Raw genomic sequence first — 57,671 nt, 5'->3', positions numbered from 1 at the left:
GTATTCGTAAGCTGATGATGACGCGAAGCGAAAGTGATTTGTTTCATGGAGATACCCTGATGCGCGGTTTTCGCATCAGGGTATAGCATTGGAAGAAATTAGCCTACCCGTTTAACGTCGCCGACCAGCAGGATATAAGAGAGCGCGCCAATCAGGGCAACAGCGGAGATATAGACCAGCGCCGGGCCAAAGCCATAATCCTGCGCAAGGTAGCCAATCACCAGCGGCACGGTGATGCCGCCCAGTCCGCCAACAAAGTTAAACACGCCGCCGGTCAGGCCAATCAGACGCATCGGTGCGAGTGAAGAGACCAGTGACCAGGTGATAGACGCAAAACCATTGCCGAAGAACGCCAGCGCCATCAGAGTCATAATCCATACGGGATCGTTAGTGTAGTTCGCCCCCATGATGCAGGTAGAAATCAGCAGCCCGCAGATAATAGGCGTTTTACGCGCAACACCCAACGAGAACCCTTTTTTCACCAGCTTATCCGCCAGCCAGCCGGAGAGCAGCACCCCAAAGAAAGCGGCAAGGAACGGTACGGTCGTCATAAAACCTGCCTTCAGGGCGGTGATCCCTTTCTCCTGGGTTAAATAGTTCGGGAACCAGGTCAGGAAGAACCACAGCGTAGAAGTAACCGCAAATTGCCCCAGGTAGACCCCGACAAGTTTGCGGTGAAACACCAGTTTCCAGTCAGCTTTGGTCAGTGGCTGACGCGCCTCTTTTTTGACTGGCGCATCGCCGTCCACCAGACCGCCGCCATCGCGAATATAGTCCAGCTCAGCCTGGCTGATGCTTTTGGTCAGGCGCGGCGGCTGATAAACCTTGAACCAGATTAGCGACCAGATAATCCCGATTCCCCCGGTAACGATGAACACCCAGTGCCAGCTCAGCATCTCCTGAATCCAAATCAGCAGCGGCGTCAGAAACGCCAGGCCGACAAACTGCCCGGAGGTGTAGAAACCGACGGCGGAGGCGCGCTCATGCTCCGGGAACCAGCTGGTAACCATCCGGTTATTGGTCGGAAATGCGGGCGCCTCAAAAATCCCGGTGATGGCGCGAAGACCAATCAGCGACATTAATCCGGTGGCGAACCCCTGAAATAGCGTTGCAACAGACCAGCCCAAAATAGCGATAAAGTAGGTCAGTCGCGATCCCACACGGTCAAGGAACCAGCCGCCAGGAATCTGGCATAGCGTATAAAGCCACGCAAAAGCCGAAAAGACGTAGCCCATTTCCGCTTTGGTGATGCCGAATTCTTCCTGAATATGCGCCGACGCCACGGCGAGGTTCGCGCGGTCAACATAACAAATAACCACGGTAATAAAGATCATAATCAGCGTCAGATAACGACGACGCCCGGGTTTTGCAGCTGTAACTGAAATATCCATCGCAATCTGTCTCCAGATTTTGGGCATAGCGAGACCGCTCACCATGCCCTGTAATTTACAGAGGGTTATATTTTTGTATGTAAGGTTTTTGCCCGGTGGCTTACCGGATCTACGGGATGGCGATTACCATTCCGCTACGCTGCCATCTTCATGACGCCACAACGGGTTGCGCCAGTCCGGCGCGTTTTTACTCAGTTCAATGACTTTAGCTTCGTCAATGTCCACGCCAAGGCCCGGTTTAGTTAACGGTTTAAAGAAGCCGCCTTCCATACTGAAATCGTCCTTGTTTTTCACGAAGTCGAGCAGCTCCGCGCCTTTGTTGTAGTGAATGCCCATGCTCTGCTCCTGGAATACCGCATTGCGCGATACGAAGTCGATATGCAGACAGGCTGCCAGCGCAATCGGCCCCAGCGGACAGTGCGGCGCCAGCGCCACGTCGTAGGCTTCCGCCATCCCGGCGATTTTGTAGCATTCGGTGATACCGCCAGCGTGCGACAGATCCGGTTGCAGAATCGCCAGCCCGCCCGCTTCCAGCACGCGTTTAAACTCAAAGCGTGAGAACATGCGCTCGCCTGCGGCAATCGGAATATGCGTCTGCGCCGCCAGCTTCGGATAATATTCCGCCTGCTCCGCCAGCACCGGCTCCTCAATAAACAGCGGACGATATTGTTCCAGCTCTTTAATTAATACCTTCGCCATCGGGGCGCTGACACGACCGTGGAAGTCGAGACCAAATTCAATTTCGTTACCAAAAGCCTCACGGATTTGCGCTACGGTATTGACTGCTGCATCCACCGCGCGTGAATTATCAATCACGCCCATCTCTTCACAACCGTTCAGTTTGAAGGTGTCGAAGCCAATAGCGCGCAGTTTCCTGATGCCGTCGATCACTTCCGCCGGACGGTCGCCGCCCACCCAGCTGTAGGCTTTAATTTTGTCGCGAACCAAACCGCCCATCAGTTGCCATACCGGCGCGTTCAGCACTTTGCCTTTGATATCCCACAGCGCCTGGTCGATACCGGCGATGGCGCTCATCATTATTGGGCCGCCGCGATAAAAACCGGCGCGGTACATCACCTGCCACAGATCGTTGATACGCGCCGGGTCCTGACCGATCAGATAGTCGCCAAACTCATGAACCGCCGCTTCGACGGTACGCGCGCGCCCTTCTATAACCGGTTCGCCCCAGCCAACCACGCCTTCATCCGTTTCGATTTTCAGGAACATCCAGCGCGGGGGTAAACGGTACGTGGTGATTTTGGTTATTTTCATTTCACTGCCTCTCGATACGCTTTAACAAATGCCGTCGCCTGCTGCGCGGTACGCTCAACGGACTGCCCGGCGCGATAGAGATCGCTGCCCAGCCCGGCGCCTGCGCAACCCGCGTTAATCCATTGCGCCAGGTTTTCCGGCGTCACGCCCCCCACGGCAAACACCGGGACATCAGCCGGAAGCACCGCTTTCAGCGCTTTGATGTAGTCCGGGCCAAATGCCGATGAGGGGAATATTTTCAGCGCCTGCGCACCCGCATCCAGCGCGGTAAAGGCCTCGCTGGCGGTCGCGCATCCAGGGCATACGGTCATGCCATAACTCACCGCGCGACGAATCACCTCGGGCTGAATATTTGGCGTGACGATCAGCTTGCAGCCCATTTGCGCTAACAGGTCTACCTGATCAGGCTGAAGTACGGTGCCCGCGCCGATCAACGCCTTATCGCCATACGCATCCACTATCGCCGGGATACTTTTTTCCCACTGCGGGGAGTTAAGCGGGATTTCCACCGCATCAAAGCCAGCCTCGATGACCGCGCCAACATGCGCCAGCGCTTCATCGGGCGTCACGCCACGTAATATCGCAATAAGCGGAAGATCAGTTTGCCACTGCATGAGCGATGCTCCTTATTCCTGCCTGAAATGCCTTCTCACCGGAAACGACGGTTGCATGACGGCCAATGGCGCTGAACGCCTGCTGGTAGCGTTCCGCCAGCGCGTCTCCGGCAACAATGGTGATCTGCCGGGCGTCAAAGCTTTCGCTAAGGGTGGCGACTTCAGCGCCAATCAACAGACCGGATAAAAATTCACTCACCTGCGCGCGCGGGAGTGTTCCCAGGACGTGCGAGGCGCGAACCTCAAAAAGTTGCGGCAGGATGGCGGGGGTAGCGAGACCACGCTCCAGCCCAGCAGTAAAGGCGACAGGCGAGGTTTCCTGTTCAGGCAACCCTGCGCCAACCAGTGAATAACGCAGCAACAGATGGTGTAATTCACCCGTCATCACGGTGCGAAAATCGTGAATTTGCGCGTTATCAGCCCGTACCCATTTACAGTGCGTACCGGGCATCACATAGACAGAAGAAGGAGAAAGCGTGCGGGCGCCAAGCAACTGTGTCTCTTCGCCGCGCATCACATTATGGTTATCGTCGCGTGAGACACAGAGTCCGGGAATAATCCAGATCTTGTCGCCAACGGAGGTTAACTGCTCGCCTATGGCAGAGAAATGGGCAGGAACCGGCAGATAGGGGGCGATTTTCCAGCCCACATTGCTGCCGACCATTCCCGCCATAACCACGGGAGTGGCGCTGTCGCGCCAGTTTTGCGTCACTTCTGCTAACACCGCTTCAGGAGATTTACCCTTCAGACGCGTTACGCCTGCTTCTGATTGCCTGCTCTCCAGGCATTTGTCGCCCTGGTAAAGCCAGGCGCGCAAATTGGTCGATCCCCAGTCAATTGCGATGTAGCGAGCTGTCATGTGATTTCCTTGAGCCTTCGTGTCGAGCTGGCGATCATCGTTAAGGCCGCCTGCTCTGCCGCATCGCCATCCTGATGCCGTATCGCATCGAATAGCGCCTTATGTTCCTGGAGCGTTTTTGGCATGTTGGCCTCATCACCCATCCAGGTTCGTTCAAACACCGCTCGCTGTAGCGAACTGATCGCCACACTAAGCTGTTGTAAAACCGGGTTATGTACCGACTGCAATACCGCCTCGTGATAGCGAATATCCGCTTCGTTGAAGGCATCCCGGTTCTGGTTGTTGGCGATCATGTCATTGAGCGCCGACTCAATTTCGGCCAGATCGCTCGACGTCGCGCGTTCCGCCGCCCAGCGCGCAATAGCAGGTTCCACCAGGTTACGGACTTCACTCATCGCGCTGATCAGCCGCGGGTCATAATCGTTTTCCAGCACCCATTGCAGCACGTCGGTATCGAGGTAGTTCCACTGGTTTCGTGGTGCGACAAACGCTCCGCGATAACGCTTCATTTCAATGAGCCGCTTCGCCATCAGCGAACGGAACACTTCGCGAATGATGTTGCGCGAGGTTTCAAACTCCTCACACAGATCCGCTTCCGCAGGCAGTGCCGAACCCGGTACGTACTTGCCGCTGACAATCTGTTTTCCCAGCGTGATGACGATGCGATCGGTTTTATTGAGGGTCATGGAGAGTCCTTGTGCTCTGTATGTACCGCTCTACTTTACCGTTACCGCTGAAATTCGCCTCAACTTTGTAGTACTAACGTGATGTCATTCATCGTTGCCGTGTTGATAATGTAGTACAACACAAATTTGTTGTACTACAATTTAGATCACAAAAACGACAATCGGTAATGGGAATGTTATGAAGGGAAAATGAGGGCGTAAAAAAACCCGCAGCAGAGGCGGGTTACGGAACGTCTGTTTTGCCGGATTAATCCAGGCCAGCCACTTAATTCAGCACAAATTTCTCAATTGCGTATGCCACACCGTCTTCCAGGTTGGATTTAGTGACAAAATTGGCCACCTCTTTCACCGACGGAATCGCGTTGTCCATCGCCACCCCCATGCCTGCATATTCGATCATCGCGATGTCGTTTTCCTGATCGCCAATCGCCATGATTTCTTCCGGCTTGATCCCCAGCGCATCGGCCAGCGACTTCACGCCAGTGCCTTTATTGACGCGTTTATCCAGGATTTCGAGGAAGTACGGCGCACTTTTTAACACGGTATATTTCTCTTTTACTTCCGCCGGAATACGCGCAATGGCCTGATCAAGGATGACGGGTTCATCAATCATCATCACTTTCAGGAACTGCGTTGCCGGGTCCATTTTCTCCGCTTCACAGAACACCAGCGGAATGGTGGCGACATAGGATTCATGTACGGTGTAGTAGCTGATATCACGGTTTGCGGTGTACAGCGTGTTGCGATCCAGCGCGTGGAAGTGTGAGCCGACTTCGCGGGACAACTTCTCCAGAAAGCGGTAATCGTCATAGCTCAGCGCCGTTTGCGCAACGGTACTGCCATCGCCCGCTTTCTGCACCAGCGCGCCATTGTAGGTGATGCAGTAGTCGCCGGGTTGTTCCATGTGAAGCTCTTTCAGATAGCTATGGACACCCGCATACGGACGGCCAGTGGTCAGCACCACGTTAACGCCACGGGCGCGCGCGGCGGCAATCGCCGTTTTTACCGCAGGTGAAATGGTGTGATCGGGCAGCAAAAGGGTGCCATCCATATCGATAGCAATGAGTTTGATAGCCATGAGTTCCCCGGATTAAATGAGTCCGTCCTCATGCTAACGCGATTCCGCTCAAAAAACAGCAACGAAAAGGGGGATGGAAAGGGGAACCGGGATTCCCCTTTTGCAGCTCGGTTGTAGGCCGGATAAGACCTAAGCCGCCATCCGGCAGCTTAGGCTGATGAACTGCCTGATGGCGCTTCGCTTATCAGGCCTACAGGAGAGGCCTACAAGCTGATTAGATATCGATGTTTGCCGCTTTCAGGGCGTTCTCTTCGATAAAGGCGCGACGCGGTTCAACAGCATCGCCCATCAGCGTAGTGAACAGCTGGTCGGCGGCAATCGCATCTTTCACGGTGACGCGCAGCATACGACGGCTTTCCGGGTCCATCGTGGTTTCCCACAGCTGATCCGGGTTCATCTCGCCCAGACCTTTATAGCGCTGAATCGCCAGGCCACGACGGGACTCTTTCACCAGCCACTCCAGCGCCTGCTCGAAGCTCGCAACCGGCTGACGGCGCTCGCCGCGTTCAATGAACGCATCGTCTTCGATCAGACCGCGCAGCTTCTCACCGAGCGTGCAGATGCGACGGTATTCGCCGCCGGTAACAAACTCGTGATCCAGCGGATAGTCGGTATCCACGCCGTGGGTACGCACGCGAACAATCGGTTCGAACTGCTGCTGTTCGGCGTTCTCGCGAACGTCAAACTTCCACTGGCTGCCGTGCTGCTCTTTCTCGTTCAGCTCGGTAATCAGCGCGTTCACCCAACGGGTGACAGCCTGTTCGTTGCTAAGATCGGCTTCCGTCAGCGTCGGCTGATAAACCAGCTCTTTCAGCAGCGCTTTCGGGAAGCGACGCTCCATGCGGCCAATCATTTTCTGCGTCGCGTTGTAATCAGAAACCAGTTTTTCTAACGCTTCGCCCGCCAGTGCCGGTGCGCTGGCATTGGTGTGCAGCGTTGCGCCATCCAGAGCGATGGAGATCTGGTACTGATCCATTGCCTCATCGTCTTTAATGTACTGTTCCTGCTTGCCTTTCTTCACTTTGTACAGCGGCGGCTGCGCAATATAGACGTGACCGCGCTCGACGATTTCCGGCATCTGACGATAGAAGAAGGTCAACAGCAGCGTACGGATGTGCGAGCCGTCGACGTCCGCATCGGTCATGATGATGATGCTGTGATAGCGCAGTTTATCCGGGTTGTACTCGTCACGACCGATGCCGCAGCCCAGCGCGGTGATCAGCGTCGCCACTTCCTGGGAAGAGAGCATCTTGTCGAAGCGCGCTTTCTCCACGTTGAGGATTTTACCCTTCAGCGGCAGAATCGCCTGGTTCTTGCGGTTACGACCCTGTTTAGCAGAGCCGCCCGCGGAGTCCCCTTCCACAAGGTACAGTTCAGACAGCGCCGGGTCGCGTTCCTGACAATCCGCCAGTTTACCCGGCAGACCCGCCAGATCCAGCGCGCCTTTACGACGCGTCATTTCACGCGCACGACGCGCGGCTTCACGCGCACGCGCCGCATCGATAATTTTGCCGACCACGATTTTAGCGTCGGACGGGTTTTCCAGCAGGTATTCGCTCAGCAGCTCGTTCATCTGCTGTTCCACCGCCGATTTCACCTCGGAAGAGACCAGTTTATCTTTAGTCTGGGAGGAGAATTTCGGGTCCGGCACCTTCACGGAAACCACGGCAATCAGGCCTTCACGCGCATCGTCGCCGGTGGCGCTGACTTTGGCTTTCTTGCTGTAGCCTTCTTTATCCATATAGGCGTTCAGGGTACGGGTCATCGCCGCACGGAAGCCTGCAAGGTGCGTACCGCCGTCACGCTGCGGAATGTTGTTGGTAAAGCAGTAGATGTTTTCCTGGAAACCGTCGTTCCACTGCAATGCCACTTCCACGCCGATACCGTCTTTTTCGGTGGAGAAGTAGAAGATATTCGGGTGGATCGGCGTTTTGTTCTTGTTGAGGTACTCAACAAACGCTTTGATGCCGCCTTCGTAGTGGAAATGGTCTTCTTTGCCGTCGCGCTTGTCTTTCAGACGAATAGAGACGCCGGAGTTCAGGAAGGACAGCTCACGCAGACGCTTAGCCAGAATTTCGTATTCAAATTCGGTGACGTTGGTGAAGGTTTCCAGGCTCGGCCAGAAACGCACCATCGTACCGGTTTTATCAGTTTCGCCAGTCACCGCCAGCGGCGCCTGCGGTACGCCATGCTCATAGATCTGACGGTGGATTTTGTTATCGCGCTGGATAACCAGTTCCAGTTTCTGGGACAGGGCGTTAACCACGGAAACACCCACGCCGTGCAGACCGCCGGACACTTTATAGGAGTTATCGTCAAATTTACCGCCCGCGTGCAGCACGGTCATGATCACTTCCGCAGCAGAAACGCCCTCTTCCGGGTGAATACCGGTCGGGATGCCACGCCCGTCATCCTGCACGGATACGGAGTTATCGGCATGAATGGTGACGATAATGTCTTTACAGTGACCCGCGAGCGCTTCGTCGATAGCGTTATCTACCACCTCGAATACCATGTGGTGCAGACCGGTGCCGTCATCCGTGTCGCCGATATACATACCCGGGCGCTTACGCACCGCATCCAGCCCTTTCAGGACTTTGATACTGGAGGAGTCATAAGAATTCGACATCAACGTTTCTCGCTCAATTTATCTTGGGTTAATCCGTTATTTTACCCTTTTCCACGGTGAACATCTTCGAATTTTTGTCCGACATGTCCAGAACGTGTTCAGCGCTGATTGCGCTGACAAAGACCTGTGATTGCGTCGCTTTCAAGCGGCTGGCCAGCAGCCCGCGACGCGCATCATCAAGTTCAGAGGCAAAATCATCTATCAGGTAGAGACACCGCCGCCCGCTTTCACGGGTGAGGAACTCCCCTTGCGCCAGTCGTAAAGCGCACATCAGCAGTTTAAGCTGCCCACGCGATAAGGTATCTTCCACCGGCGCACCGTCAGCACGAATGCGGAAATCCGCTTTGTGCGGGCCATGCGCAGTGTAGGTCAACATGCGATCGCGTTCGAAGCTCCGCTCCAGCACCTCGGCATAATCCGTCTCTTTTTCCCAACCGCGCTGAAAAGAGAAGGTGAGGGAGAACTCCGGTAGAAATTGCTGGCAGGTATCCGCCATATCCTGCGCAATACCAGCACTGTACTCAGCACGCCAGGTACTGATTTGTTCCGCGAGAGGAATCAACTCCTTATCCCACGGACGCAATTGTTCATAACGGCTTACCTGGCGCAGCGCCGCGTTGCGCTGCTTGAGCAACCGCTTCAGGTTGCTCCAGGCGGTAAAAAAACCGACTTCGTTGTGAAAGCATCCCCAGTCAAGGAACGCTCTTCTGTATTTGGGGCCGCCGTTGAGTAAAGTAAACCCCTCAGGGGTAATCAACTGCATCGGCATCAGGTGCGCCAGCTCCGCCACTTTGTGGCCGTCGGTGCCGTCGATGCGCACTTTGCTGTCGCCCAGCTTGTCTTTCGTCAGGCCGATAGCGGTTTCGCGCTCTTCCCCTTGCAAACGTCCGTGGAGGACAAACGACTCCTGCTCATGACGAATGACGCGGCCAATCTGCAAACTGCGAAACGCCCGGCCGTGGCCGAGCGTATAGATAGCCTCCAGCACGCTGGTTTTGCCGCTACCGTTTGCGCCAACCAGGAAGTTAAAGCCGGGGGATAAAGCGAGATCCGCATTTTCAATATTGCGAAAGTCGCGGATCAACAGGCGGGTGAGCGACATTACAGTCTCATTGGCATCACAACATACGCAGCACTTTGAGACGCCGCATCTTCAATCTGTACGCTGGAAACGGAGTCTGTCAGCAGAATACGCACGGTTTCACATTTCAGCGCGTTCAGCACATCGAGCACGTAGCTGACGTTAAAGCCGATCTCCATCTCAGTACCGCCGTAGGTGACGTCCAGAATCTCTTCCGCTTCTTCCTGTTCCGGGTTGTTGGCGGTGATTTTGAGTTGGTTTTCGCTCACATACAGGCGTACGCCACGGAATTTCTCGTTGGAGAGAATCGCCGCGCGGGCAAACGCCTGCTTGAGAATATCGCAACCCGCTTCCAGCGTTTTGTCCGGGTTCTTCGGCAATACGCGGCGATAATCCGGGAAACGACCATCAACCAGCTTGGACGTAAAGATAAAATCACCGACGTGGGCGCGGATGTTGTTACTGCCGATCTGTACGCGCAGCGGGGTTTCGCCGCCGTCGAGCATACGCATCAGCTCAATCACGCCTTTACGCGGCACAATCACCGAATGGTTAGGCAGAGATTGCCCGACCGGCATAGAGCAGACCGCCAGACGGTGACCGTCGGTCGCGACGGTACGCAACTCTTCACCTTCAGTCTCAAACAGCATGCCGTTTAAGTAGTAACGAACGTCCTGATGCGCCATTGAGAACTGGGTGGCTTCAATCAGGCGCTTCATCGTTGCCTGCGGCAGGGTGAATTCGACTTCGCTCTGCCAGTCATCCAGATTAGGGAAATCGGCGGCAGGCAGCGTGGAAAGCGAGAAACGGCTACGCCCGGAGCGCACCAGCATCCGATCGCCTTCCAGCTGGACGGCAATTTCAGCCCCTTCCGGCAAGCCACGGCAGATATCAAAGAATTTCCGCGCCGGGACGGTAGTTGCGCCTGGTTCATGAGGTTGAATCAACGCAACGCGCGCCACCATTTCCATTTCAAGATCGGTGCCCGTCAGCGACAGCGTACCGTCAGCCACCTGCAACAGCAGGTTACCGAGAATGGGCAGCGTAGGACGACCGCCCAGCGGGCCACTGACCTGCTGAAGCGGTTTTAATAAATGTTCACGTTCAACGGTAAATTTCATAGCGTCACGAAGATAATGTTCTGATTAAGTTTGAGAAATCTTCTTTAATATCATGGCTTTCTTCACGCAGTTGCTCAATCTTACGGCAGGCATGAAGTACGGTAGTGTGGTCACGTCCACCAAACGCGTCGCCAATTTCCGGCAGACTGTGGTTGGTGAGCTCCTTTGCCAGCGCCATAGCCATCTGACGCGGGCGCGCTACCGAGCGAGATCGACGCTTGGAAAGCAGATCCGCGATTTTAATTTTGTAATACTCCGCCACCGTCTTCTGGATATTGTCGATGGTGACCAGCTTTTCCTGCAACGCCAGCAGATCGCGCAGCGCTTCACGCACAAAGTCGATAGTGATAGCGCGTCCGGTAAAGTTAGCGTTAGCGATCACGCGGTTCAGCGCCCCTTCCAGCTCACGCACGTTAGAGCGTAGTCGCTTGGCAATAAAGAACGCCACCTCACCAGGCAAACGAATATCATTTTCGTCCGCTTTTTTCATCAGGATCGCCACGCGGGTTTCCAGCTCAGGCGGTTCGATCGCCACCGTCAACCCCCAACCGAAGCGGGATTTCAGACGATCTTCGACGCCATTAATCTCTTTTGGATAACGATCCGACGTCAAAATGATCTGCTGATTCCCTTCTAACAGGGCGTTAAAGGTGTGGAAAAACTCTTCCTGGGATCGTTCTTTATTGGCGAAGAATTGAATGTCATCAATAAGCAGTGCGTCAACGGAACGGTAGTAGCGTTTAAACTCTTCGATCGCGTTGTTTTGCAAGGCTTTAACCATGTCCTGCACAAAGCGCTCGGAGTGCATATACACCACTTTCGCATTCGGTTTGCGCGCCATAATGCCGTTGCCCACCGCATGCAACAGGTGAGTTTTACCCAGACCGGTGCCGCCGTAGAGGAACAAGGGATTGTAGGCGCCGCCAGGGTTGTCCGCCACCTGACGCGCCGCCGCGCGCGCCAGTTGGTTGGATTTACCTTCGACGAAGTTATCAAACGTGTGTTTCACGTTGACGTTAGAGCGGTAGGTCGGTTCTGCCGGAGCCGGCACGTTATCCCAGCCCGGGCGCGCCGCGGCTGGCGCCGCACGCTGTGGCTGCGCCTGAGCGACCTGCGCAGGCACAACAACATTGTTGACCGGCGTTTTGAGCGTTTGAGTGACGGGTTTCGTCCCGACCTCAAAACGCAGTTGTGGGGCATCCGCTCCGCAGAAATTATTCAGCAGTCCATTGATATTATTGAGGTACTTGTCTCTTACCCAATCGAGCACAAAACGGTTTGGCGCATACAAAGCCAGCGTGTTATCGCTCAGTTCCGCCTGCAACGGGCGTATCCACATACTGAATTCTGTGGCTGGTAACTCATCCTGCAATCGGGCAAGACACTGCTGCCAAAGCGAAAGTGACACGGCGGACTCCACTCGAACAAAAGTCGATAAATGACAAAGGCTGAAACATTCATGATTGTTGACGCACGTCGAAAAGACCCTGTGCATAAAAGGGTGACGTGCGAATTGCTATCTGCAATTTTACCCGATCAGGATCCGTTGAAACGATCAGGACCGCGGATCATAGCCTAAACTGAGCAAGAGATCTTCTGTTTCTCACAGATTCTTCCCGATTTATCCACAGGATGATCCAGAACCGGGTAAGTGTAAACGATCCAGGCGAAGTGCTGCACGATTTCGCGCGCATATTGAAAAAATTAATGAGTAAAGACATTAAGCGCCTTAAACGATCTAATAAAGATCCCGTGCGATCCTTGCGCTTTGCCCGGCAGTCCGTATAATCCTCCACCCGTTGTACAATGCCCATCGTACGGCGTTAGCGCTGCTTGTTTTTCGCGCGAAAAGGTGCGGAAAAACGCAGGGTTTTAAGGAAAGAGAATTGACTCTGGAGTGTACAATTATTACAATCCGGCCTCTTTAATCACCCACGCTGAGGCGTAAGTCGTTCGATAATCGTTCGGGTATACGCAAAAGTCAGTGAATTTATTCAAGTTTAGGTAGAAATCGCCATGAAACGCACTTTTCAACCGTCTGTACTGAAGCGCAACCGTTCTCACGGCTTCCGTGCTCGTATGGCTACTAAAAATGGTCGTCAGGTTCTGGCACGTCGTCGTGCTAAAGGCCGCGCTCGTCTGACCGTTTCCAAGTAATAAAAGCTAACCCCTGAGTGGTTAAGCTCGCATTTCCCAGGGAGTTACGTTTGTTAACTCCCAGTCATTTCACATTTGTCTTCCAGCAGCCACAACGGGCTGGCACGCCGCAAATCACCATTCTCGGCCGCCTGAATTCGCTGGGGCATCCCCGCATCGGTCTAACCGTCGCCAAGAAAAACGTTCGACGCGCGCATGAACGCAATCGGATTAAACGTCTGACGCGTGAAAGCTTCCGTCTGCGTCAACATGAACTCCCTGCAATGGATTTCGTGGTGGTGGCGAAAAAAGGGGTTGCCGACCTCGATAACCGTGCTCTCTCGGAAGCGTTGGAAAAATTATGGCGCCGCCACTGTCGCCTGGCTCGCGGGTCCTGATAGCCCTTATACGGGTCTATCAACGCCTGATCAGTCCGCTGCTTGGGCCGCATTGCCGTTTCACGCCAACCTGCTCAAGCTACGGAATTGAGGCATTGCGCAGGTTTGGAGTGATAAAAGGCAGTTGGTTGACGGTGAAACGCGTATTAAAATGCCACCCTTTACACCCTGGTGGTGACGATCCCGTCCCGCCCGGACCATTTGATACCAGAGAACACTAACGATGGATTCGCAACGCAATCTTTTAGTCATCGCTTTGCTGTTCGTGTCTTTCATGATCTGGCAAGCCTGGGAGCAGGATAAAAATCCGCAGCCTCAGACCCAACAGACCACGCAGACAACGACCACCGCAGCGGGTAGCGCCGCCGACCAGGGCGTACCGGCCAGTGGCCAGGGGAAACTGATTACGGTTAAGACCGACGTGCTTGATCTGACCATCAACACCCGTGGCGGTGATGTTGAGCAGGCCTTGCTGCCAACTTACCCGAAAGAGTTGGGTTCTAAAGAACCGTTCCAGTTGCTGGAAACGACTCCGCAGTTTATCTACCAGGCGCAAAGCGGCCTGACCGGTCGTGATGGCCCGGATAACCCGGCTAACGGCCCGCGTCCGCTGTACAGCGTCGATAACGACACGTTTGTCCTCGCGGATGGCCAGAACGAACTGCATGTTCCGATGACCTGGACTGACGCCGCTGGCAACACCTTCACCAAAACGTTTGTCCTCAAACGCGGTGAATATGCGGTCAACGTCAACTACAGCGTGCAGAACGCCGGTGAGAAACCGCTGGAGATCTCCACCTTTGGTCAGTTGAAGCAATCCATCAATCTGCCGTCTCATCGCGACACCGGTAGCAGCAACTTTGCACTGCATACCTTCCGTGGCGCGGCGTACTCTACGCCGGATGAGAAGTACGAAAAATACAAATTCGACACCATTGCCGATAACGAAAACCTGAACGTCAGCTCCAACGGCGGTTGGGTCGCCATGTTGCAGCAGTACTTCGCAACGGCATGGATTCCACGTAACGACGGCACCAATAACTTCTATACCGCTAATCTGGGTAACGGCATTGCCGCTATCGGCTATAAATCTCAGCCGGTTCTGGTACAGCCGGGTCAGACTGGTGCCATGACCAGCACCCTGTGGGTTGGCCCGGAAATTCAGGATAAAATGGCGGCCGTTGCACCGCACCTGGATCTGACCGTTGATTACGGTTGGCTGTGGTTCATCTCTCAGCCGCTGTTCAAACTGCTGAAATGGATTCATAGCTTCCTGGGTAACTGGGGCTTCTCCATCATCGTTATCACCTTTATCGTTCGTGGCATCATGTACCCGCTGACGAAAGCGCAGTACACCTCCATGGCGAAGATGCGTATGCTACAGCCGAAGATTCAGGCTATGCGCGAGCGTCTGGGCGATGACAAACAGCGTCAGAGCCAGGAAATGATGGCTCTGTACAAAGCTGAGAAGGTTAACCCGCTGGGCGGCTGCTTCCCGCTGATCATCCAGATGCCTATCTTCCTGGCGTTGTACTACATGCTGATGGGCTCCATTGAACTGCGTCATGCGCCGTTCGCACTGTGGATCCATGACTTGTCCGCACAGGACCCGTACTACATCCTGCCGATCCTGATGGGCGTGACGATGTTCTTCATCCAGAAGATGTCTCCGACCACCGTGACCGACCCGATGCAGCAGAAGATCATGACCTTTATGCCGGTCATCTTCACGGTATTCTTCCTGTGGTTCCCGTCAGGTCTGGTGCTGTACTATATCGTCAGCAACCTGGTAACCATCATCCAGCAGCAGCTGATTTACCGTGGTCTGGAGAAACGTGGCCTGCATAGCCGCGAGAAGAAAAGCTCCTGATTCCATGTAAGCCGGGTAAGCGTAGCGCCACCCGGCAATCAGAACAGCGATGACAGGGCGGTCAATTGACCGCCTTTTTTATTAGCAAAAAAGAGAAGATCATGAGCCATAACGACACTATCGTCGCCCAGGCTACCCCACCGGGACGCGGTGGCGTCGGTATCCTGCGTATTTCCGGTCTCAAGGCGCACGAGGTGGCCGAAGCCGTATTGGGCAAGCTACCAAAACCGCGTTACGCCGATTACCTGCCGTTTAAAGATGCCGATGGCACGGCGCTGGATCAGGGGATCGCGCTGTGGTTTCCTGGCCCGAACTCGTTTACTGGTGAAGACGTACTGGAATTGCAAGGGCATGGCGGCCCGGTCATTCTCGACCTGCTGTTAAAACGTATTCTGACGCTCCCCGGCCTGCGCATTGCCAGACCGGGCGAGTTCTCCGAGCGCGCGTTCCTCAATGACAAGCTCGACTTAGCCCAGGCAGAAGCGATTGCCGACCTGATCGACGCCAGTTCCGAGCAGGCGGCACGCTCGGCGCTGAACTCGCTACAGGGGGCATTTTCCGCGCGTGTGAATCATCTTGTGGAAGCACTCACTCACCTGCGCATCTATGTGGAAGCGGCCATTGACTTCCCGGACGAGGAGATCGACTTCCTCTCCGACGGCAAAATTGAAGCCCAGCTCAACGGCGTGATCGCCGATCTCGATGCGGTACGCGCCGAAGCGCGTCAGGGCAGCCTGCTGCGTGAAGGGATGAAGGTGGTCATTGCCGGACGCCCTAACGCCGGGAAATCGAGCCTGCTGAACGCCCTGGCGGGCCGTGAGGCCGCCATTGTCACCGATATCGCTGGCACTACCCGCGACGTGCTGCGCGAGCATATTCACATTGACGGAATGCCGCTGCACATCATCGATACCGCCGGTCTGCGCGATGCCAGCGATGAAGTGGAACGTATTGGGATTGAGCGCGCCTGGCAGGAGATAGAACAGGCCGACCGCGTGCTGTTTATGGTAGATGGCACAACCACCGATGCCGTTGATCCGGCGGAAATCTGGCCGGACTTTATCGCCCGTTTACCGGCGAAACTGCCGATCACCGTTGTGCGCAACAAAGCTGACATCACTGGCGAGACGCTGGGTATCAGCGAGGTGAATGGTCACTCACTTGTCCGTCTTTCCGCCCGTACCGGCGAAGGCGTGGACGTATTGCGTAACCATCTCAAACAAAGCATGGGCTTTGACACCAATATGGAAGGCGGCTTCCTTGCCCGCCGTCGCCATCTTCAGGCGCTGGCAGAAGCCGCAGAACATCTCCAGCAGGGTAAATCACAGCTGCTTGGCGCCTGGGCAGGCGAACTGCTGGCGGAGGAGCTGCGTCTGGCGCAGCAGGCGCTGAGTGAAATCACCGGTGAGTTTACCTCCGACGATCTGCTGGGCCGTATTTTCTCCAGCTTCTGTATTGGTAAGTGATGTTGTTTTGCCCGGTGGCGCTACGCTTACCGGGCCGACTAAATCTGTAGGCCGGATAAGGCAAAGTCGCCATCCGGCAATAATGAATTTCCTCACAGGAAATCATCGTTGTCCAAATGGCAACTCGCGTCACTGAAAAGCTCCCCGTATTCTTAGCGCCACGCTTATTGTGAGGACGCTATGACCCGCTTTCTAATCTGTAGTTTTGCCCTTGTTTTACTCTACCCAGCCGGCATCGACATGTATCTGGTCGGTTTACCCCGTATTGCCGCCGATCTGAACGCCAGCGAGGCGCAGCTGCACATCGCGTTTTCGGTATACCTGGCCGGGATGGCCACCGCAATGCTGTTTGCGGGTAAAGTTGCAGACCAGTCAGGGCGCAAACCGGTGGCGATAGCGGGCGCGGTGATATTCATCATCGCCTCCATGCTTTGCTCACGAGCAACGGACGGGTCGCTGTTCCTGACCGGGCGCTTTATTCAGGGCATCGGGGCGGGGTGCTGTTATGTGGTGGCGTTTGCGATTTTGCGCGACACGCTGGACGATCGCCGCCGGGCGAAAGTGTTATCGCTATTAAACGGAATTACCTGCATTGTACCGGTATTAGCGCCAGTGTTAGGGCATTTGATTATGCTTAAATTCCCGTGGCAAAGTCTGTTTTACACGATGATAGCGATGGGTATCGCGGTATGCCTGCTCTCGGTGTTTATCCTGAAAGAAACGCGCCCGGCAACATGCTCGTCGATCTCGCGCCCTCAGCAAAATGCAGAGTCGCTGCTCAACCGCTTTTTCCTCAGCCGTCTGGCGATCACCACGTTGAGCGTGTCGGTGATCCTCACATTTGTAAACACTTCGCCGGTGTTGCTCATGGAAATGATGGGCTTTGATCGCGGTGAATACGCCACCACAATGGCGCTGACGGCAGGCATCAGCATGGCGGTGTCGTTCTCAACGCCCTTTGCGCTGAGCGTATTTAAACCGCGCACGCTGATGCTCACGTCGCAAGGGCTGTTTCTGGCTGCGGGCATCGTACTCAGCCTCTCATCCTCTCACGCCGTCACGCTCTTTGGCCTGACGCTCATCTGCGCGGGTTTTTCAGTTGGCTTTGGCGTGGCGATGAGCCAGGCATTAGGCCCATTCTCACTGCGTGCTGGCGTCGCAAGCTCTGTACTCGGCATTGCACAGGTCTGCGGGTCATCGCTGTGGATATGGCTGGCGGCAGTCATTGGCTTTAACGCCCTGAATATGCTGATCGGGATTCTGATTGGCTGTAGCATGGTCTGTATCCTGTTACTGATGACCATACAGCCCGCAGCGCACTATGAAAAAATCCATCACCAGTCTCGATCTTAATCTGTTGTTATGTTTGCAGCTTCTGATGCAGGAGCGCAGCGTCACCAAAGCGGCGAAGCGGATGAACGTCACGCCCTCGGCGGTGAGTAAATCGTTGTCAAAGCTGCGAACATGGTTTGATGACCCGCTGTTTGTGAACACGCCGCTGGGGCTGACGCCGACGCCGCTGATGGTCAATATGGAACAAAGCCTGGCGGACTGGATGCAGATGAGCAATCAGCTGCTTGATAAACCGCATCACGAATCGCCACGCAGCCTGAAATTTGAACTGGCGGCAGAGTCGCCGCTGGTAATGATCATGTTCAATTCTCTGTCGCAGCAGATTTATCAGCGCTATCCGCAGGCCACAATCAAGGTTCGTAACTGGGATTACGACTCGCTGGATGCCATCACACGCGGCGAGGTGGATCTCGGCTTTACCGGAAGGGAGAGCCATCCCCGTTCGCGGGAGCTTCTCAGCCTGCTACCGCTGTCTATCGATTTTGAAGTCCTGTTCAGCGACCTCCCCTGGGTCTGGCTGCGGGAAGATCACCCGGCGCTACAAGAAGAGTGGAATCTGGAAACATTTTTACGCTATCCGCATATCAGCATTTGCTGGGAGCAAAGCGACACCTGGGCGCTGGATGATGTATTGCAGGAGATGGGCCGCAAACGCAATATCGCCTTAAGTTTACCGGGGTTTGAACAATCGCTGTTTATGGCCGCCCAGCCGAACCACTCGCTGCTGGCGACCGCGCCTCTCTACTGCCAGCGTTATAACCAGCTCCACCAGCTACCGTTGGTCGCGCGTCCTCTCCCTTTTGACGCCGCCCAGCGAGAAAAGCTGATGGTGCCTTTTACCCTCCTTTGGCATAAACGTAACAGCCATAACCCTAAAATTATCTGGTTAAAAGAGACCATCAAAACGCTCTATAGCCACCTCTCCTGACGGTAAATTAACCACGACCGCGTCAGAAATGTAAAAGTCGCGTAAGCGCCGCTGTTTTCGTCGAACTTTTGACCAGTAAAACCTGTCCATAATCTACGTAAATGTTACTCTCGTAATAATCACGGACCATTAATCACGGACCATTAATCACGGAGCGAAAAATGGCGACACATTTTGCCAGAGGGATTCTTACGGAGGGACACCTGATTTCAGTCCGTCTGCCTTCTCCATGCCACATCGAAGCCAGAAACCTTCCCGCTCACCGCCGGACACGTTTTTTGGCTTCACGCGGCTTACTCGCTGAACTGATGTTTATGCTCTACGGAACCAGCGAGCTGCCAGAAATTGCTATTCAGGCCAAAGGGAAGCCTGTCTTTCGCGATAAAAATCTGCCTGCGTTCTCCATCTCATATGCCGGGAATATGGTAGGCGTGGCGCTGACAACGGAGGGGGAATGCGGCCTGGATATGGAATTACAGCGAGCCATGCGAGGCTTCCATAGCCCACTCTCAGCCGAGAGCCCGGCGTTCTCCAGCAACGAAAATCTGTGGATCAACAATCAGAGCGATCCCAACGAAGCGCGCGCGCAACTGATCACCTTACGCCAGAGCGTGCTAAAGCTAACCGGTGACGTACTGAATGACGATCCGCGTGAACTCCAGCTCCTTCCCGGCGCAGGCCGCCTGAAATGCGCCCACGTTACGCAGGTGGAGGCAATATGCGACGCGGAAGATATTCTGGTCTGGTCGGTGGCGGTTACGCCAGCCATTGAAAAACTGAATGTTTGGGAGTTTGATAGTAAGCAAGGATGGAAAAGCCTGGCCGATATCCAGACCCGGGCGAATGAACCTACCGGTCGCCTGATGCGATTCGCTCAATTATCCACAGCAAAGTCATCTTATACACTTAGCTGATTCGGCCCTGTCCCGGCCGCCATGATGAAAAGGAGTAATCATGTCCGAAACGTTGAATGTTGTTACGTTACTGGGGAGCCTGCGCAAAGGTTCATTTAACGGTATGGTCGCCCGCACGCTGCCGAAAATTGCCCCGGCAGGCATGGAGGTCAGCGCATTACCTTCGATTGGCGATATTCCGCTGTATGACGCTGATGTGCAGCAGGAAGAGGGGTTCCCGGCGAGCGTTGAAGCGCTGGCGGAGCAAATCCGTAAAGCGGACGGCGTCGTCATCGTCACACCGGAATACAACTACTCGGTGCCTGGCGGACTGAAAAACGCGATCGACTGGCTGTCCCGCCTGCCAGAACAGCCGTTAGCCGGGAAACCGGTGCTGATCCAGACCAGCTCAATGGGGGCAATCGGCGGCGCTCGCTGTCAGTATCATCTGCGCCAGATTCTGGTATTCCTTGATGCGATGGTAATGAACAAACCGGAGTTTATGGGCGGCGTGATTCAGAACAAAGTTGACCCGCAAACCGGGGAAGTGGTTGATCAAAGCACGATTGATCATCTTACCGGCCAGCTAACCGCGTTTGGCGATTACATTCAGCGCGTTAAAGCGTGATAACAGCGCGCGCGTAGAGCCGCAGGCCGGATAAGGCGTTTGGCCGCCATCCGGCTATCAAATTTGCCTGATGGCGCTACGCTTATCAGGCCAGGACACCTCGCGCAGCGCCGTATCAGCGGCAATTAGTGCGCGTCGATAAACACAATCTTCAGCACAAACAACAACGCCACAACCACCACGCAAGGGCTCAGCTCACGCAGACGTCCGGTGCCGATTTTCATCACACAGTAAGAGATAAAGCCCAGCGCGATACCTTCGGTAATCGAGAAGCTGAACGGCATCATCACGGCAGTAATAAACGCCGGAACAGACTCGGTAAGGTCCTGCCATTTCACGCGCGCCAGACTGGAAGTCATCAGTACGCCAACATAGATCAGCGCCCCGGCAGCGGCATAACCCGGCACCATTCCCGCCAGCGGCGACAGGAAGATAACCAGCAGGAACAGCAAACCGACAACAACGGCGGTCAGGCCCGTGCGCCCGCCGACGGATACGCCGGATGAGGACTCGATATAGGCAGTAACCGACGAGGTTCCAATAAACGCCCCGGTCACAGAAGAGACGCTATCGACAAACAGCGCCTGCTTCATCCGCGGGAATTTACCTTTCTCATCAGCCAGACCGGCTTTGTCGGTAACGCCAATCAGCGTACCGGAGGAGTCGAACAGGTTCACCAGCATGAAGGAGAAAATCACGCCAGCCAGACCAATGTTAAACGAGCCCGCCAGATCCACATGCCCGATCACAGAGCTAACGCTTGGCGGCGCAGAGACAATGCCGTTGTAATGCACATCACCCATCATCCAGCCGAGCAGCGTCGTTACAATAATAGAGACCAGCACGGCGGCATGAATGTTACGTGATGCCAGAATAGCGATGATGAAGAAGCCCAGCACGCCGAGCAGTACGCTGTGAGAGGTCAGATTACCGATGCTCACCAGGGTTTCCGGGTTCGCGACGATAACGCCTGCGTTTTTCAGCCCCATCATGCCGATAAACAGGCCGATACCGCTGGTGATGCCCACGCGCAGACTGACCGGAATGTTAGCAATCATCCAGTAACGCACGCGGAAGATGGTCAGCAGCAGCAGGCCGATCGCTCCCCAGAAGATTGCGCCCATACCAACCTGCCAGGACAGCCCCATCGCGCCAACGACCACGAAGGCGAAAAACGCGTTCAGACCCATAGCCGGCGCCAGCGCGACCGGTAAATTAGCAAACAGCCCCATCAGAATGCTGCCGAACGCCGCGATAAGACAGGTAGTAACGAAGACGGCGCTGGTGTCCATGCCAGCAACGCCAAGAATCTGCGGGTTAACAAAAACGATGTAAACCATCGTCAGGAAGGTGGTAAAACCGGCGATCACTTCGGTTCGTGCCGTCGTGCCATGTTCGCGCAGTTTAAACACGCGTTCCAGCATACCCTGACCAGAAGTCTGGGTGGTGTGTTGTTGACTCATTATCTATTTCCGAACAAGGAGGGAAAATTCGTCGCTATCCTATACCAAAATGCGACAATAAGGGCAGTTGTGAGACACTTTTTTCATTGAATTTGCTTATACGGCAACGATTGCGTCGCACAATAAGGCATTACGAAAACGTTAAACTAGCGAGAAAAGAAAGCATGTCCCAGATTCAAGCGGTATTTTTCGACTGCGACGGTACGCTGGTCGACAGTGAAGTCATTTGCTCCCGCGCGTATGTCGCGATGTTCCAGGAATTCGGCATCACGCTCGATCTCGAAGAGGTGTTCAAACGCTTTAAAGGCGTAAAACTCTACGAAATCATCGATATCATTAACGAGGAGCAGGGTGTGTCGTTAGCAAAAACGGATTTAGAACCCGTTTACCGCGCCGAGGTCGCACGCCTGTTCGACTCAGAACTGGAGGTAATCGCAGGGGCGAATGCGCTGCTGGACAGTATGACGGTGCCGATGTGCGTCGTCTCTAACGGCCCGGTCAGCAAAATGCAGCATTCACTGGGCAAGCTGGGCATGTTGCATCATTTTCCAGAAAAATTGTTCAGCGGCTATGACATTCAACGCTGGAAGCCCGATCCGGCTCTGATGTTCCACGCGGCAAAAGCCATGAACGTTAACGTGGAGAATTGCATTCTGGTGGATGACTCCAGTGCCGGCGCCCGGTCGGGAATCGATGCGGGAATGGAGGTGTTCTACTTCTGCGCCGATCCGCACAACAAACCGATCGATCATCCAAAAGTAACGACGTTTACCGATCTGGCGCAGTTGCCGGGATTATGGAAAGCGCGCGGGTGGGATATCGTCGATTAAACCGTAGACCTGATAAGCAAAGCGCCATCAGGCGAATGGCGCAGAATGCCGGATGCGGCGTAACGCCTTATCCGGCCTACAATAGCGACGCCGGGGGATCCCGGCGAACGCAACAAGCCGCTTATTCCTTCGGATCTTTGCCTGCCAGCAGTTTATCCAGCTCGTCACCACCGACGTGGCGGAAATCCTGTCCCTTCACGAAGTAGAAGATGTACTCACAGATATTCTGGCAACGGTCGCCGATGCGCTCAATGGAGCGTGCGCAGAACAGCGCGGTCAGCACGCTTGGAATGGTGCGCGAATCTTCCATCATGTAGGTCATCAGCTGACGCACGATACCTTCGTATTCCTGGTCAACTTTCTTGTCTTCACGGTAGATACGCACCGCTTCGTCAATATCCATTCGCGCGAACGCGTCCAGCACATCATGCAGCATCTGTACGGTGTGACGCCCCAGCGACTCCAGGCTCACCAGCAGCGGCTGGTGCTGGTGGGAGAATTTCTCCAGCGCGGTGCGACAAATTTTGTCCGCCACGTCGCCAATGCGCTCCAGTTCAGCGATGGTTTTGATGATCGCCATCACCAGGCGCAGGTCGCTCGCTGTCGGCTGGCGTTTGGCAATGATGCGCACGCACGCTTCATCGATCGCCACTTCCATCATGTTGACGTGCTTATCGCCGTCAATAACGCGCTTCGCCAGTTCGCTATCCTGATTATGCATCGCGGTGATCGCATCAGAAAGCTGTTGCTCCACCATGCCGCCCATGGTCATCACCTGGGTGCGGATGCTTTCCAGTTCTGCGTTGAACTGGCCGGAAATATGTTTGTTAAGGTTTAGGTTGTCCATGGTTAGCTCCAAATCAACCGTAGCGGCCAGTAATATAATCTTCGGTTTGTTTCTTCGCGGGCTTAGTGAACAGATCGTCCGTGTTGCTGAACTCAATCAACTCGCCCAGATACATAAACGCCGTGTGATCGGAACAACGCGCAGCCTGCTGCATGTTGTGCGTCACGATCACCACGGTGTAGTCCTGCTTCAGCTCAGTGATCAGCTCTTCAATACGCCCGGTGGAAATCGGGTCCAGCGCTGAACACGGCTCATCCAACAGCAGAACTTCCGGGCGAATGGCGATACCACGCGCAATGCACAGACGCTGCTGCTGACCACCCGAGAGAGAGTACCCGCTCTGGTGCAATTTATCTTTGGTTTCGTTCCATAATGCGGCTTTGGTCAACGCCCACTGAACGCGTTCGTCCATATCGGCGCGAGACAGTTTCTCAAACAGGCGCACGCCAAAAGCGATGTTGTCATAGATAGACATCGGGAACGGCGTCGGCTTCTGGAACACCATCCCCACTTTGGCACGCAGCAGAGCGATATCCTGGGTGTTGGTGAGGATATTATCGCCATCCAACAGGATCTCGCCTTCCGCGCGCTGCTCTGGATACAACGAATACATTTTGTTAAAGGTACGCAGCAGTGTGGATTTACCACAGCCAGACGGCCCAATAAACGCCGTGACCTGGTTCTTCGCGATATCCAGGTTGATATCCTTCAGGGCATGGAATTTGCCGTAGTAGAAGTTCAAATCACGAACCTGAATCTTACCCGGAGCAGTATCAACCATACTCATTTCAATCTCTTCCTCATTCGGCGTCGCCGTTGGCCGCGCCGTAAAAAAATTAACCGCTGTTCACATCTGTAGGCCAGATAAGACGTTTACGCCGCCATCCGGCACCTGAAATTAACCGTGTTTACTCTTCGCAAAAATGATGCGCGCCAGAATATTCAGCAACAATACGCACAGGGTAATGATCAACACCCCAGCCCAGGCCAGTTGCTGCCACTCCGCGAACGGACTCATCGCAAATTTAAAGATAGTGACCGGCAGGTTAGCGATAGGCTGCATCATGTCGGTGCTCCAGAACTGGTTAGAAAGCGCAGTAAAGAGCAGCGGCGCGGTTTCACCCGCAATACGGGCAACCGCCAGCAGTACGCCGGTGATGATCCCGGAAATCGAGGCTTTCAGGGTAATCGCCGAGATCATTTTCCATTTCGGCGTCCCCAGCGCATAGGCCGCTTCACGCAGGCTATCCGGCACCAGTTTCAGCATGTTCTCTGTGGTACGAATGACGATAGGCACCTGTAGCAGCGCCAGCGCAATCACGCCCGCCCAACCGGAGAAGTGCTCCATTTGCGCCACCACGATGGTGTAAACAAACAGACCGACCACGATAGACGGCGCGGAAAGCAGGATGTCGTTAATGAAACGGATCACTTCCGCAAGCCAGGATTTACGACCATATTCCGCCAGGTAGATCCCCGCCATGATGCCAAGCGGCGTACCAAATACCGTCGCCCACAAAATTAACAGTCCGCTCCCCGCCAGGGCGTTCGCCAGACCACCGCCAGCGGTATTCGGCGGCGGCGTCATTTCGGTAAACAGCGCCAGCGACATGCCGTCGAAACCACGCGTAATGGTGGACATCAGGATCCAGATGAGCCAGAACAACCCAAACGCCATCGTCGCCATTGAGAGCGTCAATGCGATGCGGTTTCTCGTGCGGCGCTTAGCCTGCATTTTACGGCGGGATTCCGCCAGTTCTGCGGTCGTTTGCATTTCAAGCGTAGCCATTAGCGTGCCCCCTCATTCTTCGCCAGACGCATAATCATCAGCTTAGAAATCGCCAGCACAATGAAGGTAATCACAAACAGAATCAGACCCAGTTCCATCAACGCGGCAACGTGCAGACCAGACTCCGCTTCGGCAAATTCGTTCGCCAGCGCAGAGGTGATACTGTTGCCCGGCATGTACAGCGAAACGCTGTCGAGCTGGTAGGTGTTACCGATGATAAAGGTCACCGCCATGGTTTCTCCCAGCGCACGACCCAGTCCCAGCATAACGCCGCCAATCACCCCATTTTTGGTGAACGGAAGGACGATACGCCAGATAACTTCCCAGGTGGTGCAGCCGATGCCATAGGCCGACTCTTTCATCATCACCGGGGTTTGTTCGAAGACATCGCGCATAACGGCCGCGATGTAAGGAATGATCATAATGGCGAGAATGACGCCCGCCGCCAGAATACCGATACCAAATGCCGGGCCGGAGAACAGTGCGCCAACAAACGGAATGTTGGAAAGAATATTCCCGACTGGTTCCTGGAACCAGGTGGCAAACAGCGGCGCGAAGATAAACAGGCCCCACATGCCGTAGACGATGCTGGGGATAGCCGCCAGCAGTTCGATGGCGATGCCCAGCGGGCGACGCAGCCAGCCCGGCGCCAGTTCCGTCAGAAACAGGGCAATACCGAAGCTCACCGGAACAGCGATCAGCAGAGCGATAAACGAGGTAACCAGCGTGCCATAAATGGGAACCAGCGCGCCGTAGATATCGTTTGGCGCGTCCCACTCTTTAGTCCACAGGAACGAGAAGCCAAACTTCTCAATGCTTGGCCAGGAGGAGATAATCAGCGAGACAATAATGCCACCCAACATCAATAGCACAATCAGCGCAGCCAGTTTTACCAGCGCGCTGAATATCATGTCACCCTTTTTACCCGGCGGGTTAAAAGCAGGCTTGGTTGCAGCCATAAATTACTCTTTCCATTAAACGCGTTTACGAAGTTGCCCATGCCGGATGGCGCTACGCTTATCCGGCCTACAAATCGGGCCTACAGTCGGAACTGTAGGGCGGATAAGCGTAGCGCCATCCGCCAGTTCGTTAAAGATATTCTATTAGTACAGCGCTTTACCGCTGCTGTCCTTCACATTGGTCTTCCATGCTGCACGAACCTGCTCAACAACGCTGTCCGGCAGGCTGGCGTAATCCAGGTCATTCGCCTGTTTGCCGCCATTTTTGTACGCCCAGTCGAAGAACTTCAGCACTTCAGCGCCCTGCTCAGGTTTCTTCTGCTCTTTGTGGACCAGGATGAAGGTGGTGGAAGTGATTGGCCACGCATCGTCACCTTGCTGGTTCGTCAGATCCTGAGCGAAAGAGGTGCTCCAGTCAGCGCCTTTCGCGGCGTTAGCAAAGCTCTCTTCGGTCGGGCTTACGGGTTTACCATCCGCTGAAATCAATTTGGTGTAAGCCAGGTTGTTCTGCTTCGCATAAGCGTATTCAACATAGCCGATAGAGCCTGGCAGACGCTGTACGAATGCGGCGATACCGTCGTTACCTTTACCGCCCAGACCGGTCGGCCAGTTAACGGTAGAGCCAGCGCCGACTTTAGATTTCCACTCTTCGTTCACTTTCGCCAGGTAGCTGGTGAAAACGAAAGAAGTGCCGGAACCATCTGCACGACGCACAACGGCGATGTTCTGAGAAGGCAGTTTCAGACCCGGATTCAGTTTGGTGATGGCTTCATCATCCCACTTCTTAATTTTACCCAGGTAGATGTCACCCAGGGTTTTCCCATCCAGCACCAGTTCGCCAGACTTCAGACCCGGGATATTCACCGCCAGCACTACGCCGCCAATGACGGTCGGGAACTGGAACAGACCTTCCTGCTCCAGTTTTTCGTCAGACAGCGGAGCGTCGGATGCACCGAAATCAACGGTGTTAGCCGTAATTTGTTTTACACCACCGGAGGAGCCGATACCCTGGTAGTTTACTTTGCTACCGGTCTCTTTCTGATAGGTATCAGCCCATTTGGCATACACCGGCGCAGGGAAAGTTGCACCTGCACCTGTCAGGCTCGCTGCTGCGAAAGCAGAGAACGCGCTCATGGATAAGGTCGCGGCGACAACAGTTGCGACAGTGGTACGCATGACTTTCATAATGTCTCCTGCAAGATTTTCGTAAATCATTGTTAAGTGGCTACGATGAGCAAAATAGGACAAACAGGTGACAGTTAAATGTACGAAATATGACAGTTTTATGACAACGAAAACTGATGAAATAAATTACAGAAAAAACAATTTATAAACAATCAGTTAATTCACTTCATGACAATGCGATTTCATGAAAATTTTCTTTTTATGACACTGAAAACAGTAGCTGAAGATGACGGTTTGTCACATTAAAACGACGGGAGAATTGATTAAAAACAGAACAGCGCAGAAAAAAATGCCCCGCTTTCGCAGGGCATCGTCACGATTACTCAACGGTAACTGATTTCGCCAGGTTACGCGGCTGGTCCACATCGGTGCCTTTGATCAGCGCAACGTGATACGCCAGCAGTTGCAGCGGAACAGTGTAGAAGATCGGTGCAATCACCTCTTCCACATGCGGCATCTCAATGATGTGCATGTTGTCGCTGCTGACAAAACCGGCATCCTGGTCGGCGAAGACGTACAACTGGCCGCCACGGGCGCGGACTTCTTCGATGTTGGATTTCAGTTTTTCCAGCAGTTCGTTGTTCGGCGCCACCACGATAACCGGCATATCTGCGTCGATCAGCGCCAGCGGGCCGTGTTTCAGCTCACCTGCCGCATACGCTTCTGCGTGAATATAAGAGATCTCTTTCAGCTTCAGCGCACCTTCCAGCGCGATCGGATACTGATCGCCACGGCCCAGGAACAGGGCATGGTGTTTGTCAGAGAAATCTTCCGCCAGCGCTTCGATACGCTTGTCCTGAGACAGCATCTGTTCGATACGGCTCGGCAGCGCCTGCAAACCGTGAACGATGTCGTGCTCGATAGACGCATCCAGACCTTTCAGACGCGCCAGCTTCGCCACCAGCATCAGCAGAACGGTCAGCTGAGTGGTAAACGCTTTGGTGGAGGCCACGCCGATTTCCGTCCCGGCGTTGGTCATCATCGCCAGATCGGATTCACGCACCAGGGAAGAACCCGGAACGTTACAGATGGCGAGAGAACCCAGATAGCCCAGCTCTTTCGACAGGCGCAGACCGGCAAGGGTATCCGCCGTTTCGCCAGACTGAGACAGGGTGATCATCAGGCTGTTACGACGTACGGCGGATTTGCGATAGCGGAATTCAGAGGCGATTTCGACGTCGCACGGAATATCGGCCAGCGATTCAAACCAGTAGCGAGAGACCATACCGGAGTTATACGACGTGCCGCAGGCGATAATCTGAATATGTTCAACCTGAGACAGCAGTTCGTTCGCTTTTGGCCCCAGCTCGCTTAAATCCACTTCACCGTGGCTGATACGCCCGGTCAGCGTATTTTTAATCGCATTCGGCTGTTCGTAGATCTCTTTCTGCATGTAGTGGCGGTAAATACCTTTATCGCCCGCGTCATATTGCAGACTGGATTCGATATCCTGACGTTTCACTTCCGCGCCGGATTTATCGAAAATGGAGACCGAACGACGGGTCACTTCCGCAATATCGCCTTCTTCCAGGAAGATGAAGCGACGGGTTACCGGCAGCAGCGCCAGCTGGTCGGAAGCGATAAAGTTTTCGCCCATACCCAGACCGATAACCAGCGGGCTGCCAGAGCGCGCCGCCAGCAGCGTATCCGGGTGACGGGTATCCATGATTACCGTGCCGTACGCGCCGCGCAGTTGCGGAATCGCACGCATAACCGCTTCACGCAGCGTCCCGCCCTGTTCCAGCTCCCAGTGCACTAAGTGAGCAATCACTTCGGTGTCGGTCTCAGAAACGAAGGTATAGCCACGCGCTTTCAGTTCTTCACGCAGTGGTTCATGGTTTTCGATGATGCCGTTATGCACCACCACAATGTGGTCAGAAACATGCGGATGCGCGTTTGCTTCCGAAGGTTCGCCGTGGGTCGCCCAGCGGGTGTGAGCAATACCGGTGCCGCCAGACAGAGGATGGTCTTCTGCTGCCTGGGCCAGCATCTGTACTTTACCAAGGCGACGCAGACGGGTCATGTGACCTTCCGCATCAACCACGGCCAGACCGGCAGAGTCATAACCACGGTATTCCAGACGACGTAAACCTTCGAGAAGGATTTCAGCTACATCACGTTGCGCGATAGCGCCAACAATTCCACACATAGTATTTAATTCCGATTTTGGCATTAAGCCTGTCGTTGTCGCCGACCTGTATACCCGTATTCCGGGCGCCCCGAGCCTTGTAGAGAGTGGGGTTATTTTTATAGGTACTGCTTTTGGGCGAGCGATATATCTTTATCGCCTCATCCCTCATCTGCCGGATGGCGCTTACGCTTATCCGGCCTACAGAACGTCATCGAACGTAGGTCGGATAAGGCAAAGCCGCCATCCGGCAAAAAGACTTACTTCTTCTTCACCGGACGCTGCCAGCCCTGCTTATGCACCTGCGGCACGCGGCTTAACACCAGTTCGTTATCCGCAACGTCGCGGGTAACGGTTGTGCCGGCGGCGATGGTCGCACCTTTACCCACGGTAACTGGCGCCACCAACTGAGTATCAGAACCGACAAACACATCATCGCCAATAATCGTTTTGAATTTATTTGCGCCATCGTAGTTGCAGGTAATGGTGCCCGCGCCGATATTCACGTTGTCGCCAATTTCCGCATCCCCCAGATAGCTCAGGTGGCCCGCTTTCGAACCTTTCCCCAGACGCGCTTTTTTCATTTCAACGAAGTTGCCGACATGAGCGCCTTCCCGCAGTTCCGCGCCAGGGCGCAGACGGGCAAACGGACCAATAGTACAGGCCGCTTCCAGGTGCGCATCTTCCACCACGCTGTACGGGCTGATGTCACAGTCATCGCCAATTACGCTGTTTTTAATAACGCAACCCGCGCCAATCTTCACGCGGTGACCCAACGTGACGTTGCCTTCGATGATAACGTTAGTATCAATTTCAACATCGCGCCCGTGGGTGAGAGCGCCGCGCAGGTCAAAACGCGCGGGATCGCGCAGCATCACACCGGCCAGCAGCAGCTTTTCAGCCTGCTCGGACTGATAAACGCGTTCCAGACGAGAGAGTTGCAGACGGTTGTTTACGCCTTCCACTTCGCTTAAACGATCCGGGTGTACAGCAGCGATTTCGCGGCCTTCCTGATATGCCAGCGCAATGATGTCGGTAATGTAATATTCACCCTGAGCATTATTGTTGGTCAGTTTCGCCAGCCAGCGCTTCATGTCCGCACCATTAGCGATCAGGATACCGGTATTGATTTCCTGGATCTGACGCTGTTCGTCGGTGGCATCTTTATGCTCAACGATGCCGGTCACTTTACCGTTCTCACGCGTAATACGACCGTAACCGCTCGGATCGTCCAGCTTCACGGTTAACAAACCAATGCCGCCCTGCGGTTTGGCGTCACGCAGACGCTGTAAGGTTTCCACAGAGATCAGCGGCACATCGCCATAGAGCATTAAAATGTCTTCGTCATCGCTAAAGAACGGTGCCGCCTGCTGCATCGCATGGCCCGTCCCCAGTTGCTCTGCCTGCAAAACCCAGTTCAGGTTGTCATTTTTAAGGGTGTTTTTAAGCAGATCGCCGCCGTGGCCATAGACCAGATGCACCTGAGATGCGCCTAATTCATTAGCGGCATCAATGACATGCTGAACCATCGCTTTTCCCGCAAGGGTATGCAGCACTTTAGGAAGATCGGAATACATACGCGTGCCTTTGCCTGCGGCAAGGATCACTACGCTCATAGCACTATTCAACATACGCGTCCTGACTGTAATTTGAGAACGAATTTATACCGTTTCACATTGAAAATACTACATTTTTTTCATCGTGAAATGGGCAGAAGAGAAAACGCTCAACGCGGGGTTTTCACCGCTTGTTAATGGGATATTTTCGTTCATCACCCTGCCTTTTGTCTTCAGAAAAGTCAGACTTACCTTTCATTAAAGGCTTAGGTTAATGTTTTTGCTATTTTTTTGACCCATGAATAAAGATGAGACAGCACGGAATAACATTCAGGCAAAAAAAAACCAGCCTGATTTCAGACTGGTTTTTATGCTTTCAAGCCGGTGTTACATCGCTTTTTTGGTCAACTCGATAACGCGCAGTTTGGCGATCGCTTTGGCCAGTTCCGCAGATGCCTGAGCGTAATCCACGTCACCATGAGAGCTCTTAATGCGCTCTTCAGCCTTACGTTTCGCTTCCAGAGCTCGCGCTTCGTCGAGATCCTGGCCGCGAATCGCGGTATCAGCCAGTACGGTCACACTGCCAGGCTGCACTTCAAGAATGCCGCCAGACAGGTAGATAAACTCTTCATGACCGAACTGTTTAACGATGCGGATCATACCAGGCTTAATGGCGGTGAGCAGCGGCGCGTGGCCCGGGTAAATACCCAGTTCACCTTCACTACCCGTTACCTGGATTTTTTCGACCAGACCAGAGAACATTTGTTGCTCTGCGCTGACGACGTCCAGGTGGTAAGTCATTGCCATATCACCCTCCGATTAAGGCGTTAAAGTTTTTTGGCTTTTTCCACGGCTTCGTCGATGGAACCGACCATGTAGAACGCCTGCTCCGGCAGGTGATCGTATTCGCCTTCCATGATGCCTTTAAAGCCACGGATGGTGTCTTTCAGGGAGACGTATTTACCCGGAGAACCGGTAAATACTTCTGCCACGAAGAACGGCTGGGACAGGAAGCGCTGGATCTTACGTGCGCGAGCTACCACCAGTTTGTCTTCTTCAGACAGTTCATCCATACCCAGGATGGCGATGATGTCTTTCAGTTCCTGGTAACGTTGCAGGATAGACTGTACGCCACGCGCGGTGTCGTAGTGCTCCTGACCAACAACCAGCGGGTCCAGCTGACGGCTGGTGGAATCCAGCGGGTCAACGGCCGGGTAGATACCCAGAGACGCAATCTGACGGCTCAGTACCACGGTTGCGTCAAGGTGCGCAAAGGTGGTGGCTGGAGACGGGTCAGTCAAGTCATCCGCAGGTACGTATACCGCCTGTACGGAGGTGATAGAACCGGTTTTGGTGGAGGTGATACGTTCCTGCAAAACACCCATCTCTTCCGCCAGGGTCGGCTGGTAACCTACCGCTGAAGGCATACGACCCAGCAGTGCGGATACTTCCGTACCGGCCAGGGTGTAACGGTAGATGTTGTCGACGAACAGCAGAACGTCACGACCTTCGTCACGGAATTTCTCCGCCATGGTCAGGCCGGTCAGCGCAACGCGCAGACGGTTTCCCGGCGGCTCGTTCATCTGGCCGTAAACCAGGGATACTTTGTCGATAACGTTGGAGTCGGTCATTTCGTGGTAGAAGTCGTTACCCTCACGAGTACGTTCACCTACGCCCGCAAACACGGAGTAACCGGAGTGTTCGATCGCGATGTTACGGATCAGCTCCATCATGTTTACGGTTTTACCTACACCCGCACCACCGAACAGACCCACTTTACCGCCCTTCGCGAACGGACACATCAGGTCGATAACTTTGATACCGGTTTCCAGCAGTTCCTGAGAGTTTGACAACTCTTCGTAGGACGGTGCCGCACGGTGGATAGCCCAACGCTCTTCTTCACCGATCTCGCCTTTCATGTCTACTGGTTCGCCCAGTACGTTCATGATACGACCCAGCGTTGCTTTACCTACCGGGACTTCGATCGGGTGCTCAAGGTCTTTCACATCCAGACCACGACGCAGGCCGTCGGAAGAACCCATGGCGATGGTACGTACGATACCGCCACCGAGCTGCTGCTGAACTTCCAGCACCAGATGTTCATTACCATTCTGCACCTCAAGGGCGTCGTACACGCGCGGTACGGCATCCTGAGGGAACTCGACGTCAACTACGGCGCCGATTACCTGGACAATTTTTCCAGTAGCCATCTTGAATCCTCTACGAATTAACCTGGTTATACCGCGGATGCACCACCGACGATTTCGGTGAGTTCCTGAGTAATGCTGGCCTGACGAGCTTTGTTGTATACCAACTGCAACTCTTTAATCAGGCTACCGCCATTGTCGGTCGCGGCTTTCATCGCCACCATACGTGCGGCCTGCTCGCTGGCCAGGTTTTCTACCACGCCCTGATAAACCTGAGATTCCACATAGCGACGCAGGAGGGTATCCAGCAGCGCTTTCGGATCGGGTTCGTACAGGTAATCCCAGGTTTTACGTTTCAGTTCATCATCTTCTGAAGCCGGTAACGGCAGCAGCTGAGTGATAGTCGGAACCTGAGACATGGTGTTAATAAATTTGTTGCTGACAATGTAAAGCTTGTCCAGACGGCCTTCATCATAGGCCTGCAACATCACTTTTACCGGGCCGATCAGTTCGGACAGGGATGGGTTATCCCCCATACCCGTCACCTGGGCGACAACATTGCCACCTACGGAACTAAAGAAAGACACGCCTTTAGAGCCGATCATTGCGAGGTCGCACTGAACGCCTTTATCGGACCATGCTTTCATATCCGCCAGCAGTTTCTTGAACAGGTTAATGTTCAAGCCACCGCACAGACCACGGTCGGTCGACACCACCAGGTAGCCCACGCGCTTAACGTCGCGTTCTTCCAGATAGGGGTGCTTATATTCCAGATTACCGTTCGCAAGGTGACCAATCACTTTGCGCATGGTATCTGCATAAGGACGGCTGGCCGCCATGCGATCCTGCGATTTACGCATTTTGGAAGCGGCGACCATCTCCATCGCTTTAGTGATCTTTTGCGTGTTCTGGACGCTTGCGATCTTACTACGTATCTCTTTTGCGCCGGCCATGAGCTTCTCCTCAATGCCTTGCGGCCTGCCTTAAGGCAGGCCACCAGACGTTACCAGGACTGGGTTGCTTTGAAGGAATCGAGGATGCCTTTCAGCTTGCCTTCGATTTCGTCGTTATAGCCACCGGACTGGTTGATCTCTTGCATCAACGGAGCGTGATCACGGTCGACGTAAGCCAGCAGAGCGGCTTCGAAGCTACCGATTTTCGCCAGTTCTACATCCGCCAGATAACCACGTTCTGCCGCGAACAGAACCAGAGACTGCTGCGCAACGGACATCGGCGCATACTGTTTCTGTTTCAGCAGCTCAGTCACTTTCTGACCGTGGTCAAGCTGTTTACGGGTTGCATCGTCAAGGTCAGATGCAAACTGGGAGAACGCCGCCAGTTCACGATACTGCGCCAGCGCGGTACGGATACCACCGGACAGTTTCTTCATGATCTTGGTCTGCGCTGCACCACCAACACGGGATACGGAGATACCCGGGTTAACCGCAGGACGAATACCAGAGTTAAACAGGTTGGTTTCCAGGAAGATCTGACCATCGGTAATAGAAATTACGTTGGTCGGAACGAACGCAGAAACGTCACCCGCCTGGGTTTCGATAATCGGCAGCGCAGTCAGAGAACCTGTTTTCCCTTTCACTTCACCTTTCGTGAAGGCTTCAACGTATTCAACGTTAACACGCGCAGCACGCTCCAGCAGACGAGAGTGGAGGTAGAATACGTCGCCCGGGAATGCTTCACGTCCTGGCGGACGACGGAGCAGCAGGGAGATCTGACGATAAGCAACAGCCTGTTTGGACAGGTCATCGTAGATGATCAGCGCATCTTCGCCGCGGTCGCGGAAGTATTCGCCCATTGCGCAACCGGCATACGGAGCCAGGTATTGCAGTGCGGCAGATTCAGATGCGGTTGCAACCACAACGATGGTATTTTGCAGCGCGCCGTGTTCTTCCAGCTTACGAACCACGTTAGAGATGGTGGACGCTTTCTGGCCGATAGCCACGTAGACGCACTTGATGCCGGAATCACGCTGGTTGATAATGGCGTCGATTGCCAGAGCGGTTTTACCGGTCTGACGGTCACCGATGATCAATTCACGCTGGCCACGACCGATTGGGATCATGGAGTCAACGGCTTTATAACCCGTCTGAACAGGCTGATCAACGGACTGACGTTCGATTACGCCCGGCGCGATAGCTTCAACAGCAGAGAAGCCATCGTGCTCAACCGGACCTTTACCGTCGATTGGCGCGCCCAGGGTGTTAACCACACGGCCCAGCAGGCCACGGCCAACCGGAACTTCCAGGATACGGCCAGTACATTTAACCTTCATGCCTTCGGCAAGGTCAGCGTACGGACCCATCACAACCGCACCTACAGAGTCGCGCTCCAGGTTCAGTGCGATAGCGTAACGGTTACCCGGCAGGGAGATCATTTCACCCTGCATACAATCGGCCAGGCCGTGAATGCGGATAACACCGTCACTTACAGAAACAATAGTACCTTCGTTGTGAGCTTCACTCACAACATTGAACTGAGCAATGCGCTGCTTGATCAGTTCGCTGATTTCGGTGGAATTCAGTTGCATGCTCCAGTCCCCTTAAGACTGCAAGACGTCTGCAAGGCGTTCAAGACGGCCGCGTACGCTGCCATCAATGACCATATCACCCGCTCGGATGATAACGCCTGCCATTACAGACTTATCGATTTTGCAATTCAGCTTAACTTTGCGTGACAGACGTTTTTCCATCGCAGCGCTAATTTTCGCAAGCTGTTCTTCACTCAATGCGGTGGCGGAAGTTACCTCAACTTCAGAGGTGGACTCACTCGCGGCGCGCAGGTGAATAAACTGCTCCAGAACATCCGGGAGCGCGTTCAGACGATTATTTTCAGCCATCACCCGAATCAGGTTCTGACCGTTTTCGTCTAACTGCTCACCGCAGACTGCGATAAACGACTCAGCGAGCGTTTCCGGCGCCAGCGCGCCAGAGAGAAGCTCTGCCATTTGTTCGTTCTTGGTTACCTCGGCGGCAAACGCCAGCATGTCCTGCCAGCGCTCTACACTTTGGTGTTCGACGGCAAAGTCAAAAGCTGCTTTGGCGTAGGGGCGAGCTACCGTAACAAATTCAGACATCAGCCCCTCCCTCCTTACAGTTCAGCGACAAGTTTGTCCACGATGTCGCTGTTAGCAGCTTCATCCACGGAACGTTCGATGATCTTCTCGGCGCCAGCAACAGCCAGGATAGCAACTTGCTTACGCAGCTCTTCACGGGCACGTTTACGCTCGGCGTCAATTTCCGCCTGCGCCTGGGCCACGATTTTAGTACGTTCCTGCTCTGCTTCAGTTTTGGCTTCATCCAGGATCTGAGCGCGACGTTTGTTCGCCTGCTCAATGATTACCTGAGCTTCCGCCTTCGCTTTTTTCAGCTGGTCGGTCGCGCTGGCCTTTGCAAGGTCAAGGTCCTTATGTGCTCGTTCTGCGGAAGCAAGACCGTCAGCAATTTCTTTTTGACGTTTTTCGATGGCAGCCATTAACGGCGGCCATACGTACTTCATGCAGAACAGAACGAACAGGACAAACGCGATGGCCTGGCCGAGGATTGTTGCGTTAAGATTCACAGCACAATGCCTCTATCTAGTTAACGTTCTGATATTGCTCTTAATTCAAGCAACGCTTACTACGCGACAGCGAACATCACGTACAGACCCAGACCTACAGCGATCATCGGGATAGCATCCACCAGACCCATAACGATAAAGAACTGAGTACGCAGCAGAGGAATCAGATCAGGTTGACGCGCTGCGCCTTCCAGGAATTTACCCCCGAGGATGCCGATACCGATCGCAGCACCGATTGCCGCCAGACCCATCATCACAGCGGCAGCCATGTACAGCAGATCCATATTCAGGTTTTCCATGACAGTCTCCAGTTTGTTTCAGTTAAAACGTAGTAGTGTTGGTAAAATTAATGCTCTTCAGACGCCATCGACAGATAGACAATCGTCAGAACCATGAAGATGAAGGCTTGCAGCGTAATGATCAGGATGTGGAAAATGGCCCACGGCACATTCAGAATCCACTGTGACCACCACGGCAACAGACCAGCAATCAGAATGAAAATCAGCTCACCGGCATACATGTTGCCGAACAGTCGCAGACCGAGTGATACCGGTTTGGACAGCAGACTTACCCCTTCAAGGATTAAGTTGACAGGGATGAACGCCCAGTGATTGAACGGCTGTAGCGTCAACTCTTTCGTGAAGCCGCCGATGCCTTTCATTTTGATGCTGTAGAACAGAATGAGGATAAATACGCCCAGCGCCATCGACAGGGTGATGTTCACGTCAGCGGACGGAACGACACGCAGTGCCGGCAGACCGAAGATATGCTCACCGATATACGGCAGCAGATCGATAGGCAGTAAGTCCATCAGGTTCATCAGGAATACCCAGACGAAGATCGTCAGGGCCAGCGGCGCAATCAGCTTGCTTTTGCCATGGTACATGTCTTTCACGCTACCATGCACAAAGCCGATGACCAGCTCAATCGCGGTCTGAAATTTACCTGGTACGCCGCTGGTCGCCTTTTTGGCTACGCTGCGGAACATAAGCAGGAACAACAGACCCAGCACCACCGAGAAGAACATGGAGTCAATATTGAGCGTCCAGAAGGTGGCTGGGGGGTTATGCGGATCCACCAGCGAGAATGTACGCAGGTCCAACTGAAGGTTGTTCAGATGGTGTCCTATGTAATCCTGCGGCGTCATATTTTCTGAAGCCATGATGCCTTTTACCCTTTGTTGTTAATTACAGCCGGCGCCAGTATCTGAACCACCAGCACCAAAACCCACGTAACGATCAGCGGCAAAAATACCGCCTTAAAAACCGCCAACGCCACCACCAGTAGAACCAGCATCGCTAACACCTTGAAGGCTTCGCCGAAGGCGAATGACCAGGCCACGCGGCCTTTCGCAGGTGTATGCGCCTGGTGACGCCAGGCAAATATCATAAACAACATGTTAGGCAGCAACACTGCCAGGCCTCCGCATAAGGCGGAAGCGCCCCAGAAGGGGTCTTTGAGGCTAAACAGCAATCCACTTGCTATTACCGCCAGAAGCTGAATGAACAGAAGCTTACGAGCAACGTTTCGACTCAAGAGCGACACAGACATCACGTTTTTACTCCTGCTCCCTTCGAGGTATGCCGCGTGTCGTATAAAACGTTCTTTAAGGCTTAGAGTCAAGCATCAAAAAGCGGTCAAATTATACGGTGCGCCCTCGTGATTTCAAACAATAAGTAGCTAAAAGGTGAATAAATGTTTAAATATTTTTCCCTGGTGCACATTTATCACTTTTCATCAAACTGTGAACGATCATGCAAAACTGCAAATGGCGCGTAAATACTGGTGATAAAGCGTGCTTCGGATCACATATTGAGCATATTCGCCCCGGCAGTATTTATTTACTTGGCAAATGATGCCTTTTCATCTTTCTGATATTTAAGCCTAAAATCACTCACTATTTAAAAAACACCCGGTTACAAGCTAAAAACCATTCATTGACATTTATAATAAAAATTCAACATACCTGAGTGATTCTTAGGTTCAATTTTTAGCAACCTGATATTTTCAATGTTGATTAATTCATTTTTTAATAAAAAGAGCTACGTTGTAGCAATGATACAAAACGGTGAACTCATGGTTAACAGTAACAAGGTATAACTATTCGTTACCTCGCGATTGTTAACACGCGAGCGCCCGTTTTTTTTCTATTTTTTTTGATAAAAATTAAATTTTGTTTGGCTTAATGACCACCAAATGACGTTCGCCTTCCAGCTGTGGGACACGCAGTTTAACCACGGACTCGACGCTGAACGCCGCAGGCAGCGAGGCGATTTCCTCTTCCGGCAACTGACCCTTTAACGCATAAAAGCGGCCATTTTCCCCCGGCAGGTGGCGACACCAGCTCAACATGTCATCGAGAGAGGCGAATGCACGGCTGATCACGCCATCAAACGGCGGCTCAGAAGGGAACTCTTCAACGCGGCTCTGCACTGGCGTAATATTTTCCAGCTTGAGTTCGTGCTGAACCTGGCGCAGAAAGCGTACCCGCTTGCCCAGGCTATCCAGCAGCGTGAAATGCGATTCAGGACGGACAATGGAGAGCGGGATCCCCGGCAGCCCCGGTCCCGTACCGACGTCAATAAAACGCTCCCCTTGCAGGTGCGGCGCCACAACGATGCTGTCCAGAATATGGAGTACCAGCATCTCGTTAGGATCCCGCACTGACGTCAGGTTGTAGGCTTTGTTCCATTTGTGCAGCATATCGACATACGCAATCAGCTGATTTTTCTGGTGATCGGTAAGCGAAATGCCTGCTTCATCCAGCAGACGGGAGAGTTTGTTAAGCACGGTCGTTACCTGTTAATAATCAAATGCCCGATGCGCTTTCGCTTATCGGGCCTACAAATTTGTAGGGCGGGCAAGCGAAGCGCCCCCGCCAAATTAGTGTTATCAAGCGCTGCGACGCAGCATTCCCTGTTTCTTCAGCCACACCAGCAAAATTGAAATCGCCGCGGGCGTAACGCCGGAAATGCGCGACGCCTGACCGATAGAGACCGGTTTGTGATCGTTCAGCTTGGCGATAACTTCATTCGACAGACCAGAAACCTGGCGATAATCCAGCGTTGCAGGCAGCAATGCGTTCTCGTTACGCAGCTGTTTTTCGATCTCATCCTGCTGACGGGCGATATAGCCTTCGTATTTTACCTGAATCTCAACCTGTTCAGCGGCCTGCGCATCATCAAGACCCGGAGCGAACGGCGTCAGCGAAGTCAGCTGCGCGTAGGTCATTTCCGGGCGACGCAGCAGATCTTCGCCGCTGGCTTCACGCGACAGCGGCGCAGTCAGGTGAGCGTTCACTTCGCCGGCCGATTCCGCCGACGGCGTTACCCAGGTGGATTTCAGACGCTGACGTTCGCGTTCGATATTCTCCAGCTTCTCGTTGAAGCGCGCCCAGCGCTCATCATCCACCAGGCCCAGCTCGCGGCCCATTTCGGTCAGACGCAGGTCGGCGTTATCTTCACGCAACATCAGGCGGTATTCCGCGCGGGAGGTAAACATGCGGTACGGTTCTTTGGTGCCCAGCGTGCAAAGATCGTCCACCAGAACGCCGAGGTAAGCCTGAGAACGCGCAGGCGCCCAGCCTTCTTTGTCCGCAGACAGACGGGCGGCGTTCAGACCGGCGAGCAAACCTTGCGCGGCCGCTTCTTCGTAACCTGTCGTCCCGTTGATTTGCCCGGCGAAGAACAATCCCTGGATAAATTTGCTCTCCAGCGTTGGTTTCAGGTCGCGCGGATCGAAGAAATCGTACTCAATGGCATAACCAGGACGCACGATTTTCGCGTTTTCCATCCCCTGCATTGAGCGAACGATCTGCATCTGCACATCGAACGGCAGACTGGTGGAGATACCGTTCGGGTAAATTTCGTTAGAGGTCAGTCCTTCCGGTTCAAGGAAGATCTGATGCTGGTTGCGATCGGCAAAGCGCATGACTTTATCTTCGATCGACGGGCAGTAACGCGGGCCGATCCCTTCGATCACACCAGCATACATCGGACTGCGATCGAGGTTGTTGCGGATCACATCATGGGTTTTTTCGTTGGTATGCGTGATGTAGCACGGCACCTGCTGCGGATGCTGGGACGCGTTGCCCATGAACGAGAACACAGGCATCGGGTTATCGCCGTGCTGCTGCGCCAGTACGCTGAAATCAATGGTGCGCGCATCAATACGCGGTGGCGTACCGGTTTTCAGGCGGCTGACGCGCAGCGGAAGTTCACGCAGGCGACGAGACAGTGGAATGGATGGCGGATCGCCAGCACGGCCGCCGCTGTAGTTATCCAGACCAATATGAATTTTGCCGTCAAGGAAAGTCCCGACGGTGAGAACCACCGCTTTAGCCCGGAATTTCAGGCCCATCTGGGTAACAGCGCCCACGACGCGATCGTTTTCAACAATCAGATCTTCAACCGCCTGCTGGAAGATCATCAGGTTCGGCTGATTCTCCAGCGCAGTACGCACCGCCTGGCGATATAGCACGCGATCCGCCTGTGCGCGAGTCGCACGAACGGCCGGACCTTTGCTTGCGTTTAGTATCCTAAACTGGATACCCGCCTGGTCGATCGCTTTCGCCATCAGCCCGCCGAGCGCATCCACTTCTTTTACCAGGTGTCCCTTCCCAATACCGCCAATGGCCGGGTTGCAGCTCATTTGCCCCAGCGTGTCGATATTGTGTGTCAAAAGCAGGGTCTGTTGTCCCATACGCGCTGCGGCCATTGCGGCCTCAGTGCCTGCATGACCCCCGCCAATGATGATGACGTCAAAAGGATCTGGATAAAACATGGTAATTGCCTCGCATACGGCGGTGTGAAAGTGGATTGAAGCCCGGGTCGTGGATTCTACTCAACTTTAGTCGCTGGAGAAAGTCCCGGGATCCTGGGTATTAAAAAGAAGATCTTTTTATTTAGAGATCTGTTTTATTGTGATCTCTTATTAGGATCGCGATTGTCTGTGGATAACCAGGATCCGCTGAATAAGATCAACAAGTTGTTGAGGATCATTAGCTGTGAATGATCGGTGATCCTGGCCCGTATAAGCTGGGATCAGAATGAAGGGTTATGCACAACTCAAAAACTGAACACCGGTTGTTCTTTGGATAACTACTGGTTGATCCAAGCTTCTTACCAGAGTTATCCACACTCGATCGCACGATCTTTACACTATTTTGAGTAAATTAATCCAGGATCCCAGCCAAACCTCTGCCGGATCTTCAGGAATATCGTGTTCAAGGATGTTGATCTTGAGGGTTTCCCCGATCGGTTTTGCGCCTGATGTCTTGAGCGCGGCCTCTATTTTATCGATGGCGCCGCAGAATGTGTCATATTCACGACTTCCGATGCCGATGGCGCCGAAACGAACCTGAGAAAGATCGGGGTTCTGCGACTGAAGCGCTTCATAGAAAGGAGCAAGGTTATCCGGGATATCGCCCGCGCCATGCGTGGAGCTGATAACCAGCCAGGTTCCTGACGCTGACAGATCCTCTAATAGCGGACCGTGCAAGGTTTCGGTTGAAAAACCTGCATCTTCCAGCTTTTCAGCCAGATGTTCTGCAACATATTCGGCACCGCCAAGGGTGCTGCCGCTGATAAGAGTAATGTCTGCCATACGAGCCCATCCTTATAAAGAGGGGGTATTGTACGCTGTGAGCGAGCTGGGATCTACCTGTGGAAAAATGTGGTATTAAAAAAGCCGATCACGGCCGGATAGTACGCATGATCGGGTTTTGCAGGGAGATCAATGTCTCGGTGGACTGAATTTCATCAATTGTTTGGATCTTGTTGATAAGTACCTGTTGCAAGGCGTCGATGGATCGACACATAACCTTAATAAAGATGCTGTAGTGGCCGGTGGTGTAATACGCTTCGGTCACTTCGTCCAGGCTTTCGAGCTTCGCCAGCGCGGATGGGTAGTCTTTCGCGCTTTTTAAAATAATGCCGATAAAGCAGCAGACGTCGTATCCGAGCTGTTTTGGACTGACGTCAATCCGCGCGCCGGTAATGATCCCCGCCTGCTTCATTTTTTCTACGCGAACGTGAATCGTCCCCGGGCTGACGCTAAATTGTTTGGCCAGTTCAGCGTATGCCGTACGCGCATTTGCCATTAACGCTTCCAGGATGCCGCGATCCAGATTGTCGATCTGATAATTTTCCATAGGTTTTTCTTATGTAGATTAGTGATTCACTCTATTTTAGCGTCTTATTTTATCGAATCAAAAGTGAAGTCGGCTTTTTGTTTGTGGATTATTGAATATCACCCTCAATCTGTTGCTTAATCATAGGCAACAGGACGCAGGAGTATACAAAATGAAAACCGCTTACATCGCCAAACAACGTCAAATTAGCTTCGTGAAATCTCACTTCTCTCGTCAACTGGAGGAGCGTCTGGGTCTGATTGAAGTTCAGGCGCCGATCCTTAGCCGAGTAGGAGATGGCACGCAGGATAACTTGTCGGGCTGTGAAAAAGCGGTACAGGTAAAAGTGAAAGCGTTGCCGGATGCCCAGTTTGAAGTGGTGCATTCACTGGCAAAGTGGAAACGCCAGACGCTGGGACAACACGACTTCAGCGCGGGTGAAGGGCTGTACACGCACATGAAAGCCCTTCGCCCTGACGAAGACCGCCTCTCCCCACTCCACTCCGTCTATGTCGACCAGTGGGACTGGGAACGCGTTATGGGCGACGGTGAGCGTCAATTCGCCACCCTGAAAAGCACGGTAGAGGCTATCTGGGAAGGCATTAAGGCAACCGAAGCCGCGGTAAGCAAAGAATTTGGTCTGGCGCCGTTCCTGCCGGAGCAGATCCACTTTGTTCACAGCCAGGAGCTGCTGGCGCGTTACCCGGATCTGGATGCGAAAGGGCGCGAACGCGCGATCGCGAAAGAGCTTGGCGCCGTTTTCCTGGTCGGTATCGGCGGGAAACTGAGTGACGGTAAACGCCACGACGTGCGTGCGCCGGATTATGATGACTGGAGCTCTGCTTCTGATCTGGGCCATGCTGGTCTGAACGGCGATATCCTGGTCTGGAACCCGGTACTGGAAGATGCGTTTGAGCTTTCCTCAATGGGGATCCGTGTCGACGCCGATGCGCTGAAACGCCAGCTTGCTCTGACCGGAGATGAAGATCGTCTGAGTCTGGAGTGGCACCAGGCGCTGCTGCGTGGCGAGATGCCGCAAACGATCGGCGGCGGTATTGGTCAGTCTCGCCTGACGATGCTGCTACTGCAACTGCCGCACATTGGTCAGGTTCAGTGCGGCGTGTGGCCTGCGCAGGTTCGTGAAAGCGTCGCTTCCCTGCTGTAATTCTCTAACGCCGCCAGCGTCGTAGCAGGCGGCTTCGCATCCCGGTATCAAAGCGCCAGATATGGTCGAAAATGCGCATGATGCCGGGTTTGCCGTGTGCCGACATCGCCACCGCATGAAAACGATGCTGGTGTACCCGTTGTAACTCCCCTACTTTATTCACAACATCGTCAGGTAAGCGCTGGGCGATAAAATCTGAAATGACTACCGCATCCGCATCAAACCACTCTCGCCCCTGCATCCGCTCAATGATGGCGCGAAAACAGCTGGCGATATCCGTGCCGCCGCGAAAGCGCTGGCTCAAAAAGCGGATGGCCTGCTCGATGCCTTCTGGGCCAGACAGTTCATAGCGCACGACCTCTGTGGAAAACAGCATGATGAAGCAGCGACGGTTATCCGCCAGCGCGACGCGCATCAGCGCCAGGCAAAAGGCTTTCGCGCACTGCTCGTTAAATCCGCCCATTGAGCCGGAGGTGTCCACGCAAACAATGAATGGCCCGCGCGGCTGTTCGTCAAAATCCTGATGAACGACCGGGCGCTCAGTCACTTTCTCACGCCACGCTTCGCCGTGCAGACGGTACGTGAGTAGCTGTTTTTCCACCAGCCGTCGGTAGAATTCATATTCCAGTTCGGTAATGCCGAGCGTTGCCAGCTCAGGCGGCAGCAGGCGCAGAATGTCGTCGCTTTGCTGAATACCGTCAACCTGTTCTGGAACGGTCGCCGGTTCGCGCACCAGCGTACGAAATGTCTCCATCGGCGCATCTTTGCGCGGCACCGATTTGGCTTCCCGGGAGCGGCCTAACTGTTCCGCCAGGCGTTTCAGTTCGGGTTGTTCTGCCAGGAAGTCGCCATATTTTACGATCAGCTGATAATCGCTGCGTTTGAGTTGCCCTGCGCTCATGTCCCACAGGCGGCCGGCTGCATGGTCATTTTCCGCCAGGACCGGCTCCAGTTGCCCGCTGAGCGTCATGCGTTCCTGCACTTCACTCAGCAACTGCTCGCGCTCCTCTTCCAGCAACTGATGATTTAAGGCCGTGGTTTGCACGATCAGGCTTAAACGCCAGCGTTGCAGAAAAAGCGTGTGTAGCGCTGGCGTAAAAGTGGCGTTACTGTCCACCAGTTGCTGGGCTTGCCCGGCATAGGGCGAATGTAGCCGGTGCAGCAACGCTAATATCTGCGGCAATTGCACAATAAACTGCGTTGTTCCGAGAAGCTGGCTTTGTTGATAGCACATCACCTCTTCCGTGAGTTCCGGCGGCACGCGCGCGTCTTTAAGACGGCTGCGCAGCGCTTCGCGCCAGCGGGGAAGATCGTCGGAAATGGCTCTCTTTAATCGGGGGAATTTCTCGAAGAAGATAGCCAGCTGCGGGGAGGCCAGCAAAGTGAGGATAATCTCTTCGATAATCCCCTCTTCACTGACCGCCAGCATGACATTCAGCGTGTCCAGTGTCAGCATTGCTGCGCCTGGCGGATCTGCGCACCAACATCCTGTAGGCTGGCTTCAATACGACCTAACCAGTCGCTATGGATAAACAGACATTTTTGCTGTTCGCTGAACCGGCTGTGTTGCTGGTGCCATTCGCTGTCCAGCGCCTCAAGCTGCTGTTTGATTTCGCCGGGCATTCCCTCTTCTGAACTGCCCGGTAGCGCCAGACGGCTGCCCTGTAGGCTGACGTCGCGCACCACCAGATGCTGAGCGCTATCAACTTCCATATTCAGCGTCTGGGCAAAACCGATCCCGTTGAGTTTGCCGCGGATCTCTCCGCCTTTTGCCAGCCACTGCTCAAGGGCGCTGCGTTCAAAAGCGATATGAATGACTTCCATATCATGCAGTTTAAGCGGTTGTTGCAAAAGCAAGGTTAGCACTGGCGCGCTCGCCTCTGGCGGCAGATCGTAATGGGGACGGCGGCTGAACATTCCTCCCTGACGAACAACGGTAAAGGCTGTTTTATCGCTTTGCTGCTGTTGCAACTGGAGGCGACGTTGCACAATGCCGCCGAGGCGCGTCAGCATTGCCTGTTGCTGCCAGGCGTGCCCGGTCATCAATATTTCGAGCTGTTGCTGCATCAGATTCAGGCTTTGCGCGTCATACCACAGGCAATCTTTCAGCAGGATAAGATCGATTGGCGCAACGGCGTCGCGTCCGCTAAAGAACGCGCTGGCCTGTAACAGGCGAATGGCTTTTTTCCAGCGACGGTCGGAGACATAGGGGGCATCTGGCAGCGCATCAAGCTGCTGGCGCAGCGTGAAAATCAGTTCAAATACATGATCGGGCAGCGTAATGGCGGAAATATCCTTCTGCCACTGATAATACTCTTCATCAGTCACCTGTAATGAGGCTGGCACCGGGTTGTCGCTTTCGTCCTGCTGGCTTACCAGCATGGAGCGGAAATTCGCCTTATCCTGTACTTTATCCAGCCACAGACGAATGAGCATACGGTCGTATAACGCCTCCAGACTGCTGTCTGCTTCGGGAAGCTCGTTTGAGGCCGCCACCAGCAGGCGCATCGGAATTTTTTCTTCGTGCGCGCCGTTACGGAAATGGCGTTCGTTAATGGCGGTCAGCAGAGTGTTCAGGATTGCCGGGCCCGCTTTCCAGATCTCATCCAGAAAGACGATTTCCGCTTCAGGAAGATAACCCGTGGTCAGACGCTCATAGCGACCTTCATCTTTTAGCGCCTGAATGGAGAGAGGACCAAAAACCTCCTCGGGCGTGGAAAAACGCGTCATCAGATACTCAAAGGCGCGGGCGTGCTGAAAGGCGAACTTCAGACGACGGGCTATCAGGCTTTTGGCAATGCCTGGCGGGCCAAGTAAAAAGACGCTCTCACCGCTCAACGCTGCCAGCAGGCAAAGGCGAATGGCGTGGCTACGTTCATAAAGTCCCTTTTCCAGGGCGCTGCTCAGACGGGAAATTCTTTCCGCTAATAAATGTGGGTGAGCCATAATAAGGTGGCGTCCTTCCGCCAGATGTATCATGTTAACAGCGAGTATAGACGTTTCGCCACGAAGCAATAATAGACTGAAGCATCGTTTCTTTTTCTTTGCGCCAGGTTAATCTGACGTCGATTAGGGGTACGATTTTGCGATTAATCGTGCATACTGTGCGCCTTTTTTGTGGGCCAAGGGACTACGCACACATTTCATATATATACACTAAATCATTCAAACTGCATCAAGGTGGCAAAGGAGTGGATCCCCGGGAGCCTTGTCGTTTGAAAGATGCCATGTATAAACGAAAGACGAGTCTATGAGCACTGATAATAAACAATCATTGTCTGCGATCACTCTCGCAGCGATTGGGGTTGTCTATGGTGATATTGGTACCAGCCCACTTTATACACTTCGTGAATGCTTGTCCGGTCAGTTTGGTTTTGGTGTTGAACGTGATGCCGTATTTGGCTTTCTGTCGCTGATTTTCTGGCTGCTGATCTTTGTTGTTTCCATCAAGTATCTGACTTTTGTCATGCGCGCAGATAACGCCGGTGAGGGCGGGATTCTGACCTTAATGTCGCTAGCCGGGCGTAATACATCGGCGAGAATGACGTCCACGCTGGTCATTATGGGGTTAATTGGCGGTAGCTTCTTCTACGGCGAAGTGGTGATTACACCCGCGATCTCAGTCATGTCGGCCATTGAAGGTCTGGAAATTGTGGCGCCGGAACTGGATACCTGGGTCGTCCCGCTTTCTATTATTGTGCTTACTCTGCTGTTTATGATTCAGAAACACGGGACGGGGATGGTCGGTAAGCTGTTTGCGCCGATTATGCTGACGTGGTTTTTGATTCTGGCCGGACTCGGCCTGCGCAGTATCATCGCTAACCCGGATGTGCTTCATGCCCTCAATCCCATGTGGGCGGCGAAATTCTTCCTTGAGTACAAAACGGTGTCGTTTATTGCGCTGGGCGCCGTGGTGCTTTCGATTACCGGGGTTGAGGCGCTGTATGCGGATATGGGGCATTTCGGCAAGCTGCCGATTCGTCTGGCCTGGTTCTCGGTTGTTCTTCCTTCATTAACGTTAAACTACTTTGGTCAGGGCGCATTGCTGCTCAAACACCCGGAAGCGATTAAGAACCCGTTCTTCCTGTTGGCGCCGGAGTGGGCGCTGATCCCGCTGCTGATTCTTGCCGCGCTGGCGACGGTTATCGCCTCTCAGGCGGTGATTTCCGGCGTCTTCTCGCTGACGCGCCAGGCGGTGCGGCTGGGATATTTGTCGCCCATGCGCATTATCCACACCTCCGAAATGGAGTCCGGGCAGATCTATATTCCGTTCGTGAACTGGATGCTCTATTTTGCGGTGGTTATTGTTATTGTCAGCTTTGAGCGTTCCAGCAACCTGGCGGCGGCATACGGTATTGCCGTTACCGGTACGATGGTGCTGACCTCGATTCTTTCTACCACCGTGGCGCGTAAAAACTGGCACTGGAATAAGTATTTTGTCGCGCTGATCCTGGTGGCGTTCCTGTGCGTTGATGTTCCGCTGTTCTCGGCAAACCTCGACAAACTGCTGTCGGGCGGCTGGTTGCCGCTGACGCTGGGGATCGTGATGTTCATCATTATGACGACCTGGAAGAGCGAGCGTTTCCGTCTGCTGCGTCGTATGCATGAGCACGGTAACTCCCTGGAAGCCCTGATCGCCTCGCTGGAGAAATCGCCTCCGGTACGCGTCCCCGGTACGGCGGTGTATATGTCCCGCGCGCTGAACGTCATTCCGTTTGCGTTGCTGCATAACCTCAAGCATAACAAGGTGCTGCATGAACGCGTGATTCTGCTGACGCTACGCACGGAAGACGCGCCATACGTACACAATGTTCGCCGGGTGCAGATTGAGCAACTGTCGCCAACCTTCTGGCGCGTGGTGGCCAGCTACGGTTGGCGCGAAACGCCGAACGTTGAGGAAGTGTTCCACCGCTGCGGGCTGGAAGGGCTGAGTTGCCGGATGATGGAAACCTCTTTCTTTATGTCGCATGAATCGCTGATCCTCGGCAAACGCCCGTGGTATTTGCGTCTGCGCGGCAAGCTCTATCTGCTGTTGCAGCGTAATGCGCTGCGTGCGCCGGATCAGTTTGAAATCCCACCGAACCGGGTTATCGAACTGGGAACGCAGGTCGAGATTTAAGCCTTTTAAAATGCCGGGCGGCGCAGCGCCGCCGGGCAATTATCCCCTGCCGCATTTCACTTAGCGAAACGTTTCGACCCCGATCACAATTCCGTTACGTCATGATGGTTTTCTGCTCACTTCCGGGAGTAAACTTATTACCAGCGAAACGTTTCGCTAGTGGGGAAAGAAAATGAAGAAAGGCGCGGTACTTAATTCTGATATTTCATCGGTCATCTCCCGTCTGGGGCATACTGATACGCTGGTAGTGTGTGACGCAGGTTTACCTGTTCCATCCAGTACAACGCGTATCGATATGGCGTTAACCCAGGGCGTACCTTCTTTTATGCAGGTACTGGATGTCGTTACCCATGAAATGCAGGTTGAGGCGGCTATTCTCGCGACGGAAATCAAAGAACATAATCCGCAACTCCACGAAACGTTGCTCAGCCATATTGAGCAACTGCAACAACACCAGGGAAACACCATAGAAATTCGTTACACCACGCATGAACATTTTAAAAAACTAACCGCAGACAGTCAGGCGGTGATTCGCAGCGGGGAGTGCTCCCCGTATGCGAATGTTATTCTCTGTGCCGGCGTCACGTTCTGAGGCCATCATGGACGCATTACTGCAACTCAAAGGGATCGATAAAGCGTTCCCGGGCGTGAAAGCGCTATCTGGCGCCGCGTTAAATGTCTATCCAGGTCGCGTAATGGCGCTGGTGGGCGAAAATGGCGCGGGCAAATCCACCATGATGAAAGTCCTGACCGGTATCTATACCCGTGATGCGGGATCGTTATTGTGGCTGGGTAAAGAAACGACCTTCAATGGCCCAAAATCCTCGCAGGAAGCCGGGATCGGCATCATTCACCAGGAACTGAACCTGATCCCACAGCTCACGATTGCCGAGAATATCTTTCTGGGGCGTGAGTTTGTAAATCGCTTTGGCAAAATCGACTGGAAAAAGATGTATGCCGAAGCGGATGTTCTGCTTGCCAGACTCAACCTGCGCTTCAAAAGCGACAGGCTGGTGGGCGAACTCTCTATCGGCGATCAGCAGATGGTCGAAATCGCCAAGGTACTGAGCTTCGAATCCCGAGTCATCATTATGGATGAACCCACGGATGCGCTCACTGATACCGAAACGGAATCGCTGTTCCGTGTCATCCGCGAGTTGAAATCGCAGGGGCGCGGCATTGTCTATATCTCCCACCGCATGAAAGAGATCTTCGAGATTTGCGATGACGTGACGGTTTTCCGCGACGGGCAGTTTATTGCCGAGCGTGAAGTGGCATCGCTGACCGAAGATTCGCTGATTGAAATGATGGTCGGACGTAAGCTTGAAGATCAGTACCCGCGTCTGGATAAAGCGCCAGGCGAGGTACGCCTGAAAGTCGATAACCTGTGCGGTCCCGGCGTTAATAATGTCTCCTTTACTCTGCGCAAAGGGGAAATTCTGGGGATCTCCGGTTTGATGGGCGCCGGGCGTACGGAACTGATGAAAGTGCTGTACGGCGCGCTGCCGCGCACCAGCGGTTACGTCACGCTCGACGGGCATGAAGTGGTTACCCGTTCACCGCAGGATGGCCTGGCTAACGGTATTGTTTATATCTCTGAAGACCGTAAACGTGACGGCTTAGTGCTCGGCATGTCGGTAAAAGAGAATATGTCGCTCACCGCGCTGCGTTATTTCAGCCGCGCTGGCGGCAACCTGAAACATAAAGATGAACAGCAGGCGGTGAGTGACTTTATCCGTCTGTTCAATGTGAAAACGCCGTCGATGGAGCAGGCTATCGGGTTGCTCTCTGGCGGCAATCAGCAGAAAGTCGCCATTGCGCGTGGACTGATGACCCGCCCCAAAGTGCTGATCCTCGATGAGCCAACCCGCGGTGTGGACGTTGGCGCGAAAAAAGAAATTTATCAGCTTATCAACCAGTTTAAGGCCGATGGCCTGAGCATCATTCTGGTCTCATCTGAGATGCCAGAAGTATTGGGTATGAGCGATCGCATTATCGTCATGCATGAAGGGCATCTCGGCGGTGAATTCACTCGCGAGCAGGCCACCCAGGAAGTGTTAATGGCTGCCGCTGTGGGCAAGCTTAATCGCGTGAATCAGGAGTAAAAAAGATGACTATCCAGGCTGTTTCTGGTCGCCGTTATTTCACTAAAGCGTGGCTGATGGAGCAGAAATCGCTCATCGCTCTGCTGGTGCTGATCGCGATTGTTTCTACCATGAGTCCCAACTTTTTTACCGTTAATAACCTGTTTAACATTCTCCAGCAAACGTCCGTCAACGCTATCATGGCCGTCGGGATGACGCTGGTTATCCTGACGTCAGGCATCGATCTGTCCGTTGGTTCCCTGCTGGCGCTTACCGGCGCGGTTGCTGCTTCAATTGTAGGGATTGAAGTGAATGCGCTGGTGGCCGTTGCGGCGGCGCTGGCGTTAGGCGCCGCCATTGGCGCAGTGACCGGCGTGATCGTGGCGAAAGGTCGCGTGCAGGCGTTTATCGCCACGCTGGTAATGATGCTTCTGCTGCGCGGCGTCACGATGGTGTACACCAACGGAAGCCCGGTGAATACCGGCTTTACGGATAACGCCGATCTCTTCGGCTGGTTCGGGATTGGCCGCCCGCTGGGCGTTCCGACGCCGGTCTGGATTATGGGTATCGTCTTCCTGGCGGCGTGGTACATGCTGCATCATACTCGCCTGGGCCGCTATATCTATGCGCTGGGCGGCAACGAAGCGGCAACGCGTCTGTCGGGTATCAGCGTCAGTAAAGTCAAAATCATCGTCTATTCGCTTTGTGGTCTGCTGGCCTCGCTGGCGGGCATCATCGAAGTGGCCCGTCTCTCCTCCGCGCAGCCAACGGCGGGTACGGGTTATGAGCTGGATGCCATCGCAGCGGTTGTGTTAGGCGGCACCAGCCTGGCGGGCGGTAAAGGGCGCATTGTTGGGACATTGATCGGCGCATTGATTCTCGGTTTCCTTAATAATGGTTTGAATTTGTTAGGTGTTTCCTCCTATTACCAGATGATCGTCAAAGCGGTGGTGATTTTGCTGGCGGTACTGGTAGACAACAAAAAGCAGTAACAACGACTACAGGACATCTTAAATATGAACATGAAAAAACTGGCTACCCTGGTTTCTGCTGTTGCGCTGAGCGCCACCGTGAGCGCGAATGCGATGGCGAAAGACACCATTGCTCTGGTGATCTCCACGCTCAACAACCCGTTCTTTGTCACCCTGAAAGAGGGGGCGCAGAAAGAGGCGGATAAACTGGGCTATAACCTGGTCGTGCTGGACTCCCAGAACAACCCGGCGAAAGAACTGGCTAACGTTCAGGATTTAACCGTTCGCGGCACTAAAATTCTGCTGATCAACCCAACCGATTCCGACGCGGTAGGCAACGCGGTTAAGATGGCTAACCAGGCGAATATTCCGGTTATCACCCTTGATCGCCAGGCAACCAAAGGCGACGTTGTCAGCCACATTGCTTCCGATAACGTGCTGGGCGGCAAAATCGCCGGTGATTACATCGCGAAGAAAGCAGGTGAAGGCGCGAAAGTGATTGAACTGCAAGGCATCGCCGGAACATCCGCAGCGCGTGAGCGTGGCGAAGGCTTCCAGCAGGCCGTTGCGGCACACAAATTTAATGTACTGGCCAGCCAGCCTGCTGACTTTGACCGCACCAAAGGTCTGAACGTCATGCAGAACCTGCTGACTGCGCATCCTGATGTGCAGGCGGTATTCGCACAGAACGACGAAATGGCGCTGGGTGCGCTGCGCGCTCTGCAAACCGCAGGTAAATCTGATGTGATGGTGGTTGGATTTGATGGTACGCCGGATGGCGAGAAGGCGGTAAATGATGGCAAACTGGCTGCGACTATCGCTCAGTTGCCGGATCAGATTGGCGCTAAAGGCGTTGAAACCGCTGATAAAGTACTGAAAGGCGAGAAAGTTCAGGCCAAATATCCGGTTGACCTGAAACTTGTCATCAAGCAGTAATAACGGCTCAGGCCGTTCGCGGTCTGATGGCGACATAAATACGCCATCCTCAGAGAGTTATTTGAAGATGAAAGCGTAAAAAGAAAAGCAGGGCACGCGCCACCCTAACCCGGTGGCGCACTTTACTGGACATCCCGAACATGAAAACCGCAGGCAACCTTGTCGTCCTTGGCAGTATTAATGCCGATCACATCCTCAACCTCGAATCTTTTCCTGCGCCAGGCGAAACCGTAACGGGCACCCAATATCAGGTGGCATTCGGCGGTAAAGGCGCGAATCAGGCGGTGGCCGCAGGGCGCAGCGGCGCAAATATCGCGTTTATTGCCTGTACTGGCGATGACGATATTGGCGAGAGCGTGCGTAAACAGTTAGCCAGCGATAACATTGATATTGTTCCGGTCAGCGTGATTAACGGGGAATCTACCGGAGTCGCGCTGATTTTTGTTAATGGCGAAGGGGAAAATGTCATCGGCATTCATGCTGGCGCCAATGCCGCATTGTCGCCTGCGCTGGTGGAAGCGCAACGCGAGCGTATCGCCGGGGCTTCTGCGCTATTGATGCAGCTCGAGTCGCCGATTGAAAGCGTTCTGGCGGCGGCAAAAATTGCGCATCAGAACAACACTACCGTTGCGCTTAACCCGGCTCCGGCGCGTGAACTGTCTGATGAGCTGCTGGCGCTGGTGGACATCATTACGCCAAATGAAACCGAAGCGGAAAAGCTCACGGGAATTCGCGTCGAAAGTGATGAAGATGCCGCTAAAGCAGCGCAGGTGCTGCATGATAAAGGCATTCATACCGTACTGATTACGTTAGGCAGCCGCGGCGTGTGGGCCAGCGTGAAGGGCGAAGGCCGTCGTGTGCCGGGGTTTAAAGTGAACGCCGTTGATACGATAGCTGCCGGGGATACTTTTAATGGTGCGTTAGTTACCGCCTTACTGGAAGAGACGCCGCTGCCGGAGGCCATTCGCTTTGCCCATGCCGCTGCTGCGATTGCGGTGACACGCAAAGGTGCGCAACCTTCTGTTCCGTGGCGTGAAGAGATAGAGGCGTTTTTAGGTCAGCAGAGGTAACGTTTGGCTACAATGAAGGATGTTGCCCGTCTGGCGGGCGTTTCCACTTCAACTGTTTCGCACGTTATTAATAAAGATCGCTTTGTCAGTGAAGCTATCACCGGGAAAGTGGAAGCGGCGATTAAAGAGTTAAACTACGCGCCTTCAGCGTTGGCGCGTAGCCTGAAATTAAATCAGACCCGCACAATCGGCATGCTGATCACCGCCAGTACCAATCCTTTTTATTCAGAACTGGTGCGCGGCGTTGAACGTAGCTGCTTCGAGCGGGGCTACAGCCTGGTATTGTGTAATACCGAAGGCGATGAGCAGCGAATGAACCGCAATCTGGAAACGCTGATGCAAAAGCGGGTCGATGGCCTATTGCTGCTCTGTACGGAGACGCATCAACCCTCCCGGGAGATCATGCAGCGTTATCCCTCTATTCCTACCGTGATGATGGACTGGTCGCCCTTTGATGACGAAGGGGATTGCGATCTGATCCAGGACAACTCCCTTCTGGGCGGCGATTTAGCGACGCAATACCTGATTGATAAAGGTTTTACCCGAATAGCCTGCATTACCGGCCCGCTGGACAAAACGCCCGCGCGTTTGCGGCTGGAAGGGTATCGGGAGGCGATGAAACGCGCGGGGCTGGAAATTCCTGAAGGGTATGAGATCACAGGAGATTTCGAGTTTGGCGGCGGATTTGAAACCATGCAAATGCTGCTGTCCCATAAACAACGCCCACAGGCGGTATTTGCCGGCAATGATGCAATGGCCGTTGGCGCGTATCAGGCGCTTTATCAGGCAGGGCTGCGCATCCCGCAGGATATGGCGGTAATTGGCTATGATGATATTGAACTGGCGCGCTACATGACGCCGCCGCTGACGACGATTCATCAACCGAAAGATGAACTGGGTGAGTTGGCCATCGATGTGTTGATTCACCGTATGGCACAACCCACGCTACAACAGCAGCGTCTGCAACTTACTCCTGTTCTGATGGCGCGGGGGTCGGTTTAGGTTTGTGCCGTTCTTTGATCAGATTGCGGCCATCTTTGGCTTTCAGCAACATGAACATCAGCGCGGATACCACCGTAATAGCGCCCATCGTAATAAAGGTATAGTGGAACTGTTCAACCGTATTGGTTCCTTCAATCCCTTCATAGAGACGCAATACGGCAGCGCTGATCGCTACCCCTAAACTGATGGAAAGCTGCTGCGTGACGGCCAGCAGGCTGTTGCCGCTGCTGGCGTTATCATCGGTCAGGTCCGCAAGGGTGATGGTGTTCATGGCGGTAAACTGCGTGGACATCGCCATACCCAGAACAAACAGCGGCAGAATCAACATCCATACCGGCATGGCGGGGGATTGCAAAGAGAACTGCGCAATCATCAGGCCAATAAATACCGTAATGCCGACCAGCGTCGTCTTGTACCCCAGTTTGCGCAGCACCTGAGTGACCGCTGATTTCGCCAGAATAGAACCCAGCGCCGTCGGAGCCATCATGCAGCCGGCTATCAGCGCCGGGTATCCAAATCCTACCTGTATCATCAGCGGCATCAGGAAGGGAACGCATCCCGTTCCCAGACGCGTGGCGAGGTTTCCAGCTATCCCAACGGAGAACGTGCGCGTTCTGAACAGCGAAAGTGAAATCAATGGCGTTGGGTGTCGACGCGCATGGCGAATATAGGCCAGCAGCAGCACGATACTGCTCAGAATAATGGTTAATGCTATCCAGGTTGCGACGATCTTCTCGCCGAAAAGCTCCATTCCGCTGGAGAACAGCACCAGACTCAAACCAAAGAGGAAGAAGCCGGTCATGTCGAAACGGCGTCGCGGCGTGGTGAAGTTTGGCATGTACTTACAGGCATACAGGATACCTACAATGCCAATGGGAATATTAATCAGGAAGATCCAGTGCCAGCTTGCCCATGTCACCAGTATGCCCCCCAATACCGGGCCGAGGATGGGGCCGACCAGGCCTGGCATCGTCACGAAATTCAGAACCGGAAGCAGTTCACTTCGGGGGTAAGCGCGTAATAATGCCAGACGGGCGACCGGCATCATCATTGCGCCGCCGATCCCCTGCACCACGCGGAAGACAACCAATTCAGCTAATGAGCCAGAAAGCGCGCATGCCAGCGAGCCGAGCGTAAACAGACTGACGGCAATAATAAAGACGCGACGGGTGCCAAAGCGATCGGCCAGCCATCCGCTTACCGGAATCAGCATCGCGACCGTCAGGGTATAACTGATAATAGCGGACTGCATGGCAAGAGGAGAACGGTTGAGGCTGTGCGCGATAGCGGGTAGAGCGGTATTAAGAATGGTAGCATCCAGCGCCTGCATAAAAAAAGCCATAGCCGCTATCCACGGCAACCCGGCCATACTGCGCGCTTTTTTCTCTGACATTCGGTATCCCGTTACTTGTCCGGTTGTTCGTTCGGCGCTATCAACAATGCCTGGCACGCTTTAAAGGCGCGATCGCCATCACTGTCGGCTATGGCATCTACAATAGCCTGGTGTAAATCCAGCTTCACCACATCGTTATAGGTAATAGAGGTGAAGTAGGTGTGATAGACCGAATGGAACAGCGAGGCAAAAGAGATTAAGAACGGATTCGCGCTCATTTCATAAATATGCTCATGCCACGCCATATCGACTTCAATCCAGCGTTCGCGTCTGAAGTTCTTCTTCAACGCCACCATCTCTTCCATTAAGGTATTCAGATGCGCTTTCTGTTCCGCTGATCCGATCGTCGCTGCCAGTGAACATGCCTGCGGTTCGAGACTGATACGCATCACCAGAAAATGATTAATAACCTGATGGAAGTTTTCTTCTGTCATCCACCAGGTGAGCAGTTCCTGATCGAGGAAGTTCCAGTTTGCCTGCGGCATAACCCGCGTACCAATACGAGGACGGGGCAACACCATGCCTTTTGCTGTTAGCGTCTTCACTGCCTCACGTACCGCCGTGCGACTCACGCCAAACTGCTCGCCCAGTTCGATTTCTCCGGGAAGAATGGTGCCGGGCGCGTATTCACCCTTTAAGATTCGCTGCGCCAGCTTCTCAGCCAGAACGTAGGAAAGATTTTTCTGTGCAGCTAACTGTTGTGCGCTTAAAGGCATAAATGTTTGTCCTTTCTCTTTTCTTATTCATTAGTATGCCATCAGGAAGTGTGATTAAGGTTGTAAAAACGGCAAATTGCTTATTTTATGGCATGTTAATAGTGGTTTTGCTTAAAAAGAAAGCAGTCGGAAAATAATTTTAAATTTCCCCTTGTCAGGCCGGAATAACTCCCTATAATGCGCCTCCACTGACACGGAACAA

The 57,671-nt window shown here is 53.8% G+C and carries 55 protein-coding genes (1 of these 55 running past the window's edge); 19 read left to right on the top strand and 36 right to left on the bottom strand.

Annotation, left to right across the window (positions count from 1 at the left end; translation table 11 throughout):
• From OGV67_RS00270 to dnaA, 11 genes are all read right to left on the bottom strand, one after another.
• Positions 1-47 carry the start of a YidR family protein gene (locus tag OGV67_RS00270; protein WP_115614285.1) on the bottom strand. It extends 1,180 nt beyond the left edge of the window, so the window shows 47 of its 1,227 coding nt (coding positions 1-47); its start codon is at positions 45-47; the stop codon falls past the left edge of the window.
• A gap of 51 nt (positions 48-98) precedes the next feature.
• Positions 99-1,436: an MFS transporter gene (locus tag OGV67_RS00265; protein ID WP_075203724.1), complete on the bottom strand. Its 1,338-nt coding sequence runs from the start codon at positions 1,434-1,436 to the stop codon at positions 99-101.
• Between the two features lie 78 nt (positions 1,437-1,514).
• On the bottom strand, positions 1,515-2,663 hold the full coding sequence (gene dgoD, locus OGV67_RS00260) for a galactonate dehydratase (RefSeq protein ID WP_049008765.1): 1,149 nt from the start codon (positions 2,661-2,663) through the stop codon (positions 1,515-1,517).
• Positions 2,660-3,277, bottom strand: a complete 618-nt coding sequence (locus tag OGV67_RS00255) for a 2-dehydro-3-deoxy-6-phosphogalactonate aldolase (RefSeq protein WP_104867979.1) — start codon at positions 3,275-3,277, stop codon at positions 2,660-2,662. Before OGV67_RS00255 ends, dgoD begins: the two co-directional genes overlap by 4 nt.
• Positions 3,261-4,136 (bottom strand): 2-dehydro-3-deoxygalactonokinase, encoded by an 876-nt coding sequence (locus tag OGV67_RS00250; protein ID WP_049008769.1) that lies wholly within the window; start codon positions 4,134-4,136, stop codon positions 3,261-3,263. The genes OGV67_RS00255 and OGV67_RS00250 overlap by 17 nt, the downstream gene beginning before the upstream one ends.
• On the bottom strand, positions 4,133-4,822 hold the full coding sequence (dgoR, locus tag OGV67_RS00245) for a D-galactonate utilization transcriptional regulator DgoR (protein WP_049008770.1): 690 nt from the start codon (positions 4,820-4,822) through the stop codon (positions 4,133-4,135). The genes OGV67_RS00250 and dgoR overlap by 4 nt, the downstream gene beginning before the upstream one ends.
• 265 nt (positions 4,823-5,087) lie before the next feature.
• Positions 5,088-5,900 carry a sugar-phosphatase gene (gene yidA / locus OGV67_RS00240; RefSeq protein ID WP_012000803.1) on the bottom strand — a complete coding sequence of 271 codons (813 nt, stop codon included), beginning with the start codon at positions 5,898-5,900 and terminating at the stop codon, positions 5,088-5,090.
• 214 nt (positions 5,901-6,114) lie between these two features.
• The gene (gyrB, locus tag OGV67_RS00235; protein WP_012000804.1) at positions 6,115-8,529 is read right to left on the bottom strand and encodes a DNA topoisomerase (ATP-hydrolyzing) subunit B; all 2,415 of its coding nucleotides are present in this window, start codon (positions 8,527-8,529) and stop codon (positions 6,115-6,117) included.
• Positions 8,530-8,557: 28 nt separating this feature from the next.
• Entirely contained in the window at positions 8,558-9,631 is a 1,074-nt protein-coding gene (gene recF, locus OGV67_RS00230) for a DNA replication/repair protein RecF (RefSeq protein WP_012000805.1), read from the bottom strand.
• Positions 9,631-10,731: a DNA polymerase III subunit beta gene (gene dnaN / locus OGV67_RS00225; RefSeq protein ID WP_012000806.1), complete on the bottom strand. Its 1,101-nt coding sequence runs from the start codon at positions 10,729-10,731 to the stop codon at positions 9,631-9,633. The genes recF and dnaN overlap by 1 nt, the downstream gene beginning before the upstream one ends.
• A 4-nt stretch (positions 10,732-10,735) precedes the next feature.
• Positions 10,736-12,139, bottom strand: coding sequence for a chromosomal replication initiator protein DnaA (gene dnaA / locus OGV67_RS00220; RefSeq protein WP_114848141.1), 1,404 nt, complete (start codon positions 12,137-12,139; stop codon positions 10,736-10,738).
• A 224-nt stretch (positions 12,140-12,363) separates the two neighbouring features.
• On the opposite strand from dnaA, the gene OGV67_RS22125 reads away from it, so the two are divergent.
• The 10 genes from OGV67_RS22125 (at position 12,364) to OGV67_RS00175 (ending at position 20,403) form a co-directional block, all read left to right on the top strand.
• The gene (locus OGV67_RS22125; RefSeq protein ID WP_419180120.1) at positions 12,364-12,519 is read left to right on the top strand and encodes a hypothetical protein; all 156 of its coding nucleotides are present in this window, start codon (positions 12,364-12,366) and stop codon (positions 12,517-12,519) included.
• A gap of 228 nt (positions 12,520-12,747) precedes the next feature.
• Positions 12,748-12,888: a 50S ribosomal protein L34 gene (rpmH, locus tag OGV67_RS00215; protein ID WP_000831330.1), complete on the top strand. Its 141-nt coding sequence runs from the start codon at positions 12,748-12,750 to the stop codon at positions 12,886-12,888.
• 17 nt (positions 12,889-12,905) lie between these two features.
• Positions 12,906-13,265 carry a ribonuclease P protein component gene (gene rnpA / locus OGV67_RS00210; RefSeq protein ID WP_012000809.1) on the top strand — a complete coding sequence of 120 codons (360 nt, stop codon included), beginning with the start codon at positions 12,906-12,908 and terminating at the stop codon, positions 13,263-13,265.
• Complete coding sequence (yidD, locus tag OGV67_RS00205; protein ID WP_001307474.1) at positions 13,229-13,486, top strand: membrane protein insertion efficiency factor YidD; 258 nt, start codon at positions 13,229-13,231, stop codon at positions 13,484-13,486. Before rnpA ends, yidD begins: the two co-directional genes overlap by 37 nt.
• A gap of 2 nt (positions 13,487-13,488) precedes the next feature.
• Positions 13,489-15,135, top strand: a complete 1,647-nt coding sequence (gene yidC / locus OGV67_RS00200) for a membrane protein insertase YidC (RefSeq protein ID WP_012000810.1) — start codon at positions 13,489-13,491, stop codon at positions 15,133-15,135.
• A gap of 101 nt (positions 15,136-15,236) precedes the next feature.
• Positions 15,237-16,601 carry a tRNA uridine-5-carboxymethylaminomethyl(34) synthesis GTPase MnmE gene (gene mnmE, locus OGV67_RS00195; protein WP_200003546.1) on the top strand — a complete coding sequence of 455 codons (1,365 nt, stop codon included), beginning with the start codon at positions 15,237-15,239 and terminating at the stop codon, positions 16,599-16,601.
• A gap of 180 nt (positions 16,602-16,781) precedes the next feature.
• The gene (locus OGV67_RS00190) at positions 16,782-17,954 is read left to right on the top strand and encodes an MFS transporter (protein ID WP_114848143.1); all 1,173 of its coding nucleotides are present in this window, start codon (positions 16,782-16,784) and stop codon (positions 17,952-17,954) included.
• Positions 17,923-18,882: an HTH-type transcriptional regulator YidZ gene (gene yidZ / locus OGV67_RS00185; RefSeq protein ID WP_115615310.1), complete on the top strand. Its 960-nt coding sequence runs from the start codon at positions 17,923-17,925 to the stop codon at positions 18,880-18,882. The genes OGV67_RS00190 and yidZ overlap by 32 nt, the downstream gene beginning before the upstream one ends.
• A gap of 161 nt (positions 18,883-19,043) precedes the next feature.
• Positions 19,044-19,796: a 4'-phosphopantetheinyl transferase family protein gene (locus OGV67_RS00180; RefSeq protein WP_024130084.1), complete on the top strand. Its 753-nt coding sequence runs from the start codon at positions 19,044-19,046 to the stop codon at positions 19,794-19,796.
• Positions 19,797-19,836: 40 nt separating this feature from the next.
• The gene (locus tag OGV67_RS00175; protein ID WP_012000816.1) at positions 19,837-20,403 is read left to right on the top strand and encodes an NADPH-dependent FMN reductase; all 567 of its coding nucleotides are present in this window, start codon (positions 19,837-19,839) and stop codon (positions 20,401-20,403) included.
• 125 nt (positions 20,404-20,528) lie between these two features.
• Here OGV67_RS00175 and adeP read toward each other — a convergent pair whose 3' ends face one another.
• A complete protein-coding gene (adeP, locus tag OGV67_RS00170; RefSeq protein ID WP_012000818.1) occupies positions 20,529-21,866 on the bottom strand; it encodes an adenine permease AdeP in 1,338 nt (445 codons plus the stop codon).
• Positions 21,867-22,030: 164 nt separating this feature from the next.
• Between adeP and yieH the strand changes: the two genes are divergently transcribed.
• Positions 22,031-22,696, top strand: a complete 666-nt coding sequence (yieH, locus tag OGV67_RS00165) for a 6-phosphogluconate phosphatase (RefSeq protein ID WP_058668320.1) — start codon at positions 22,031-22,033, stop codon at positions 22,694-22,696.
• A gap of 121 nt (positions 22,697-22,817) precedes the next feature.
• Here the strand turns inward: yieH and phoU are convergent, their stop codons facing one another.
• The 20 genes from phoU to asnC form a co-directional block, all read right to left on the bottom strand.
• Positions 22,818-23,543 carry a phosphate signaling complex protein PhoU gene (gene phoU / locus OGV67_RS00160; RefSeq protein ID WP_012000820.1) on the bottom strand — a complete coding sequence of 242 codons (726 nt, stop codon included), beginning with the start codon at positions 23,541-23,543 and terminating at the stop codon, positions 22,818-22,820.
• A gap of 13 nt (positions 23,544-23,556) precedes the next feature.
• Positions 23,557-24,330, bottom strand: a complete 774-nt coding sequence (gene pstB / locus OGV67_RS00155) for a phosphate ABC transporter ATP-binding protein PstB (RefSeq protein WP_012000821.1) — start codon at positions 24,328-24,330, stop codon at positions 23,557-23,559.
• 111 nt (positions 24,331-24,441) lie between these two features.
• Positions 24,442-25,332: a phosphate ABC transporter permease PstA gene (gene pstA / locus OGV67_RS00150; RefSeq protein ID WP_012000822.1), complete on the bottom strand. Its 891-nt coding sequence runs from the start codon at positions 25,330-25,332 to the stop codon at positions 24,442-24,444.
• Positions 25,332-26,291 carry a phosphate ABC transporter permease PstC gene (pstC, locus tag OGV67_RS00145; protein ID WP_012000823.1) on the bottom strand — a complete coding sequence of 320 codons (960 nt, stop codon included), beginning with the start codon at positions 26,289-26,291 and terminating at the stop codon, positions 25,332-25,334. Before pstC ends, pstA begins: the two co-directional genes overlap by 1 nt.
• Before the next feature lie 144 nt (positions 26,292-26,435).
• Positions 26,436-27,476, bottom strand: coding sequence for a phosphate ABC transporter substrate-binding protein PstS (gene pstS / locus OGV67_RS00140; protein ID WP_024130085.1), 1,041 nt, complete (start codon positions 27,474-27,476; stop codon positions 26,436-26,438).
• A gap of 319 nt (positions 27,477-27,795) precedes the next feature.
• A complete protein-coding gene (glmS, locus tag OGV67_RS00135; RefSeq protein ID WP_115615309.1) occupies positions 27,796-29,625 on the bottom strand; it encodes a glutamine--fructose-6-phosphate transaminase (isomerizing) in 1,830 nt (609 codons plus the stop codon).
• Positions 29,626-29,864: 239 nt separating this feature from the next.
• Complete coding sequence (gene glmU, locus OGV67_RS00130) at positions 29,865-31,235, bottom strand: bifunctional UDP-N-acetylglucosamine diphosphorylase/glucosamine-1-phosphate N-acetyltransferase GlmU (RefSeq protein WP_110494872.1); 1,371 nt, start codon at positions 31,233-31,235, stop codon at positions 29,865-29,867.
• A gap of 312 nt (positions 31,236-31,547) precedes the next feature.
• The gene (locus tag OGV67_RS00125) at positions 31,548-31,967 is read right to left on the bottom strand and encodes a F0F1 ATP synthase subunit epsilon (protein WP_012000828.1); all 420 of its coding nucleotides are present in this window, start codon (positions 31,965-31,967) and stop codon (positions 31,548-31,550) included.
• A 20-nt stretch (positions 31,968-31,987) separates the two neighbouring features.
• Positions 31,988-33,370, bottom strand: coding sequence for a F0F1 ATP synthase subunit beta (gene atpD / locus OGV67_RS00120; RefSeq protein WP_012000829.1), 1,383 nt, complete (start codon positions 33,368-33,370; stop codon positions 31,988-31,990).
• Between the two features lie 26 nt (positions 33,371-33,396).
• Entirely contained in the window at positions 33,397-34,260 is an 864-nt protein-coding gene (gene atpG / locus OGV67_RS00115) for a F0F1 ATP synthase subunit gamma (protein ID WP_047460091.1), read from the bottom strand.
• Positions 34,261-34,310: 50 nt separating this feature from the next.
• A complete protein-coding gene (gene atpA, locus OGV67_RS00110) occupies positions 34,311-35,852 on the bottom strand; it encodes a F0F1 ATP synthase subunit alpha (RefSeq protein ID WP_012000831.1) in 1,542 nt (513 codons plus the stop codon).
• A 12-nt stretch (positions 35,853-35,864) separates the two neighbouring features.
• Positions 35,865-36,398: a F0F1 ATP synthase subunit delta gene (gene atpH, locus OGV67_RS00105; RefSeq protein WP_012000833.1), complete on the bottom strand. Its 534-nt coding sequence runs from the start codon at positions 36,396-36,398 to the stop codon at positions 35,865-35,867.
• 14 nt (positions 36,399-36,412) lie between these two features.
• Positions 36,413-36,883, bottom strand: a complete 471-nt coding sequence (gene atpF / locus OGV67_RS00100) for a F0F1 ATP synthase subunit B (RefSeq protein WP_003827022.1) — start codon at positions 36,881-36,883, stop codon at positions 36,413-36,415.
• Positions 36,884-36,942: 59 nt separating this feature from the next.
• Entirely contained in the window at positions 36,943-37,182 is a 240-nt protein-coding gene (atpE, locus tag OGV67_RS00095; RefSeq protein ID WP_000429386.1) for a F0F1 ATP synthase subunit C, read from the bottom strand.
• A gap of 47 nt (positions 37,183-37,229) precedes the next feature.
• The gene (atpB, locus tag OGV67_RS00090) at positions 37,230-38,045 is read right to left on the bottom strand and encodes a F0F1 ATP synthase subunit A (RefSeq protein ID WP_047460083.1); all 816 of its coding nucleotides are present in this window, start codon (positions 38,043-38,045) and stop codon (positions 37,230-37,232) included.
• 8 nt (positions 38,046-38,053) lie between these two features.
• On the bottom strand, positions 38,054-38,434 hold the full coding sequence (atpI, locus tag OGV67_RS00085; RefSeq protein ID WP_012131096.1) for a F0F1 ATP synthase subunit I: 381 nt from the start codon (positions 38,432-38,434) through the stop codon (positions 38,054-38,056).
• 615 nt (positions 38,435-39,049) lie between these two features.
• Positions 39,050-39,673: a 16S rRNA (guanine(527)-N(7))-methyltransferase RsmG gene (rsmG, locus tag OGV67_RS00080; protein WP_286464830.1), complete on the bottom strand. Its 624-nt coding sequence runs from the start codon at positions 39,671-39,673 to the stop codon at positions 39,050-39,052.
• Between the two features lie 102 nt (positions 39,674-39,775).
• Entirely contained in the window at positions 39,776-41,665 is a 1,890-nt protein-coding gene (mnmG, locus tag OGV67_RS00075; RefSeq protein WP_114848146.1) for a tRNA uridine-5-carboxymethylaminomethyl(34) synthesis enzyme MnmG, read from the bottom strand.
• A gap of 372 nt (positions 41,666-42,037) precedes the next feature.
• On the bottom strand, positions 42,038-42,487 hold the full coding sequence (mioC, locus tag OGV67_RS00070; protein WP_012131099.1) for an FMN-binding protein MioC: 450 nt from the start codon (positions 42,485-42,487) through the stop codon (positions 42,038-42,040).
• Between the two features lie 88 nt (positions 42,488-42,575).
• Positions 42,576-43,034, bottom strand: a complete 459-nt coding sequence (asnC, locus tag OGV67_RS00065) for a transcriptional regulator AsnC (RefSeq protein WP_012131100.1) — start codon at positions 43,032-43,034, stop codon at positions 42,576-42,578.
• A 151-nt stretch (positions 43,035-43,185) separates the two neighbouring features.
• On the opposite strand from asnC, the gene asnA reads away from it, so the two are divergent.
• Positions 43,186-44,178 (top strand): aspartate--ammonia ligase, encoded by a 993-nt coding sequence (gene asnA, locus OGV67_RS00060; protein ID WP_024130086.1) that lies wholly within the window; start codon positions 43,186-43,188, stop codon positions 44,176-44,178.
• Between the two features lie 4 nt (positions 44,179-44,182).
• On the opposite strand, the gene viaA is transcribed toward asnA, so the two are convergent.
• Complete coding sequence (gene viaA / locus OGV67_RS00055; RefSeq protein WP_130028782.1) at positions 44,183-45,634, bottom strand: ATPase RavA stimulator ViaA; 1,452 nt, start codon at positions 45,632-45,634, stop codon at positions 44,183-44,185.
• A complete protein-coding gene (gene ravA / locus OGV67_RS00050; RefSeq protein ID WP_024130087.1) occupies positions 45,628-47,124 on the bottom strand; it encodes an ATPase RavA in 1,497 nt (498 codons plus the stop codon). Before ravA ends, viaA begins: the two co-directional genes overlap by 7 nt.
• A gap of 304 nt (positions 47,125-47,428) precedes the next feature.
• Between ravA and kup the strand changes: the two genes are divergently transcribed.
• From kup to rbsR, 7 genes are all read left to right on the top strand, one after another.
• Positions 47,429-49,297 (top strand): low affinity potassium transporter Kup, encoded by a 1,869-nt coding sequence (kup, locus tag OGV67_RS00045; protein WP_012131104.1) that lies wholly within the window; start codon positions 47,429-47,431, stop codon positions 49,295-49,297.
• 172 nt (positions 49,298-49,469) lie between these two features.
• Positions 49,470-49,889: a D-ribose pyranase gene (gene rbsD / locus OGV67_RS00040; RefSeq protein ID WP_049010847.1), complete on the top strand. Its 420-nt coding sequence runs from the start codon at positions 49,470-49,472 to the stop codon at positions 49,887-49,889.
• Between the two features lie 7 nt (positions 49,890-49,896).
• Positions 49,897-51,402, top strand: coding sequence for a ribose ABC transporter ATP-binding protein RbsA (gene rbsA, locus OGV67_RS00035; protein ID WP_058668328.1), 1,506 nt, complete (start codon positions 49,897-49,899; stop codon positions 51,400-51,402).
• A gap of 5 nt (positions 51,403-51,407) precedes the next feature.
• Positions 51,408-52,373 carry a ribose ABC transporter permease gene (rbsC, locus tag OGV67_RS00030; protein WP_012131107.1) on the top strand — a complete coding sequence of 322 codons (966 nt, stop codon included), beginning with the start codon at positions 51,408-51,410 and terminating at the stop codon, positions 52,371-52,373.
• A gap of 24 nt (positions 52,374-52,397) precedes the next feature.
• A complete protein-coding gene (gene rbsB / locus OGV67_RS00025; protein ID WP_104867972.1) occupies positions 52,398-53,288 on the top strand; it encodes a ribose ABC transporter substrate-binding protein RbsB in 891 nt (296 codons plus the stop codon).
• A 140-nt stretch (positions 53,289-53,428) separates the two neighbouring features.
• Positions 53,429-54,358 carry a ribokinase gene (gene rbsK, locus OGV67_RS00020; protein WP_012131109.1) on the top strand — a complete coding sequence of 310 codons (930 nt, stop codon included), beginning with the start codon at positions 53,429-53,431 and terminating at the stop codon, positions 54,356-54,358.
• A gap of 3 nt (positions 54,359-54,361) precedes the next feature.
• A complete protein-coding gene (rbsR, locus tag OGV67_RS00015) occupies positions 54,362-55,360 on the top strand; it encodes a ribose operon transcriptional repressor RbsR (protein WP_101744155.1) in 999 nt (332 codons plus the stop codon).
• Here the strand turns inward: rbsR and mdtD are convergent.
• Entirely contained in the window at positions 55,326-56,753 is a 1,428-nt protein-coding gene (gene mdtD, locus OGV67_RS00010) for a multidrug transporter subunit MdtD (RefSeq protein ID WP_115615304.1), read from the bottom strand. The genes rbsR and mdtD overlap by 35 nt on opposite strands.
• 11 nt (positions 56,754-56,764) lie before the next feature.
• Positions 56,765-57,469, bottom strand: coding sequence for a FadR/GntR family transcriptional regulator (locus OGV67_RS00005; RefSeq protein ID WP_012131112.1), 705 nt, complete (start codon positions 57,467-57,469; stop codon positions 56,765-56,767).
• Between the last annotated feature and the right edge of the window lie 202 nt (positions 57,470-57,671).

Origin of the sequence: Citrobacter sp. CK188 (assembly GCF_030333525.1) — a bacterium.
Lineage (GTDB): Bacteria > Pseudomonadota > Gammaproteobacteria > Enterobacterales > Enterobacteriaceae > Citrobacter_B > Citrobacter_B koseri.
This window is presented reverse-complemented; position numbering and strand designations above follow the sequence as displayed.

What these genes read in the sequence shown, in the direction of transcription:
- OGV67_RS00265 (WP_075203724.1), bottom strand. Translation starts at nt 1,436, where the DNA reads ATGGTGAGCGGTCTCGCTATGCCCAAAATCTGGAGACAGATTGCGATG.
- dgoD (WP_049008765.1), bottom strand. Translation starts at nt 2,663, where the DNA reads ATGAAAATAACCAAAATCACCACGTACCGTTTACCCCCGCGCTGGATG.
- OGV67_RS00255 (WP_104867979.1), bottom strand. Translation starts at nt 3,277, where the DNA reads ATGCAGTGGCAAACTGATCTTCCGCTTATTGCGATATTACGTGGCGTG.
- OGV67_RS00250 (WP_049008769.1), bottom strand. Translation starts at nt 4,136, where the DNA reads ATGACAGCTCGCTACATCGCAATTGACTGGGGATCGACCAATTTGCGC.
- dgoR (WP_049008770.1), bottom strand. Translation starts at nt 4,822, where the DNA reads ATGACCCTCAATAAAACCGATCGCATCGTCATCACGCTGGGAAAACAG.
- yidA (WP_012000803.1), bottom strand. Translation starts at nt 5,900, where the DNA reads ATGGCTATCAAACTCATTGCTATCGATATGGATGGCACCCTTTTGCTG.
- gyrB (WP_012000804.1), bottom strand. Translation starts at nt 8,529, where the DNA reads ATGTCGAATTCTTATGACTCCTCCAGTATCAAAGTCCTGAAAGGGCTG.
- recF (WP_012000805.1), bottom strand. Translation starts at nt 9,631, where the DNA reads ATGTCGCTCACCCGCCTGTTGATCCGCGACTTTCGCAATATTGAAAAT.
- dnaN (WP_012000806.1), bottom strand. Translation starts at nt 10,731, where the DNA reads ATGAAATTTACCGTTGAACGTGAACATTTATTAAAACCGCTTCAGCAG.
- OGV67_RS22125 (WP_419180120.1), top strand. Translation starts at nt 12,364, where the DNA reads ATGATCCAGAACCGGGTAAGTGTAAACGATCCAGGCGAAGTGCTGCAC.
- rpmH (WP_000831330.1), top strand. Translation starts at nt 12,748, where the DNA reads ATGAAACGCACTTTTCAACCGTCTGTACTGAAGCGCAACCGTTCTCAC.
- yidD (WP_001307474.1), top strand. Translation starts at nt 13,229, where the DNA reads ATGGCGCCGCCACTGTCGCCTGGCTCGCGGGTCCTGATAGCCCTTATA.
- yidC (WP_012000810.1), top strand. Translation starts at nt 13,489, where the DNA reads ATGGATTCGCAACGCAATCTTTTAGTCATCGCTTTGCTGTTCGTGTCT.
- mnmE (WP_200003546.1), top strand. Translation starts at nt 15,237, where the DNA reads ATGAGCCATAACGACACTATCGTCGCCCAGGCTACCCCACCGGGACGC.
- OGV67_RS00190 (WP_114848143.1), top strand. Translation starts at nt 16,782, where the DNA reads ATGACCCGCTTTCTAATCTGTAGTTTTGCCCTTGTTTTACTCTACCCA.
- yidZ (WP_115615310.1), top strand. Translation starts at nt 17,923, where the DNA reads ATGAAAAAATCCATCACCAGTCTCGATCTTAATCTGTTGTTATGTTTG.
- OGV67_RS00180 (WP_024130084.1), top strand. Translation starts at nt 19,044, where the DNA reads ATGGCGACACATTTTGCCAGAGGGATTCTTACGGAGGGACACCTGATT.
- OGV67_RS00175 (WP_012000816.1), top strand. Translation starts at nt 19,837, where the DNA reads ATGTCCGAAACGTTGAATGTTGTTACGTTACTGGGGAGCCTGCGCAAA.
- adeP (WP_012000818.1), bottom strand. Translation starts at nt 21,866, where the DNA reads ATGAGTCAACAACACACCACCCAGACTTCTGGTCAGGGTATGCTGGAA.
- yieH (WP_058668320.1), top strand. Translation starts at nt 22,031, where the DNA reads ATGTCCCAGATTCAAGCGGTATTTTTCGACTGCGACGGTACGCTGGTC.
- phoU (WP_012000820.1), bottom strand. Translation starts at nt 23,543, where the DNA reads ATGGACAACCTAAACCTTAACAAACATATTTCCGGCCAGTTCAACGCA.
- pstB (WP_012000821.1), bottom strand. Translation starts at nt 24,330, where the DNA reads ATGAGTATGGTTGATACTGCTCCGGGTAAGATTCAGGTTCGTGATTTG.
- pstA (WP_012000822.1), bottom strand. Translation starts at nt 25,332, where the DNA reads ATGGCTACGCTTGAAATGCAAACGACCGCAGAACTGGCGGAATCCCGC.
- pstC (WP_012000823.1), bottom strand. Translation starts at nt 26,291, where the DNA reads ATGGCTGCAACCAAGCCTGCTTTTAACCCGCCGGGTAAAAAGGGTGAC.
- pstS (WP_024130085.1), bottom strand. Translation starts at nt 27,476, where the DNA reads ATGAAAGTCATGCGTACCACTGTCGCAACTGTTGTCGCCGCGACCTTA.
- glmS (WP_115615309.1), bottom strand. Translation starts at nt 29,625, where the DNA reads ATGTGTGGAATTGTTGGCGCTATCGCGCAACGTGATGTAGCTGAAATC.
- glmU (WP_110494872.1), bottom strand. Translation starts at nt 31,235, where the DNA reads ATGTTGAATAGTGCTATGAGCGTAGTGATCCTTGCCGCAGGCAAAGGC.
- OGV67_RS00125 (WP_012000828.1), bottom strand. Translation starts at nt 31,967, where the DNA reads ATGGCAATGACTTACCACCTGGACGTCGTCAGCGCAGAGCAACAAATG.
- atpD (WP_012000829.1), bottom strand. Translation starts at nt 33,370, where the DNA reads ATGGCTACTGGAAAAATTGTCCAGGTAATCGGCGCCGTAGTTGACGTC.
- atpG (WP_047460091.1), bottom strand. Translation starts at nt 34,260, where the DNA reads ATGGCCGGCGCAAAAGAGATACGTAGTAAGATCGCAAGCGTCCAGAAC.
- atpA (WP_012000831.1), bottom strand. Translation starts at nt 35,852, where the DNA reads ATGCAACTGAATTCCACCGAAATCAGCGAACTGATCAAGCAGCGCATT.
- atpH (WP_012000833.1), bottom strand. Translation starts at nt 36,398, where the DNA reads ATGTCTGAATTTGTTACGGTAGCTCGCCCCTACGCCAAAGCAGCTTTT.
- atpE (WP_000429386.1), bottom strand. Translation starts at nt 37,182, where the DNA reads ATGGAAAACCTGAATATGGATCTGCTGTACATGGCTGCCGCTGTGATG.
- atpB (WP_047460083.1), bottom strand. Translation starts at nt 38,045, where the DNA reads ATGGCTTCAGAAAATATGACGCCGCAGGATTACATAGGACACCATCTG.
- atpI (WP_012131096.1), bottom strand. Translation starts at nt 38,434, where the DNA reads ATGTCTGTGTCGCTCTTGAGTCGAAACGTTGCTCGTAAGCTTCTGTTC.
- mnmG (WP_114848146.1), bottom strand. Translation starts at nt 41,665, where the DNA reads ATGTTTTATCCAGATCCTTTTGACGTCATCATCATTGGCGGGGGTCAT.
- mioC (WP_012131099.1), bottom strand. Translation starts at nt 42,487, where the DNA reads ATGGCAGACATTACTCTTATCAGCGGCAGCACCCTTGGCGGTGCCGAA.
- asnC (WP_012131100.1), bottom strand. Translation starts at nt 43,034, where the DNA reads ATGGAAAATTATCAGATCGACAATCTGGATCGCGGCATCCTGGAAGCG.
- asnA (WP_024130086.1), top strand. Translation starts at nt 43,186, where the DNA reads ATGAAAACCGCTTACATCGCCAAACAACGTCAAATTAGCTTCGTGAAA.
- viaA (WP_130028782.1), bottom strand. Translation starts at nt 45,634, where the DNA reads ATGCTGACACTGGACACGCTGAATGTCATGCTGGCGGTCAGTGAAGAG.
- ravA (WP_024130087.1), bottom strand. Translation starts at nt 47,124, where the DNA reads ATGGCTCACCCACATTTATTAGCGGAAAGAATTTCCCGTCTGAGCAGC.
- kup (WP_012131104.1), top strand. Translation starts at nt 47,429, where the DNA reads ATGAGCACTGATAATAAACAATCATTGTCTGCGATCACTCTCGCAGCG.
- rbsD (WP_049010847.1), top strand. Translation starts at nt 49,470, where the DNA reads ATGAAGAAAGGCGCGGTACTTAATTCTGATATTTCATCGGTCATCTCC.
- rbsA (WP_058668328.1), top strand. Translation starts at nt 49,897, where the DNA reads ATGGACGCATTACTGCAACTCAAAGGGATCGATAAAGCGTTCCCGGGC.
- rbsC (WP_012131107.1), top strand. Translation starts at nt 51,408, where the DNA reads ATGACTATCCAGGCTGTTTCTGGTCGCCGTTATTTCACTAAAGCGTGG.
- rbsB (WP_104867972.1), top strand. Translation starts at nt 52,398, where the DNA reads ATGAACATGAAAAAACTGGCTACCCTGGTTTCTGCTGTTGCGCTGAGC.
- rbsK (WP_012131109.1), top strand. Translation starts at nt 53,429, where the DNA reads ATGAAAACCGCAGGCAACCTTGTCGTCCTTGGCAGTATTAATGCCGAT.
- mdtD (WP_115615304.1), bottom strand. Translation starts at nt 56,753, where the DNA reads ATGTCAGAGAAAAAAGCGCGCAGTATGGCCGGGTTGCCGTGGATAGCG.
- OGV67_RS00005 (WP_012131112.1), bottom strand. Translation starts at nt 57,469, where the DNA reads ATGCCTTTAAGCGCACAACAGTTAGCTGCACAGAAAAATCTTTCCTAC.